Consider the following 57,302-nt stretch of genomic DNA (forward strand, 5'->3'; position numbering starts at 1 on the left):
GTGTGGCAGCGACTCGGCATCGCGGTCGTCACCGACACCGGATCGTCCGTCGACACGTGGTTGGCCACACACTCGGCGACCGCGGCAATCGTCCGCTCGACGATGTCACCGGATACAACTTTGCCGTCGTCGGCCGCCGAGCTGTGACCGACGCCGTATCGGCCGAGATCGCGGATCTGTGGCAGCGACTCGGCATCGCGGTCGTCACCGACACCGGATCGTCCGTCGACACGTGGTTGGCCACACACTCGGCGACCGCGGCAATCGTCCGCCCGGACCGCTACACCTTTGCCCTCGCGAGCGACACGGCAGAGCTGGAAACGGCGACGAATGATCTGGCTCGGATCGTGTCGATCCAGGAGGTGAACGCGTGAAGCAGTACGCCACCGGGATGGCCTGGGGCGAAGGCCCACGCTGGCATCGAAGCGCGTTGTGGTTGTCCGACACCCAGAAAAGCAGGTTGTGGACGGACGACGACGGGACCTGGAAGGCCACGGAGCTGGACTCCCCATCCAACGGGTTGTGGTTCCTGCCCGACGGCCGGCTCACCGCGGCCATGATGCACGAGAGGCGCATCGGCGTCTGGTCCGGTGAGCGGTTCACCACCTACGCGGACCTCAGCACCCTGGCCACCGGCCCGCTCGGAGACCTCGTCGGCGACCGGCAGGGCAATCTGTATGTCGATGACGTCGGCTTCGCCGCGCACCTGGGTGAACCGCCCGTGCCGGGTCGCCTGCTCCGGGTCGCCACCGACGGCTCAGCAACCGTCGCCGCCGAGGACATCGAGTTCCCGAACGGTCTCGCCTTCATCGATAACGGTGGCACGCTGATCGTCGCCGAGACAGCCGCTCAACGGTTGACCGCCTTCACCGTCGACGCGGATGGCATGCTCGGTGGCCGGCGTGTGTACGCCGATATCGCCGGCCTGGTGGGAGCCGACGCTCGCCCCGACGGGATCTGGGCGACACCGCAGGGAGTGTGGGTGGCGACCACGACCGGACAGGCTGTTGCGCTGGTCCGGGACAATGCGCTGATCACCGCGCTCGATACCGGTCCCGCATATCCCATCGCGTGCTGCAGCAACGGCGGGAACAGGCTCTTCGTCACCCTCGCCGACACTGGCGGACGGCCATTGTTCGAAGCTCTTGCGGCCGAAGCCGTCGAGACCACAGTCGCCGTGATCGAGCTGACCATGGCGAAGGAGTCGGTGTGACCGGGCGCGGCGAGGGGAGCCGTGAACACAGGACCGATCAGCCGCTGTGGGTTCCATCTCCGGATGCGGTGGAGCAAGCGCGGATCACCGACTTCGCGCGGTACGCGTCCGCACGCGCAGGCCGTGACGTGACAGGTGGATACCGGACGCTGTGGGAGTGGTCGGTGCGGGACGTCGGCGGTTTCTGGTCGGCGGTGTGGGACTATTTCGAATTGCCTGCCCGTCCGGGTGGGCAACCCGCGGTGGTGACCGAGGCGATGCCCGGCAGCGTGTGGTTCCCGGGAAGCGCGCTGAACTACACGGCCGAGGTATTCCGCGGCCGAAGTGACACCGACACCGCGGTGATCGCAGTCACCGAGAACGATGCGCCCCTCGAAGTGAGCTGGGGCGAGTTGCGCCGACAGGTCGCCTCGTTCGCAGCGACCCTGACCGAGTCGGGTGTCGGGCCCGGCGACCGAGTGGTCGGATACCTGCCGAACTCGGTGGAGGCGGTGGTGGCGTTTCTGGCCACCGCGAGCCTGGGGGCGATCTGGGCAGTGTGCGGCATGGACTACGTCGGCTCTGCGGCGCAGGCGCGGTTCGCGCAGCTCGAGCCGACTGTGCTGATCACCGCGACCCGGTCGGTACACGGCGGTCGGCTCATTGATCGTGCCGCCGACGTCGCGGGCTTGCGCGCCGCCCTGCCGACTTTGGCCGCGACGGTGGTCGTCGGCGACCCGGCATCGGTGCCCGGAGCGATTTCCTGGTCGTCTGCCACCAGCCGTGAGGCCGCACTGGTTCCGTTGCGGGTCTCGTTCGATCACCCCCTGTGGGTCTTGTTCTCGTCGGGAACCACCGGCCGACCGAAGGGATTGGTGCACGGGCACGGCGGAGTCGTTCTCGAGCAGCTGAAACAGTCCGCGCTCCACCAGGACCTGCGTGCGGGGGACCGCGTCCTCTGGTATACGACGCCGAGCTGGATGATGTGGAACTCCCTCGTCGGCGCACTCCTGGTGGGAGCGACTGTAGTGTGTTACGACGGTAGCCCCGCGTTTCCCGATCCGAATGCGTTGTGGCAACTGGCATCCCGCTTACATGTCACCATCTTGGGCACCAGTCCCGGGTACCTGGCGTCGTGCCGCGAAGCCGGTGTCGAGTTCCGGGAGCACGACCTGCGGTCGCTGGCCCGGCTCGGAGTCACCGGATCGCCGTTGCCGGCCGACCTGCATCGCTGGGTCGCCGACCACCTCGGGCACCGGGTCCAAGTGGCATCCAGCAGCGGTGGGACCGACGTAGTCACGGCCTTTGTCGGCGCCTCGCCCACCACGCCGGTGTGGGCGGGTGAACTGTCGGCACCGTGCCTCGGGGTGGCCCTCGACTCGGCGGGACCTGATGGGCAATCCGTGCGGAACACGGTCGGTGAACTGGTGGTGCGACGTCCGATGCCGTCCATGCCTGTGCGGTTGTGGGCCGATCCGGACGATGCCCGCTACCGCGACGCGTACTTCAGCACCTTTCCCGGCGTGTGGCGCCACGGCGACTGGATCACCATCACCGACCGTGGTTCCGTGATCATCCACGGCCGATCGGACGCCACCTTGAACCGCCACGGCGTGCGCATGGGCAGCGCCGACATCTACGAACCTGTCGAGGAGCTCGACGAAGTCGGGGAGGCTCTCGTAGTCGGCGTCGAACAGGACGACGGGAGTTACTGGATGCCGCTGTTCGTGACGACGGTCGAGGGAGTCGATCTCGACGAGGCGTTACAACGGCGCATCACGGAGGCAATCCGTCGGCACGCGTCTTCGCGGCACATACCCGACGAGATCATCTCCGCACCCGGCATCCCGCACACCCGGACGGGGAAAAAGCTGGAAGTGCCGATCAAGCGATTGCTCCGCGGCGAGGACCCGGCCACAGTGGTCGACCCGGGCAGCATCGACCGGCCCGACCTCGTCGGCTGGTATCGCGACATCGGCGCCGCGCACCGCACCAAACTTGCCGACAGCCACAATGCGCAGTTGCCCGCCCGAGCACGGCCGTCGCCTGCGGTCCGGCGGACACGGTGGCGCCACGGGCGCCCGCGTCGCGCCGGCGATGAGTTTCATCGGGATGGTGGCCTGCTTCCTCTGCGCGCGGCTTCCCCGACCACGAACAAGCCGTTGCCCCCTCGTGGCATGAAGAGCAACCCGGGGCGACGAGGCCCTGGGGGAGAAGAAGAGGAAACCCCTGATGAGGAAAACTATCACCGCGGCGACGCTGATTGTCGGTACGCTGTGTATCGCTTGTGTTCCGGCGGGTGCCGAGGCTCCGCGCGCTTCCGATGCCGTGGGCTACTCCGCCAGAGTGGACGGCGCTTCGACGATTATCGATACCGATGCTGGGTGGATGGCTGTCGACGGTAATGTCCTGACCGTCCGCGCCGCGACCGGCACGGTGGTGGCCGGTAGCGAATTGTCTTTCCGTGTCGACGATTTCGTCTTTCCGATCGCGGCTCGCGTCGTCGGCCGTAGGGCGATCCTGACACCGGAGTTCGATCTGCAGCATGCCGCCTACCGACCGGTGGCACTGCCGTACGAGAATCAGGCGCCCTGGAAGAGCGAATACGATCGGGAGCAGGCGGCCTGGACCCGGTTGACGAGCACTATCACGATGGGTGCGACCGTCGGCACGCTTGTCGGTGGTCTCGGAGGCGCCGCCGTCGGATGCGTGCTCGGTGGTATCGCCGGCGCCACCGTTGCTGCCGCCGCGATCGTTGGATTGTTCGGGGCGTTCATTCCCGCCGCCGCCATCGGTTGCCTTGGCGGTGTGATCGCTATCGGTGCTCTCGGTACGGTGGCCGGCCAGCTCTTGGTTACCGCGCCGGTCGCGATCATGGCCGCAGTGCAGTATTTCACCACCATCAACTCTCCGGCGCCGGCGAAATAGTCGATCCCGAACCATGCGCGTCCGGTGATCACCGGACGGCGTGCAAGCGGGGCGCGGGTTCGTAACCGCGCCCCGTCGGTGTCGGGGCCGTGGTGCCTCGGTTGGCGCTCAGGGCTTCATGGTCCTGCGCGCTCGGCACCCCGGTCGCGTTCACCGATTGGCGTCCAGCACCGCTGCAAGGCCTTCTTGCAGGTCTTTGACGAAATACTCGGGTACCTCGAGTGAGGGGAAATGTCCGCCGGTTTCGGGCGAGTTCCATCGGACGATCTGTCGGTACCGCTCCTGTGCCCAGGGGCGTGGGCACTTCTCGATGTCGCGGGGATACACGGTGATCGCTGACGGGACGTCGACCCGAAGTTCGGGGTCGAACGAGTTGACGCCACCATGGCTTTCGTAGTAGATGCGGGCCGACGACGCGCCGGTCCGCGTCAGCCAATACAGGGTGACGTCGTCGAGAATGCGGTCTCTGGAAATCGTCTCGAACGGGCTGTCCTCGGTATCGCTCCACTCGGCGAACTTGTCGAGGATCCAGGCGAGAAGCCCGACCGGTGAGTCGACGAGCGAGTAGCCGATGGTCTGCGGTCGGGTCGCCTGCTGCTTCGCGTACGCCGCGCGGTGGCGCGTCGGCGATCCGCTCCAGAAATCGCGGGTTTCCTCCGTCCATTCGCGCTCGGTCGCCGTCAGCCCTTCCGTTGTCAACCCGGGCGGTGCCTCCGCGAGCGTGGTGTGGATGCCGAGAACATGCGCCGGGAACCTGCCGCCGAGGACCGTGGTGATCACACCTCCCCAGTCGCCGCCGTGGGCTACGAACTTGCTGTAGCCGAGCCTGTCCATGAGTTGCACCCACGCGGCCGCGATCTTTTCGGTTCCCCACCCCGTGGTGGCCGGCTTGTCGCTATAACCAAAGCCTGGTAGCGACGGGGCCACGACGTGGAACGCAGGCGTGTCCGCGTCTTTCGGATCTGCCAGCTCGTCTATTACATCGGTGAATTCGGCAATGCTGCCCGGCCAGCCGTGCGTCAAGATCAAGGGAGTGGCATCTGCGCGCTCGGATCGGCGGTGCAGGAAGTGGATTCCCAGATCGTCGATGGTCGTGCGGAACTGGCCGATCCGGTTGAGGCGCGCTTCGAACGACCGCCAGTCGTACCCGGTGCGCCAGTAGTTCACGACGTCGACGAGGTCGGCGAGCGGAACGCCCTGTTCCCATCTGCGAGGGTCGGGGGCGGCGCGATAGACCGTCTCGGCCTCCGGTAGCCGCGCTGCGGCCAGCCGCGCACGTAGATCGTCGAGGACGGCGTCGGTCGCGTGGGCTTCGAATGCTTGCACGTCGACGGGATCGGGCGTGAAGACCGGATCGAGGTGGCCAAGTGCGGGCATGAGACCTCCTGTTCATCGCGAAACCGGCTACGACCTTTCGAGAACCGGCTAAGACGGTTCTAGCATGGTTCCGCGTCAGTCGGCAACCAGCTAAGGTGGTTCCATGCCTGCTGGGCTCCCTGACTTTCGCCTCGGTAACGTGCTAGCGACCAGCTTCACGGGGACTCTGTCCGAGCGCCATGGCGACCCTGTGGAACGCATTCCCACGACGCAGCGACTCGTCGACTGGCTGGTCGTGTACGGCCTGGCCGTGGACTCCTGCACTACCGCCCAGCTGGAACTCGCCTGGGAACTGCGGGAATCGATTCACGCCGTCGCGACGGCGGCCGCGATCCGGGACGCTCTTCCCGCGTCTGCTGTCCAAGTCATCAATGACAGCAGCATTCGGGGTCGGGCGGCGGCCATCCTGACATCCGAGGGCGGTCGTCAATGGCGACTCAGCTCCGCTTCCTGCGTAGAAGATGCCCTAGGCGTGATCGCCGCCGACGCGATCAGCATCATCGCAGGCGAACGAGACGGAAGACTGGCCTTGTGCGCCTCGCCGACCTGCCGAGCAGCCTTCTTCGACACCAGCCAAAGCCGCACCCGCAAATGGTGTGACATGAACACGTGCGGGAATCGTCAGAAGAAGGCGCGCTTCAATGCCAACCAGCGCAAGAACACTCGAGGCTGACTACAGTCAGTCATGGTATGACTTGAATCGGGAGCAGTCCGGCGCGGTGCGGGCTGGTTTCGCACCGTCTGCGGCCGAGCGGAGCGCCTCCGCTACATCCTGGCGTCCCATGCCGGTGACTTCGAATCTCGAACGGTAGTTTATGGTTCGGTACTCCGCCGTAATGGCCGCACCCGGCATTCCCACCACTGGAGCCAGTCGTTGCGGTGGCGATGAGACACTCTGACGGTGAGCGACAAACCCGTCGGCGAGATGTCCGGCAGCACATTCGATTACGACGACGAATTGCCGCGGCTCCCCATCCCGACGTTGGAGGAAACGTGCGAGCGGTTTCTCGAGCGGTGTTCACCGTTGCTGACCGACGAGGAACTGATGGCCACGACAGCGGCCGTGGATCAATTCCTTGCGTTGGACAGTCCGGCCCGGACGTGGCAGGCCGAGATCGAGCGATTCGATCGGACGCCGGGCGTCCACAGTTGGCTCGACGCCTTTTGGGCATCTCGCCATCTCGGCTACCGCGACAGTATCGCGCTCAGTGCGAATTCATTCTTCTTGCTCATGGACTCGGAGCACGGTCAACTCGAACGCGCCGCCGAACTGATCGCGCGCGCCGTCGCGTACAAACTCGAACTCGACGCCGAGATGATTTCGCCCGTGATTCTTCGCGGCCGTCCGGTGTCCATGCACCAGAACAGGTGTCTGTTCTCCACCACCAGAATCCCCGGCGTCGAATTCGACGCCGTGCGCTCCGCTCACCGTGCCGGAGAACCGGGCGCGTCAAGTGCCCGGCACATCGTCGTCCATTTCCGTCGTCAGGCGTTCCGAATGGATGTCCTCGCAGCGGACGGTACCCCACATCGCATCGAGGATCTGATCGCCGGGCTGGATGCGATCAGGGGAGCCGATCCGGCCGCGGAGCCGTCGCCGGGAGCGCTGACAACACAACCGCGCGCGGCATGGGCGAGAGCCCGCGAGGCTCTCCTCGAAGATCCAGACAACGCCGCCGCGCTCGAGACGATCGAGACGGCACTGTTCTGCGTCGCACTCGAGGACTTCGCGCCCCGAGACGAACGCTCGGCCTGTAACGGGCTCCTGCATGGTGACGGCGAGAACCGCTGGTACGACAAGGCGTTGACATTCATCGTGTTCGCCGATGGTCGCGCTGGCGTCAACATCGAGGAGTCCGGCCTGGACGGAACCACGGTTGCCGGCTTCTGCGATGCGATTCTGGCGAATGCGACAGCGATCTCGGCGGACCGGCCCGGCCGAGCGCCCGCGATATCACCGATCGAATTCCGTTTCGATGAGGACCTGCGGCAGGAGATCCGGCAAGCCGCGGCCGACTTCGGCAAACAGGCGGGCGAGATCGCCACAGAGGTCGTGACGTTCGACGACTTCGGCTCGGATACGGCCAAACGTCTCGGAATATCGCCGGATGCGTTGGTGCAAGTGGCTTACCAACTGGCTCATCAACGGTCCAGGGGATTCCTCGGCAGCACCTACGAATCCGTAGCCGTACGGCATTACCGCCACGGCCGCACCGAGGCGCTCAGGACGGTCACCCCCGAAGTCGTTCGTTTCGTGGCATTGATGAACGACTCGACCGCCACGCACACCGCTCGCGCCGAAGCGCTACGTGTCGCGGCGGGGGCACACGTCGCCAACACCAGAGAATGCCAGGCGGGGCGTGCTCCCGAACGGCATCTCGTGGAGCTACAGAGAATTCAGCGTCAGCACGGCGAAAAGCCGCTCGCGATCTACGAATCTCCCGGCTGGCGGATTCTGCGTGACGACTATCTCAGTACCAGTGCCGTGTCATCGGTCAATGTTCGGTTCTTCGGCTTCGGGCCGCCGACCGCCGATTGCATCGGGATCGGCTATATCCTGCAGCCTGGCAGCTTCGGCGTACACCTGAGCGGTTCCAGGGGCATCGAACAACACATGCTCGAATTCGCACACGCCCTCTCTGTCGCCATCCCGGAGTTGTGCGCCCTGCTCGAGACGACATCCGTCGGCTAGCTTTGCGTATCGATGACTGCTCGTCCGATAGCCAGGAGTAGATATTCCACCCGAAAGTGAGTGGGAGTGAAAGCCTACCGAGAGCTTCTGGCAAATCGGACAGTATGCAATATGGTGCTGATCAGTCTGCTGTTCCGGACTGTTCTCAACTCCCAGTCCCTGCTGTTGGTAATGCATGTGCGGCACACGTTGCACCTCTCCTACGGTGCCGCGGGCTTATTGAGCACTGTGGTCTACCTGTGCATGGCCGGAACCGAGCTGCGGCGCGGCCCGCGTCTCGATCGATTGGGCTTGCGCGCAACCATGGCTCCATCGATCCTGGTAAACGGGATCTGCTGGCTCATCGCGCCATTCGCTCCGTTTCCGGTGTTGCTGTTGCTCGCGGCGTTGGCGGGATGGTTCGAAATACCGGTCATCAACGTCGCGAAACAGGCCATTACGGTCGCCACGACCGAACGCGAGCGGAGGCCGGCGCTCGCCGCGTACGAGGTGACCGCGGACGTATCGCTGTTGGTCGGGCCGCCGCTGGGCGTCGCGGTGATGAATATCTGGGACACGGCGATGGTGCTGCTCGTGGTCCGGTTGGTGGCCGTGGGTTGCGGTGTCCTGTTGCTGAGACAGAACCCACCGCTGCGAACCGAGACGAGCGAAGTGCCACGGCGGGTCCCACGGCGATCCTGGTTGCAGACCGGCTTCGTGACCGCATGTGTCGGATACGCCGCAGCCGCTGCCGTCCTCTGTGCGGAGGAACTGAGTGTCATCACGGCCATGCACGACTTCCATGCCAAGCACGCGATCGGACTGGTGCTGGCCATCGGCGCAGCCGGTGCGGTGGCCGGTGGGTACGGGTACGGCGCGATCTCCACAACCATCTCGCCATACGTTCTGCTGGTCGGACTCGGAATCGGCGTGTCGCTCTGCGCCCTCGCGGTCGGGCCGGTTTCGCTGGCCATAGCCGTTTTCGCGGTCGGCGTGCTGGCCGGTGCTGTTTTCCCGGCCTGTACCGATCGGATGAGTGCTGCTGCTTCTGAGGATGCCCTCGGGGAGGCCCTCGGCTTTCATTTCAGCCTGATGTGGGTCGGCGTGGCCATGGGAAGTATCGGGGCGAGTCAGTCCGTCGACTTCGCCGGTTCGTCAGGAGGCATCCTGGCCGCAGCCACGATCGGTATCGGCGCCGGAATCGGGCTCGGCCGGATCGCGGCTCGTGCGGGCTCCATTCCCGGGGCGCCAGGACAAGTGGATCGAGCATTCATCGTCACCGCGACCAGGCGGATACTGGATATCGCGCAGATCACCCTTGCTCGAAATGCCGATGGTTCACTCGACGTCCGACTCGGCGGAATTTACGCCTTCGAGAAGAAGGTGAAACAGCCGGTTGCCGGACACTGCAACGGAACGGAATCCTCGGCCGTATCGTCACTGGATTCCGGGGCTGCCGACCCCGGTCGAACCGGAATGCAACAATTCTCGACGCCTTGGACCGAAACTCCTTCATCTCCTCAGCGAAAAGGCTCACCGTGGAGCCGGCCACCCGCTTGAATTCCACGGTTTCGTCAACTGCTGTGGCTGCCCGGCTATCGCATCAGCATGCAACTAGTATTTCGGAGGTCGACCAACCGTGACACTCATCCGTACACACAGTTCGAATCATCCGAATCCGCTCGGGCGCACAACCAGTACCACCTACGAGAGGCGTAGTCTCGATCGTGCCGTAAACTTATCGGATGCGCATTGCCGCCAACCGCTGACGCCCTCCCAGATCGAAATTGTCGAACGATTTCCAGAACTGTTCCTCGAGGCGCGAAATCAATCGCAGTCCGAGCTGGAAGAGGCGTTCCTCACCGCTTTTCTGCGCCTGGCCGGCGAGCCGATGCATCAGGATGCATCCAGGTATATGCTGTCGTATTCCGCATCATCCGCGATAACAATGGTGGTAAGCCACTGCGCTCGCGCGGGAAAGCGAGTCGCCTTGATCGAGCCGGTGTTCGACAATATCTCCTCGATCTTGCGCCGAGAGAACGTCGAGCTCGTGCCGCTGCTGGAACAGGATTGCACCGTCGAAGACCTGCCTGCGGCGATGGCCCGGCTCGATCCTGCGGTGGTCTGGCTGGTCTCGCCGAACAACCCCACCGGATGGACGCTGTCCGAACCGGGGTTCAGAACGTTGGTGCAGTGTTGCGTCGACCGTCGTTGCACCCTGGTTCTGGACTCGTCTTTTCGATTCTTCTCACCTCTGCCGAGCAGTTGGTCGCAGTACGAGGTCCTGGAAGAATCGGGAGTCTCCTATATTGTGCTCGAAGACACGGGCAAGACCTGGTCCACCAGCGAGATGAAAGTCGGATTGACGGTATGCAGTCCGGATATGTACGCAGATATGTACCGGCTGCACGACGATCTGTTGCAGAGTGTCTCTCCTTTCCATCTCCGGGTGCTGACGGAATTCATCGAGGACAGTTCGAAGCATGGCATCGAACACAGCATCCTTCCTTCCGTGCTGGGAAATCGGGCTATCCTCCGCTCGATTCTTGCGGACGGAGGGCTGGAATTCGTCACCGAATTGCGATCGCCCGTCTCGGTGGACTGGCTCCGGCTCCCAGAGGGACTCGAGTGTGAGAATTTCGTCCATGAGGCGATCTGGGAGGGAGTGCACGTGCTACCCGGAACGAACTTCTTCTGGAACCAGCCGGAGCGCGGGCGAAAGTTCGTCCGCGTCGCCTTGGCTCGCGATCCGCAACTGATGTCGGAGGGTGCGCAGTTGCTACGAGACACCGCAGTCCGGCTCGCCGCGAAGGATGCATGACCGTGCGCGGTCGATCGAGCCGTTATCGCGCCTTGCTCACCGGGGCTGAATTGAAGGCAGCCGAGATCGAATGGCTTCGACAACAGAATATCGAGGTAGAAGTCTGCCGTCACGACCTGTCCGAAGTCGAATTGGCGCGCGCTCTGCTGGACAAGGACGCATACATTCTCGGTGGCGTAGAGCGTGCGACCGCTGCCGTGTTGTCCACTGCCGACGACCTCAAAGTCATAGCGTTCATGGGTGTCGGGTATCACGCATACATCGATACCGCGGCAGCGACCGCGGCGGGAATCGCGGTGACCAACGCGCCCGGAGCCAACGCACGCGCGGTCGCGGAATTCGCGATCGGTCTCATGCTCGATGCCTGGCGCAGGATCACAGACCTGACGGTAGAAACGAAGGCCGGTCGATGGCCCGAGACCCGGGCACGCGACCTTTATGGGAAGACGCTGGGCATTGTGGGAATGGGGGCCATCGGCACCATCGTTGCCCGGATAGCGGTCGGCGGGTTCGGGATGCGAGTGGTCTACGTGAGTCGAACCGCCAAACGGGAACTGGAACGAGAGATCGCCGCTCGCCGGGTCGAGCTGCCCGAGCTGCTCGCCGAGTCCGATGTCATCAGTCTTCATGCTCCATACGGCCCGCAGACAGCCCGGATGATCGGCGCGGCACAACTCGCTGCCGTCAAGCCCGGCGCGATTCTGATCAACACTTCCGAAGCGGAGCTCGTAGATCCGGCGCCGTTGCGAACCGCGTTGCTCGACGGTCGCCTCGCGGCCGCTGCCATGGACAGCTACTACGTCGTGCCCGCGCCCTCCGACCACAACGATCCCTTCGGGTTGATCGCGTTGGGCAACGACAAGCTTCTCGTCACGCCGCACGCGGCCGGCGCTACCGAGGAGTCCTACCGCGCGATGCTCGCGGCTAATGCCGAGTCGGTCGCGAACATCCTCGAAACAGGAGAAGACCCACGAGTAGTAAACCCCGGCTTTCGCGATCATGCCCGTTGGCTGCCAGCGCGCCACCGCCGCTAGGACGTCGGCACAACCGTCGGATGGATCGGTCACTGCTCGCGGTACCGCTGGGGACCTGGCTGTTGCAGCACACCCCGCCCCTTGGCACCGGGGGGCTGTCGCGCGAAGCGCGCACCGGCCTTCGCGCGACGAGCACCTCTGAGCCGCTGACCCCGGCATGGTGAACCTGCGGGGCATCCTGCCGCCGCGATGGACAGGTGCTTTCTCCACGGACTTGGGTATCCGGTCGGTGTCCTGCGGCGGTCTCCGTCGTACTACCTGGGACGGAGGAGCAGCATGACTCACACGACTCACACCGGTCTTTCCGACACCGCTGGTCGCGTCGCCCAGAACAGCGTGTTCGCGCGATTCGCCCGCGCGGGCTACGTCATGTCCGGCCTCGTGCATCTGCTGATCGGCTACATCGCCATCCGGCTGGCGTTCGGTGGCGGGGGGAGCGCCGATCAATCCGGGGCGATGGCCGAACTGGCCGATAAGCCGGGCGGGGTGTTCACACTGTGGTTCGGTGTGGTCGCGTTCGTGATGATGGCGCTGTGGCGGCTGGTGGAGGCGGTTTTCGGCAGCGCGTCGAAGCCGGACCCCGGCAGCTGGAAGTCCCAAGTCTTCGATCGGGTCAAAGCGCTCTCGCTGTGCGGTGTCTATCTCGCGTTCGCCGTGACCGCGTTCCGTTTCGCCAAGGGCAGCGGGCAACCGAGCAGCAGCCAGAGTGTGGGGCTCACGGCACGCCTGATGCAGAACACGGCGGGGACGATCGCTCTTGTCGTGGGTGGGCTGGTCATCATCGCGGTCGGCGGCTACCACGTGCACAAAGGCGCCACGCAGAACTTTCTCGACGATCTGAGCGGACACCCGAGTGCTTTCGTGCGGCGGCTCGGCACGGTGGGCTACATCGCGAAGGGGCTGGCCATAGCCGCGGTCGGCGTGCTGGTGATCCTCGCCGCGACCGAATCCGATCCGAACAAGTCCGCCGGACTGGACGGAGCAATGAAGACGCTCGGCGCGCAACCTTTCGGCATGGCCCTGCTCCTGGTCGCCGGGCTGGGCATCATCACCTACGGGCTCTACAGCTTCGTCATGGCCCGCAGCGCCAAGATGTAGCGACTACCGCACGGCGGTCAGAAGCCTTGGTTGCCGCCACAGCTCGTCGAGCTCCTCGGGCAGATCCGGGACCGATCGCCCGTAGGACGCGGCGAGTCGACTCGGACTGTCGCTGCGCACCGACCAGCCGTGTTCGGCCAGCCACCGGGCGGGATCGGCTCGCTCGTCGTCGTAGAACAACTCGGCCGGATCGATGTCGCCGAACGGGTTGCAGCGGTCGAAATACTTCTTCTCGATGTTCGCGAAGCGTTTGACGTCGGTTCCTGCCACGAAGCTCTCCACGGCCAGCTCACTGCCAGGGGCGGACCAGCCGTCGATGTGCTCGAAGAGCTTGTCCTGCGCGGCCCCGGGTAGATAGGGCAGCAGGCCCTCGGCGGACCATGCGGTCGGTTCGCCGGGTTCGAAACCCGCGTTGCGCAGCGCGGTAGGCCAGTCCTCGCGCAGGTCGACGGCCACCGGGCGCCGATCCGCCTTCGGCCGCGCGCCGTTCTCGGTGAGGACTTTCTCCTTGAATTCCAGAACTTTCGCCTGGTCGATCTCGAATACCTTGGTACCCGCGGGCCAGTCGAGGCGGTATGCCCGCGCGTCCAATCCGGCGGCGACGATGACGGCTTGCCGAACGCCCCGCGCCGCTGCCGACGAGAAGAAGTCGTCGAAGAACTTGGTGCGGAAACCCATGAACCCGGGAACCAGCGGGATGTCGTCCAGTTGGGAAGGGTCCGCCAACAGTCCGTTGAAATGCTGATGGCCCGAGGCCGCGACGAACAGGGGCGCGTAATCGTCCCGGATCAACGGATCGGGAGCGGATGACTCCAGCGCCCGGAACGTCGCGACGCCCAACGCGGTGAGTCCGACACTACTGACGATGTCCCATACGTCTCCCTCGGTTCGCATAGGTCAGCCCACCACGGCGGTCTCGTGCTCCAGCACTTCGCTGGCCGCGCGTTCGCCCGAGCGAATGGCCCCGTCGATCCAGCCGCACATGACCGCCGAACTCTCGGTGCCCGCCCAGTGGACGCGGCCACACGGCTCGCGCAGAGCGTGTCCGAATTGGGTGAGCACACCGGTGGGCGCGTGGCTGAGCATTCCGCCGCCGGAATAGCGCTCGGCGCTCCAGTCCTGCTCGATGTAGTCGACGGGCGAGCCGGCCTGCCGGCCGAATCGCTCGACGAGTGCGTCGAGGATCGCGCTGCGGCGCTCCGCGTCGTCGAGCCGGGCCAGCTGTCGTGCGATCGGTCCCTCGATGATGACGCACAGGACTCCGGGCCGCCCGGTGTCCGTGCACGCATCGATCGTGATCGTCGCGGGCGAACCCGGCGCGGCGGACTGTCCCGACAGCCCGTCACCGCGCCAGAACGGCTCGTCATACACCACGGAAATCTTGATGATCGAACCGCTCGGCATGCGTTGATGCAGGAAAGCGCGATCGGCGGGCAGCATCGGCCGGTACGAGATCTGGCCGGCGATCGCGAGGGGAACGGTGACGATCGCCCGGCGCGCGCGCAGCCGGAGGTCGGTCGCGCGGACGGTCACCCCCGAGTCGTCCTGATGGATGCAGCGGACCGGCTGCGAGAGGTGGATCGCATCGCCGAGCTCGGCCGCCATCGGACGGTAGATCGCGCCCATGCCGCCGACCGGCCGCGCGTCCTGCGCCGCGTCTTTGACGCCGAGGACGAAGCCCGGCCCGCCACCCGAGGCCATCTGATACAGAACGAACAGCAACGAGACCTCCGAAGCCGCCGAGGTGTAGCAGCCCGCGATGGCGGTCTCGAGCAGATCGTGCGCGGGCTTGGAAAGAACATTGGCTTCCAGCCAGTGCGCCAGGCTCACCTGATCCCATTTGTCGGCTTTCTTCGCCGCCCACGGCGCTTCCAGCGGAACCGACTTGCACATATGTCCCAGCTCGAGGAACACCGCGCCGAGGTTCATCGACGCCCACGGGCTCATCGTCCACGGGATCGTGCCTGTGTAGCGGTGCTGCTTGCCGTCGACGACCATCATGGCCTCGCCGTCGGTGTACTGCTTGTAGCTCGGTACGCCGAACTCGGTCATCAGCGCTTGGATACGGTCCTGCCCCGGCCCGATCCAGGCGCCGCCGCGATCGATCCACGACCCGTCGTCGCGTACCTCGGTGAAGGTGCGACCGCCGAGCCGGTCCCTGGCTTCCAGCAACGCCACCGATCGACCCATCTGTTTCAGCCGCAGCGCGGCCGTCAATCCCGCGAATCCCCCGCCGATTACGCAAAAGTCGACGTCTGTCATGGCGTGCCGTCCTCGGGTTGCAGTTTCGCGCACGGCCGCCGTGCTACTGCGCTCGACCGGCGCACTCGACACAGCGGGTGCGATTCGCCTTCGATCAGGTCAACGCGTCGAATATCGGGGCAATTCTATAGCAACTTGCAGTGACGGGTCATCTCGAGTCGTTTCCGGTGCGGACGGCCGACGAGCTGCTTAGGCTCACGAATCTTGCTGCCCGATCGCCTGGAGCCTCCTCGATGACGACGTCCCCGCCCTCTGCACACAGCCGCGCACCGCACGGTTCGCCGATCGACACCGACGGCCCGCGGATTCCTTTGTTCGCCGCGGAATTCGCCGCGGACCCGCACAGCGCCTATCGCGAGATGCGGGAGCGTTACGGATCGCTGGCACCGGTGGAACTGGCCCCGGGTGTGCCTGCCACCTTGGTGCTCGGGTATCACACCGCCGTGCGGATCTTGAACGATCCGGAGCACTTTCCGGCCGACCCCCGCACGTGGCAGCAGGACATCGCCGCCGACTGCCCGGTGCTGCCGATGATGCAGTGGCGGCCGAACGCGTTGCGCAACGCCGGAGCCGAGCATGCCCGCTATCGGCAGGCCAACGTCGCGGGTCTGGCCAAGGTCGACCTGTACGGCTTGCACGACACCGTGGCGCAGCTGGCGACACCGTTGATCAACTCGTTCTGCGCGGACGGGTCAGCGGATATCGTGCGCCAGTATGCTTTTCCGCTCGCTTTCGCGGTGCTGAACGCCATGCTGGGTTGCCCGGCCGAGATCGCGCAGCGCGCCGCGACCGGTATGGCCGCGATCTTCGAGGGCGTCGACGCGGAACGCGGGAACAAGATGCTGACCGATTCGCTGGCCGAGTTGACGGTACTGAAGCGGGCCGATCCAGGCGACGACATCACCACGCGCATGCTCCGGCACCCCTCCGGGCTGAACGACACCGAGATGGTCCACCAGCTGGGCACGCTCTACGGCGCGGGCATCGAGCCGCAGCAGAATCTGATCGTCAACACCCTGCTGCTGATTCTCACCGACGAGCGGTTCGGCGGCAGCGTGCTCGGTGGCAGTCTGTCGAGCCGGGACGCGCTCGACGAGGTGCTGTTCAACGACCCGCCGATGGCGAATTTCTGCTTCAGCTTCCCGAAGCAGCCGATCCTGATCGACGACGTCTGGTTGCCCGCCCATCAGCCGGTCGTGATCAGCATGGCCGCCTGCAACACCGATCCGACGATCCGCGCCGAACGTTACGCAGGCAACCGCGCCCATCTCGCGTTCGGCGGCGGGCCGCACGCGTGTCCGGCGAACTCGCTGGCTTACCTGATCGCCCAGGACGCGATCGATCAACTGCTCGACGCGCTGCCGGAGCTACGTCTCGCGGTGCCGGTCGACGAGCTGACCTGGCGTCCCGGTCCGTTCCATCGAGCGCTGACCGCCTTGCCGGTCGTCTTCCCGGAGTCGCAGCCGCTGCCGCTGCCGTAGTACACGGGCCGGGTCGGAAATGCGAAAGGCGGATCGCTGACCATCTCGGTGACGTGCACGGTGGGCCGATATCCGAGCTATCACCTACACCGCGCCGGGAGGCATGGTCGCCGCGGTCGGCGGGCTGGTCTGCCAGGCCACGGCACCTGTTCGCGCCGCGGCGTACGCGGGCGACGGGTGCGCTTCGGTGCGCGTTCGGAGTTACCCGGCATCCGCCAGCAGCCGGTAACGGATCTCCAGCCCGTCCAACAGCGATTCCAGACCGACTTCGAAGGCGTCCCGATCGATTCTCTGCTGCCGCTCGGCCAGCAGGTGCGCCTCGTTCAGGTGCGGATAGGCGTCGGCGTATACCGCGACGTCGGAGGGGAAGCCCGCGGCGAACGATCCCAGCGACGCTCCGGTGAGGAAGTAGCGCATGGTCGTGCCGACCGTGGTGGCCTCGCGGCGCGGCCAGCCCGCCGCGACGAGGCCGCCGAAGACCGCGTCGGCCATGCGCAACGCGTTGGGTCGATGACCGGGACCGCTCGCCAAGGCGGGAACGATGTGCGGGTGTGCCGCCATGGCGGTGCGGTAGGAACGGGCCCAATCGCGCAGTGCCGAGCGCCAGTCCCGATCCTCGGCCGACAATCCCTCGAACATCGCGATGTCGACTTCGCCGAGGACGGCGTCCACGACGGCATCGATCAGGTCGTCCTTGGTGCGGACGTGGTTGTACAGCGACGGGCCTTGCACGCCCAGCTCGGTGGCCAGGCGCCGCGTGGAGACAGCGGCCAGACCCTCGGCGTCGACCAGGGCGAGGGCGGTGTCGATGATGCGATCGCGGGTCAGCAGCGGTCGGCGTGGTCGTGCCATGGGCTCTCCTTTCCCTCCTCGCATTCTCGCAGGCGCGGAACCAGATACTTGCGCCGCTAGTTTCAGCGCCCTACGGTGAGGCGGAAAACCTGCGCTGCTTGTGTCCGGCAACTTATGTGTCGAGCGCAGTGACAGCGCTCCACAGCTGCGGCCGGACTGCACGCCTTCCGCCGCGCACCCGCGGCCGGTCGTCGTCCACGGACCTGGCTCAACGCCTATGACACCTTCGCGTACCTGTCGCCGCGGCTGGCGCGGGCCGGTTATTGCGTCTACGCCTTCAATTACGGCCGGTCCGGCGTGCTGGAAGGCGGTGGTATCGGTCCGATAGAGGATTCCGCCCGGCAATTGGGCGATTTCGTCGAGCAGGTGCGCGCCGCGACCGGTGCGGATCGGGTGGATACCGTGGTCTCGTGGCGGATTACACGGCAGTCTTCGATCGGGTCAGGGGTTCTCTGCTGGGCGGGGCGGTGGGTGACGCGCTCGGCTGGCCGATCGAATTCTTACGGCTGGACCAGATTCGGCAGCGGTACGGCGACGAAGGCGTGACGGGCTTTCTGCCCCAGCACGCCCAGGACGCGCCGCAACAGATCACCGACGACACTCAGATGACGCTGTTCACCGCGGAGGGACTGTTGCGCTCGGGGCCCGGCGCCGATCCGGTGCCCGCCTTGCGCCGAGCCTATCTGCGCTGGTTACAGACTCAGCGGCGGGAGGCGCCCGCGCCACACGTCGACGGGTGGCTGGCGAGTCTGCCCTTCCTGTACGCGGTGCGGGCGCCCGGGAACGCGTGCATGTCCGGTCTGGGACAGCAGTCCCGGGGATATCTCGCACCGGTCGCCTTCGGTACGAGCGGGCCGGTGAATCCGCATTCGAAGGGGTGCGGCACGGTCATGCGGTCGGCGCCCTTCGGATTGTCCGGAATGGGGCCCGATCTCGCGTTCACCACCGCCGCCCGGGCCGCGCAGCTGACCCACGGGCACCCCACGGGATATCTCGCCGCGGGGGCGTTCGCGGCACTGGTCGATCGGGTCGTGAGCGGAACCGACCTGCCGATCGCGTTGCGGGAGACGATCACCCAGCTCGCCGCCGTCCCTTCGAGTGCGGAGACGGTGGCGGCGCTGACCCGAGCCGCGGAATTGTCCGAGCACCCGGTCTCCGCCGAACAGGTCGAGCACGTGGGGGAGGGGTGGGTCGCCGAGGAATGCCTGGCCATCGCCGTGTACTGCGCCTTGTACGCGGCCAGGACCGGAGACGCCCGCGGCGCGCTGCTGCTGGCGGTGAACCACTCCGGCGATTCCGATTCCACGGGCGCGGTGGCGGGAAATCTGGTCGGCGCCGTCCACGGTGTCTCCGGACTGCCGATGGAGTGGGCGGCGGCGGTCGAGGGACGCGACGTGCTGGTGCGGGTCGCCGACGACCTCGTCATGAACTTCGGGCTCGGCGACCGGTCCGGACTCGCCGCCCGCTATCCCGTCGACGAAGGCCTGTGAGCACCCCGCGTACCTGACCGCGAGGACGCGGCGCTCACTCGCCTTTCACGGTCCGGCCGATCGCACGCACACATCGAGCACGCGGCCGCGCAGCCATCGATGAGCCGGATCCGCGTCGAGCCGGACATGCCACAACAACGACACGGTCACCTCCGGAGCGCGGAACGGCAGCTCGAACGAGTGCATGCCCTGCCGCAGGATCACGGTGTGCCGCTGCGGGACCGTCGCGACCAGGTCCGAGGCCCTCGCCAGCGCCAAGGCCGCGCCGAAGCCGTCCACGACGGTGACGACGTCGCGCCGGTGACCGGTCGGGTGTAGCGCCTGGTCCACCAGTCCCTCGCCCAGGCCGCGCCGGGAGACGTGCACGTGCCGTGCGGCGGCGTACCTGGCCGCGGTGATCTTTCCCGCACAGAGCGGATGTTCGAGACGCACCACCCCGATGAACCGGTCGGTGAACAGCGGTCGGCTCACGATGTCGGGCGGCAGCGCGCGCTCGATGACTCCCGTCTCCAGGTCGATGGCGCCGTCTCGCAAGGGATCGGTGTCCTTCTTCGTCTTCCGCACGAACCGCAGTCGCACCTCCGGCGCCGCGTGGCCGATCTCGGCCACCAGTTCGGGTCCGAACCGCTCCACGAACCCGTCGCTGCTGCGCACGGTGAACGTTCTCGCAAGCTCGGCCAGGTGGAGGTGATCGGCGGGCCGCAGTACCTCCTCTGCCTCCCGGACCAGGCCGCGCACGCGGTCGCGCAGCTCCACGGCGCGTGGCGTGGGCACCAGCCCCCGGCCCGCCCGCACCAGCAGCGGATCGCCGGTGGCCCGGCGCAATCGCGCGAGCTGACGGCTCATCGCCGAAGGACTGAGCGCGAGCCGCTCTCCTGCCCGCGTCACGCTGCCCTCCTCGAGCAGAACGTCCAAGGTGAGCAGCAGATTCAGATCGGGCCGCGCCATGGGCACACGATCTCACAGTGCTCCCGGGATATGGCGTGCAGTGCACAGATGAGTTTCCCTCTTTGCGTCTTCCGCCAGGTGAAAGCGGGGCCTAGCGTCCAGAGCGTCATCCATATCGAAGAGGTCGTCTTGAAATCAGCAGAACCCCGCCTACGGACGTCGTACGCCCGGCGTCCCTCCTTGCCTCGGACGCTGCTCGCGCTGTCGTTGTCCATGCTGTTGCCCTCGCTGAGCATCAGCATCGCGAATGTCGCCCTACCGACCATGGCGGTGGCGTTCGACGCCTCCTTCCACCAGGTGCAGTGGGTCGTGATCGCCTACCTGCTGGCCACCACGACACTGGTCGTCGGCGCGGGCCGTCTCGGCGACGTCGCAGGCCGGCGCCGCCTGCTGCTCGGCGGTATCGCGGTGTTCACGGTCGCGACCATGTTGTGCGGTCTGGCTCCGGATCTCGTCTTCCTGGCCGCTGCCCGCGCGCTGCAAGGAGCGGGCGCCGCGTGCATGATGGCGCTGACGATGGCCTTCGTCGGCGAGACCGTGCCGAAGGACCGCACCGGCAGCGTCATGGGGCTGCTCGGGACGATGTCGGCGGTCGGGACCGCGCTGGGTCCCTCGCTCGGTGGAGTGCTCATCGCGGCCTGCGGCTGGCGTGCGATCTTCGTCGCCGTCGCGCCGCTCGGGTTGCTCACCCTGGTCCTGGCGAAGCGCCTGCCGACCGGTGCCGCACCGGAAACCGGAAGCGCGCGTTCGCGTTTCGACATCCCGGGTACAGTGCTGCTGGCGCTCGCGCTCGGCGCCTACGCCCTGGCTATGACGATCGAAGGAAACGCGGTCGGCCCGCTCGGAATCGGATTGCTGCTCGTCGCCGGAACGTGCCTCGCGTTGTTCGTCCGCACCGAAACCCGCGTTTCCGCGCCGCTGCTCAGGCTCGGGATGCTCCGCGATCCGCTCCTGGCCGCGGGCTTGACGACCAGTGCGCTGGTCTCGACCGTCATGATGACCACGCTCGTCGTGGGTCCCTTCCACCTCGCCCGCGCTCTGCACCTCGATCCGGCCGCGGTCGGTCTGGTGATGTCGGCCGGTCCCGCGGTGTCGGCCCTCACCGGCGTGCCCGCGGGACGCGCTACGGATCGCTTCGGAGCGAGGACCATGGTGAGCGTCGGGCTGGGCGGTGTCATCGGCGGCACCGCCGCGCTCGCGCTGCTGCCCGCGAGCGCCGGGGTCATCGGCTACGTGCTGCCACTGGTGGTCACCACCCTGGGGTACGCCCTGTTCCAGGCGGCCAACAACACGGCGGTCATGCGAGACGTCGACCCGCGACAGCGGGGCCTCGTCTCGGGCATGCTGAACCTTTCTCGCAATCTGGGTCTCGTCACCGGTGCGTCGGTCATGGGCGCGGTCTTCGCTCTCGCGGCGGGAACCGGCGACGTCATCGGCGCCGCGCCGGAGCAGGTGGCCCGGGGAACACACGCGACCTTCGCCGTCGCCGCGCTGCTCGCCACTGCGGGTCTGGCGATCGTGACAGGTCTTGGACTCACCCGCTCGAAAGCGTGAATTCCGGCGCGCGCGTGACGAAGAGGCGTTCACCCGGCACGGAGGCGCCCGCCGCGGCCACGAAGGCGACCTCCGGCGGCCGAATCCTCACGCGGCGAGAGCGTGCGCCAGGTGCGGCCACGACTCGTGGAGGTCGGTCTCGAACAACCCCCAGGTGTGCGAGCCTTCCGCGCGATTCACGTGGACAGCGGACAGCCCGAGTTCGTCGAGACGATCGGCGAAGGCCGCCGTGCAGGAGCTGGCGATCGCTTCGATGGGCGGAAAGGGCAGGCCGCCTCGATCGATCGCACCGGGAGTGCCGGAGGCGGCGGACAAGTAGATGGTCTTCCCGGCCAGAGCGGGCGCGTTGGCGAAAGCGTCGTGCGCCCGCCAGATCACGTCGCCCGGAGCGCCCCACATGTTCGCCGGATTGCCCCCGCCACGGATGACCTGGGCGCTCACCATGGCCGCGCCGACGGCGTCCGCGGCCCACGGGCATCCGCTGTAGGCCGCCACCGCGTCGTACACGTCGGGCGCCTGGATCGCGAGGTCGACCGCGGATCCGGCGCTCATCGACACCCCCGCGATCGCGTTGCGCCCGGTCGTGCCGAGTTCGGCGTCGAGCGTCGCCGGAAGCTCACGCGTGAGATAGGTCTGCCATCGGTTGCGCCCGACCGCCGGATCATCGGCGAGCCAGTCGGTGTACATGCTGTAGGCGCCGCCGACCGGCATCACCACGTTGATGTGCTTGTCCGCGAAGAACTCCCGGACGTCCGTGTCGTCCCACCAGGAGATTCCGTCGACGCCGCCGCCGATACCGGTGAGCAGGTACAACGTCGGCGCGGGTGCGCCGCCCGCCGCCCGGATCACCCGGTTGGTGACCACTTTGTCCATCGACGGCGAGTAGACATCGATCTGGGACACCGATCCGCCGAGCGGGGCATCCCCCACCACGCGCGCCCGCGCGGACTCGGCTTCGGCGGGACGAACGGAGAAGGAGGACACCGCGACAACTGTCGCCAGCGCGCTGACGAGCGCGCCCAAATATCTAGAAGCACTCACGATTCCGTTGTACCCGGCCGCGCACGACCCATCCGGCGAAATCGTCCCATTCGGAAGGATCGCAAGCGCGAGACCCGCCTGCCGATGGTCGTCATGCCACTCGTGCTTTCGAAGGTGTTGTCAGCGATGCGCACGTCAGCAGACTGCGGCTGATCCGGGCGCTGATGGATATCGGCGGCGTGTCCATCGAAGCGGCGAAGGAAATACTCGCGGCGCTCGACAGCGGCAGTCCGTCCGTGCGGGACGCGTCGGGGCATCTCCAGTACGCGCTGGGCGGCCGGAGGTCGCAGGTCGGTGCCGAGCAGCGGGAAGCCGCCGCCGAGGACGTCGCGGCACTGCTGGACCGGCGCGGCTGGCGAATCGATGACGACAGCCCGGCCCGCGACACCCTGATCGATGTCTGCGCCGCGCTGCGTCTGCTCGGCCACGGCGACGTGGTCGCCGCGATGGACGACAACGCGGTCGCCGGCGAAGCATCGCCGCCACCGGCATAGCCCTGGTCCGCAACGAACCCGGCCTCGAGCGGATGACCGAAACCGCCTTTGTCGGAACGATTCTGGGCGATACGCTGCTCGCCGCGCTGCGCAGGCCGGCGCAGGAGCATCTGTCCAGCACACTGCTGTCGCCGGACGACGCCGCGGATCGTGCCTCCGGCGAGGTTTAGCCCGCCCCTCGTGCGGCATGCCGGAAACACGACTATCCCGAGGCGAAAGGAGAGCGGCTCATGACCGATCAACTGGATGGGACGCGCGTGCTGATCATCACCTCGAATACAGGAGTGGAGCGGGACGAACTGCTGGTGCCGCGCGACGAACTGCGCAAGCGCGGGGCGCGGGTCACCCATGCCGCACCGAAGCGCGAGGAGGTGCAGACGTACCTGCACGACACGGAGAAAGACACCGTCGTGCAACCGGATGCGTCGCTGCACGAGGTGTCCGTGGACGATTTCGACGTGCTGGTCGTCCCCGGCGGCACGGTGAACGCGGACAAGCTGCGGGTCACCGACCGGGCGATCGAACTGGCCAAGGAGTTCGCGGGCGCGGGCAAGCCGATCGCCTCGATCTGCCATGGCCCGTGGCTGCTCGTGAACGCCGAGCTGGTCCGCGGCAAGACGCTGACCTCGTACTTCTCGCTGCGGATCGACCTCGTCAACGCGGGCGGCGAGTGGGTCGACGAGGCGGCGGTCCGCTCCGCCGAGGGCGGGTGGACCTTGCTCACTTCGCGCAACCCGGGTGATCTGCCCGATTTCGTGCACGCGATCACGCGCGAAGTGGTCCCCGCCTCGCGCTGACCCCTGTGGGACTCGATTCAGTTGCCAATGATTGCCGCGGATCGAGAGCAATGCCCAGATCGCGCAGCCGGTTGTCGATGAGCAGCCAGCACTCGGTGGTCAGGCGGTCCACCAGGGCGGCCTCGGTGGTGTCGTGGTGTTCCAGCCACCACCGCACCGAGGCGTCCACCAAGCCGAGCAGCGCGACAACCACCCGGTCCGCGGCCAGCGGGTCGGCCCCGAATTCCGGCAGGTAGCGGGTAGCGGCGGCGGAGATCTCGGCGGCGAACGCGCTGCCGCCGACGCGCGGTTCGTTGCGGCCGCGCCGGTAGTCGCGTCCGACCAGGAAGCGATAGAGATTGGGATGCTCGGCGGCCCACCGCACGTGCTGGGCCAAGGGCGCGCGGATGATGTCCAGCGGCGTGCCGTCCACCGCCAGGCGCGCGCGGATCCGTTCGGTCAGATCGTGGTGCGCGTGCCGGGCGACCGCGAGGTCCAGCTCCTCTTTGCTGGCGAAATGCCGGTAGACGTGCGTGCGGGCCAGTCCGGCGCGGTCGGCGATCCGGCCGGTCAGCGCGTGCGGACCGTCCTCCTCGATCGCCGCGATCGCGGCTGTCACGATGGCCCGGCGGCGCTCGTCGCGGCCGGGCCGATCGCTGGTGGAACGCCGTGCGTCGGCGGTGTCCACCCAAGGTCGTCGTGCCACGCGGCTCAGCGTATCGCCAGGCGAATCGAGTGGTACACCTTGTACCCGGCAGATCCGTGGTACACACTGTACCCGTAACTATCGGTATCAGACTTTCGCGAGGACACCCGATGACGACCTACCGGTCCGCCTGGCTCGACGACGACCTGGACGCCCTGCGCGAGCTCGCCCGCTCGTTCTTCGCGAAGGAGTTGACGCCGAACATCGACAAGTTCATCGAGCAGCACCACGTCGACCGTGACTTCTGGAACAAGGCGGGCGCGCTCGGCCTGCTGTGCGCATCGATCCCGGAGGAGTACGGCGGTGGCGGCGGCACCTTCGCGCACGAGGCCGTGCTGATCGAGGAGCAGGCCAAGGCGTTCGACACCTCCTGGGGCGCCACTCTGCACAGCGGCATCGTCGCGCATTACCTGCTGCACTACGGCACCGAAGAACAGAAGCGGCAGTGGCTGCCCAAGATGGCCACCGGTGAGGTCGTCGGCGCGATCGCCATGACCGAGCCCGGCACGGGATCGGACCTGCAGAGCGTCAAGACCAAGGCGATCCGCGAGGGCGACGAGTACGTGGTGAACGGCTCCAAGACCTTCATCACCAACGGCAGCCAGGCCGATCTCATCATCGTGGTCGCCAAGACCGACACCAGCGAGGGCGCCAGTGGCATCTCGCTGATCCTGGTCGAGGCCGACCGGCCGGGCTTCCGCCGCGGCCGGGTGCTGGACAAGGTAGGGCAGAAGGGGCAGGACACCTCCGAGCTGTTCTTCGAGGACGTCCGGGTCCCCGTGTCGAACCTGCTGGGCACGCGGGAAGGGCAGGGCTTCGTCCAGTTGATGCAGCAGCTTCCGCAGGAGCGGCTGATCATCGCCGTCGGATCGGTGGCAGGGATGGAGGCCGCGCTCGAGGTCACGCTGCGCTACACCAAGGAGCGGCACGCCTTCGGCAAGCCGCTGTTCGCCTTCCAGAACACCAAGTTCACCCTCGCTGAGGCGGCCACCGAGACCCGGGTGGCCCGGGTGTTCCTGGACGACTGCATCGTGCGGCATCTGCGTGGGGAACTGGACATCCCGACCGTCGCCATGGCCAAGTGGTGGACCACCGATCGCGCGATGTCGGTGGCCGACGAGTGCCTCCAACTGCACGGCGGCTACGGCTATATGAGCGAATACCCGATCTCGCGGATGTGGACCGACAGCCGTGTCCAGAAGATCTACGGCGGCACCAACGAGATCATGAAAGAGATCATCGCCCGCAGTCTGTGATCCGAGCGGCCGACTGTGTTGGCAAACTGCCAACACCCTGTCGGGCCGCGCCGGTCAGGGCCTACGCTTCGGTGACGTCCACCGAGGTGGCCGTGGCAGAGACAACGAGGTGCCAGCCACCTCCGGCGTGAAGGGACGGTTGCGATGAGCGACGTCGAGACTCCTCCGTTCAAGGACATCGTCAACGGGGCACTGGAATTCACCATCCCGATCGCGCACAAGATGGGTGTGCAGGCGGTGGAAGTGCGGCGCGGTTTCGCGGCGACCTCGGTGCCCGTCGAGGGCAACGGCAACCACTTCGGCGTGATGTACGCCGGAGTGCTGTTCACCGTGGCCGAGATCCTCGGCGGCGCGATCGCGGTCGCCACGTTCGACAACTCGGCGTTCTATCCGCTGGTGAAGGATCTGCACGTCTTCTTCCGCAAGCCGGCCAAGACGGATGTGCGCGCGGAGGCGACGTTGTCCGAGGAGGAGATCACGCGCATCGGCGCGGAGGCGGCGGCGAACGGCAAATCCGACTTCACGCTGCGAGCCGTGGTCACCGACGCCGACGGCGTGGTGGTGGCGGAGACCGAAGGCCTCTACCAATTGCGGGCGCACGGCAAGTAGCCCGGTTCGGCGCCGGAGCGGGGCGTTCGGCACGCATCCGGCGCCGGTCGGCCGCGCACTGTGGCCGGCCCGCGCGGGGCCGACGACCGTGTCCGGCCGGGTCGCCGTGCCCGCGTCGAGGTCACGGACCGGTCGCGGGACACCGGTTCGGCCTCGGCGTCACGCGGATATCTCCCCTTCTTCGATCAGGTAACGACTCGGTAGCTGATGCCTGAGTGGCGGCGCGCCTGGGGCGCGGTATGCCTACTACCGCAAGTCGTGGACCTGCGAAAATGCGATCCGCTTCACCATATCGCAGTGATCTCGGCCACATCACGAAGCCATAACAGCTGATCTGTATCGGTCGATTTTGCGCGATCGACCTGGGTGAACGGCGCGAAGTCTCGACCAAGGGTCAAACCTATGCCGACGTTATTCGAACGTGATCTGCCGCGATATCTCCGCTAACGTCGGTCACGGCTCGGGGCAACACCGAGATCGAGCTCGAATCGCAGAACGCCGGAAACCCTGTCCCGCGGTTCGAGTGTCCACGAACTTCCCTGGGGACAGGGGCGCGGCGAATTCGCCGAGCCGGTGGGCTCAGGCGGGAAATCTCATGTCGCAAAACCGTAAATTCACCACTCGTGTTCTCGGCTTCACCGCGGCTGTCGGCGCCTTCGTCGCCGTGCCGTTCGGCCTGTCCACCGCGACCGCTTCGGCCCACAACTGGGACGCCGTCGCGCAGTGCGAGAGCAGCGGCAACTGGTCCACCAACACCGGTAACGGCTTCTCGGGCGGCCTGCAGTTCACCCAGAGCACCTGGGAGGCCAACGGCGGCAGCGGCAGCCCGTCGAATGCCAGCCGGGACGAGCAGATCCGGGTCGCGGAGAACGTCCTCGCGACCCAGGGTCCGGGCGCCTGGCCCGTGTGCGGCGCTTACCTCTGATGCGTCACCGGCGCCTACCGCGGATTCGCGGTAGGCGCCGAGCTATTTACCGGCAGTAATAAATCTCGCGAAATGCCGGTTTATCCGGACAATCGCATCGGTAATTCGATATCCGATCATCCGGTCCGAATTCGGATTCACCGAACGCCGATTCGCCTGCTCTCCGGCGGCCGGACCCTCGCGCCGGTCGCTGTCAGGTAACGGTGCTCAGGCCCGCCACAGTTGATCACCGGCGCGCGACAGGATGATGTTCGGCACCACCGCGTTACGCGACAGCCGCGTGACCGCCAAGACCATCTCGGCGATGTCGCCGGTGGTGAGCATGGCCGATCGGTCCAGGACAGCACGCTTCCACGCGGTCATGTCGGTGTCGACATAGCCCGGGGACACCGCCGTCGCACTGACGCCGTTCGCGGATTCCTCCAGCGACACCGTCTCGCACAGCGAGATGAGCGCCGCTTTGGTGGCCCCGTAGGCGGCGAGTCCCGCTTCTCCGGCGACGCCGGTGATCGAAGCCAGCGCGACGATCTTCGCGCCGCGCTCCCGATCGTCGGCCGCGCTCTTGCGCAGCAGCGGCAACGCGGCCCGGATGAGCGTCAGCGGCGCGCGGAAATTCACGTCCAGCATGCGTTCGTACGCCTTCGCGGGTAGGTCTGCCACGGCGCCCGCCGTGCCGGTGCCCGCGCTCAGCACCAGCGCGTTCATGCCGCCGAACCGTTCCTCATGCGCCGTAACCAGGGCGCGCACCTGGTCGAGGTCGTTCATCTGCGTGACCACCGCCTGCACCTCGGCTCCCGTTTCCGCGCGCAGGCGGGCCGCGGTCTGCTCGAGTGTGTCGAGCGTGCGCGCGGCCAGGGTCAGGTGGTAACCCTCGCCCGCCAGGCGGCGCGCCACCTCGGCGCCGATGCCGCGTGACCCTCCGGTGATCAGTGCGGTGCGGACGCTCATCCGAGGCGTTCGATGATCGTCGCGTTGGCCAGGCCGCCCGCCTCGCACATCGTCTGCAGGCCGTAGCGGCCGCCGGTCTGCTCCAGGTGGTTGACCAGCGTCGCCAGGATGCGGGTGCCGGAGGCGCCCAGCGGGTGGCCGAGGGCGATCGCGCCGCCGCGCGGGTTCAGCTTGTCCGGATCGGCGTTCAACTCGTGCTGCCAGACCAGGGGCACGGGCGCGAACGCTTCGTTCACCTCGTAGGCGTCGATGTCATCGATGCTCAGCCCGGCGCGATCCAGCACCTTGCTGGTGGCCGGGATCACGGCCGTGAGCATGAGCAGAGGGTCGTCGCCCACCACGGCGAACGAGTGGAACCGGGCGCGCGGACGAAGGCCCAGTTTCGTGGCGGCCTCCTCGCTCATGATCAGTGCGGCGGAGGCGCCGTCGGTCAGCGGGGAGGAGTTGCCCGGCGTGATCGACCACTCGATCTCGGGGAAGCGCGCGGTGTACTGGTCGTCGACGAAGGCGGGCCGCAACTTCGCCAGACTCTCGCCGGTGGTGGCGGGCCGGATCGTCTCGTCGGCCGTCAGGGTGCCCGCCGCGACCAGTTCGTTGTCGAAGCCTCCCCGCGCCGCGGTGGCGGCGGCGAGCCGATGCGAACGAGCCGCGAACTCGTCGAGCGCGGCGCGGTCGAACTTCCACCGGGCGGCGATCACCTCGGCCGCGATGCCCTGCTGGATGAGGCCGTCCGGGTAGCGGTGGGCGAGCGGACCGCGGTTGGCGTCCTTGCCCTGGCCGTTGGAGAACATCGGCGCCCGGCTCATGGATTCGACACCGCACGCGATCGCGACGTCGTAGGCGCCCGCGATGACACCCTGCGCCGCGAAGTGCGCGGCCTGCTGGCTGGACCCGCACTGCCGGTCCACCGTGGTCGCGGGCACCGATTCCGGGAATCCGGCGGCCAGCGCGGCGGTTCTGCTGATGTTGAACGCCTGCTCCCCGCTCTGCGTGACGCATCCGCCGACCACGTCGTCCACCACGGCGGGATCGAGGTCGTTGCGGGCGACGAGTTCGGCGAGCACGCCCGCGAGCAGGGTGGCCGGATGTACGTCCGACAGGCCGCCGCCTGCTTTGCCCTTACCGGACGGTGTGCGGACGACATCGACGACGACGGCGGACCTCATGGCCATCTCCGATCAGTTAAGTTAACTGGCATTCTCAGCTAAGTTAACACAGATTCACCGCTGTGGGCCATGGGATGCCCAGGGGCGGGCCGCGATCGACAGCAGGGAATTCCCTTGCCTAGGCCTTGGCCTCGCCGGGCGGCCTGCCCGGATACAGGCGCTGAATCGTCAGCGCGGCCGCCAGCAGCCGGGAGTCGTGCGGGTCGGTGGGATCGACGCCGGTGAGTTCGGCGATGCGGCGCAGACGATAGCTGAAGGTGTTGGGATGCACGTGGATCTCGGCGGCCGCGGCCTTGCGGTCCGAGCCGTGGCGCAGGTGCGCGTCGAGGGCTTCCATCAGGTGCGGGCTGTCCAGGATCGGGGCGATCCGCTCGGCCAGCCGGGAGCGGGCGGTGCCCGGCCTGGTGAGCTGGTACTCCAACAGCAGATCGTCGAGTTGGTAGACGCCCGCAGGGCGGCCGAGCAGGCGCGCGAGTTCGGCGAGGTCGGTGGCTTCCTTCGCGGTGTGCGGAATGGCGTCCTTCGGCACGGACGGATACTCGGCGAGGAATACCGGAACCCCGAAGTTCTCGGCCAGCTCAGTGGCAAGCCCGGTGTGGCGCGCGTCGTCGAGTTCGGCGTCGGAACCGCTGGGCAGCAACGCGATTCCGCTCCAGCCGTCGAAGGTGGCCAGCGCCGTGGTGCCCGCGAGGGCGTCCAAAGCGCGGTGCAGCAGGCGGATGCGGCGGCGTCCGACGAGTGTGGCGACCTTGCTCGGCTGATCGTCGGGCCGGATGTGGATGGCGAGCACGGTGTAGTGCTCCGCGAGGGCGGTGTCCGCCCGCGCCGCCAGCTCCGCCGCGGGGAACCCGTTCAGCAGCGCCGAGCACAGCGCCCGGCGCGCCTCCCGTTCGGCGTTGTAGATGGACTGCTCGACCTCGGTGTAGGTCTCCACGACCGTGATGTTGATCTGCATGAGCAGGTCGAGCAGTCGGCTGCCGACCAGGACGAGGTCGTCGAGCTCCTCGCGGGAGGCCAGCGCGGCCGCCTCATGGAGCACCGACTGCGCGGAACCGTGAATGGCCTCGATCAGCACGGGCAGGGGGAACCGGTCCTCGGCGTGCCGCTCGGCCACCGGGGCGACGAACGTGGCGACTTCGGCCTTGGTGAAGCTGCGCTGTTCACCGATCGCCTGGAGCACGGCGCGGCCGCACGCGTAGATCGCCGGAAGCACCTCGGCGGTGAAATGCCCCTCGGGCAGATCGGCGGCGGGCGAGGTGGTGCCGAGGCCGGCGGCGAGCATGCGCTCGGCGATCTGCGGCCAGCGGGTGAGCAACCGGGCGACGAGCGGAGCGTCTCCGGCCACCGGGGACAACGCGACGGACATGGGCCGATTGTTTCCGACCACAGGAAACCGCGGCAAGGTCGCGGGCCCAGTCGCGCGAATTTTGGCTTCGGGGCCAACATTCCGTACGGAATCTTCTCCTCGGCGTGCAGTGACACCACTCCGGCGCGAGTCATACATTCGGAAAGCGGCTCGCATCTATGTCCCCGATCACATTCGAATCCGAATGTGGCGTAAGAAACATTCTGTAGCGGTGTTCGATTCACCGCCGGGCCGCCAGTGGTTCGGCGTGAATGGAAGTGAACTCGATGTTGGCAATGATGCACAACGCTCGACGGGCGATTATCGGGGCCGCGGTGATCGCGGGCGTGACGATGGCCACGGCACTCGGCAACGGACCGGCGCACGCGCGGGAGGAGATCGAACCGACCCAGCAGGCCCTGGCCGATTACATCAGCGCAGGCCTGGCGCCCGCCCCGGACGGCAGGCAACCGCGCGCGATCGTGGACAGCGGCAGTTCGTCGGGATGGCCGACCAGCGTCGCTTCCGACGCGTTCGGTGAAGGCCCGGAGATGTCGGCGTATCTGGCGGCGTTCGCCTACGGCCTGACCCACCCGGACGCCGCCCCGCCCGGCGCCAACCGCTGGAACTGCACCCCCACCGCCGAACACCCGCGACCGGTGGTGCTGCTGCACGGCACCTGGCTCAACGCATACGACACCTTCTCCTACTTGTCCCCGCGCCTGGCCCGCGCCGGTTTCTGCGTGTTCGCCTTCAATTTCGGGCGTTCCGGCATCTTGGAGGGCGGCGGTCTCGGCCCGATCCTGCCGGGGCGCTTCGGCGTGGGCCGGATGGAGGATTCGTCCGTCCAGTTGCGCGATTTCGTCGACCGGGTCCTGGCCGCGACCGGTGCGCAGGCCGTCGACATCGTCGGTCACTCGCAAGGCGGGACGGTCGCCGACCATTATCTGAAGTTCGAGGGCGGCCAGGGCAAAGTGGGCAAATTGGTGAGTCTGGGAGCGACACACCACGGTACGTCGCTGATGGGTATCGCCACGCTCGGCCGGATCATCAACAATCTGGGCGTCGACATTCTCGGGTTCTACGAGCCGCTGGTCGGACTCGCGAATATCCAGCAAGCGGTGGGCTCGCCGTTCTACGCCAGTCTGAACGCGCAGGGCGACACGGTGCCCGGAGTCGCCTACACGGCGGTCGGCTCGCGGCACGACGAGGTGACCAACCCTTATCAATGGACGTTCCTGCAAGCGGGGCCGGACGCGACGGTGGACAACGTCACGCTGCAAGACGGCTGCGAGCAGGACATGTCCGACCACCTCACGATGATGTATTCCCCGCGGGCGGCGTCGATCGTGCTGCACGCGCTCGACCCGGTCGCCCAGCCGTCGCTGGAATGCACTTTCAATCCGTGGATGGCCGGCGGCAACGGCAGCTGGTGAGCCGCTGTCACTGCATCGGCACGAGAATCCGCGAGCGTCTAATTGGTACCCGGGACAATTCTTTTCCGGGCACGACCTTGGTTGGGTGAATACGGGCGATCCGGCGCGGGATGCCCGCGATCACGGCCCTGCCGTCGGAAAGGAAGAACCGGATGAGTGTGCAACTCGAATGGGATGGCGGTACGGTGCCGCCCGATCCGGCCCCGTTCGCGCAGCGGCCGATACTGCCCGAAGACGATCCGTTCTACGTCGCACCGCCCGCGGTCGGGCGGTTGCGTCCCGGTGCGATCGTTCGAGCGCGGGAGGTGCGGATCGGCTTCTTCGCTCTTGTGCCCCAGCGCATCTCGGCCTGGCAGCTGCTCTATCGGACATGTGATCTGAACGGGGTGCCCGAGGTGGCGGTGACCACCGTGCTGTTGCCGTGGGGCGCTGATCCGGCCGAGCCGCGCCCGCTGGTGTCGTTCCAGTGCGCGATCGACGCGGTGGCCTCGAAATGTCTTCCGTCCTATTCGCTCCGGCGCGGCGCACGGGCGGCGGGGTCGATTCCCCAGCTCGAGCTGCCGCTGATCGCCAGCGCCCTGGCGCGGGGCTGGGCGGTGTCGGTGCCGGATCACGGCGGAACCGCGGGCCGGTTCGGCGTGGCAAGGGAGCCGGGATATCGCGCGCTGGACGCGGTGCGCGCCGCGCACGCTTTCGTTCCGCTGGGACTGGACCCGACGGCACCCGTGGCGCTGTGGGGTTATTCGGGCGGGGGTTTGGCCACGGCCTGGGCCGCGGAAATGGCCGCCGAATACGCGCCCGAGCTGAATATCGTGGGCGCGGTCGCCGGGTCGCCGGTGGGGGATCCGGCCGCCGCGTTCGTCCGCCTCAACGGCACCCTCTTCGCGGGATTCGCGGCCGTCTTCACCGCCGGGCTGCGCCGCGGCTACCCGGATCTGGACCGCATGCTGCGCGCGCATCTGGACGCGCGATATCTCGGCTGGCTGGCCGAGACCGAGACCACCGCGACGTTCCCGCTGCTGTATCGCTTCGCCCGGCGCGACATCGACAAACACAGTGACGCGGGACTGGCCGCCATGCTGGAGCAGGACGGGCTGCGGCGGATCCTCGACGACATCCACCCCGGCGGCCGAGCGCCCGCGATGCCCATGCTCGTGCTGCAGGGCGTGCACGACGAGGTGATCGCGACCGCCGACGTGGACGGCCACGTCGCGCGCTATGTCGCGGCGGGCGTCCACGTGCGCTACTTGCGCGATCGGCTCAGCACCCATCTTCTACTGCAATTCCTGGCGCTGCCGGTCATGGTCGACTGGCTGGCCGGTCGCTTCGCCGGTCGTGAGCTGCCCGCAGCCGGTACGCAGACGCGTTGGTCGCTCGCCTTCGCCGGTCCGGCGCTGCGCGGCCACCTGCGATTCGCGGCCTTGCTCGTGCGCATGTGGCTCGGACGGCCGATCCGGGCACCGCGCCCGCCCGCGCTGTCGCGTCCCCGCCCGCCCCGCCTGTCGGTCTTTTCCGCGGCGCTGCGCAATCCGTTGTCCTGATCTTGCTCGGCCACCACCGAGACGTCGCCGAGCTGGCCTGATCGCACACCGTTACGCGCCGGGAACGAGATTCCGGTGTCACGTCACAAAGGTGTCCGTTTTGCTCTAGCGTGAGCACGGTTGGTGCCGAGAGGGGTCGTGGATGCGTAGCGGGATGCTGAGTGTGGCGCAATTGCGGGACCAGGTCGATACGGGTGAGATCGACACGGTGCTGGTCGCCATGACCGACATGCAGGGGCGACTGCAAGGGAAGCGCTGCGCGGCACGCTATTTCCTGGACGAGGTGGTCGAGCACGCCACCGAGGCCTGCGGCTACCTGCTCGCGGTGGACGTGGACATGACGACCGTCGACGGATACGCCCTCTCGTCCTGGGAGACCGGTTACGGAGACGTCGTGCTGCGGCCGGATCTGCGCACGCTGCGGACGGCCCCGTGGTGGCCGGGCACCGCGCTGGTGCTCTGCGACGTCGAGCACGTGGCGCCGGAAGGGCGGGCGGTCGCGGCTTCACCGCGCCAGGTGCTGCGCAAACAGTTGGACCGGCTGAGCGAGCGCGGCCTGCGCGCGTTCGTCGGGACCGAACTCGAGTTCCTGGTGTTCGACGACAGCTACGAGGCGGCCTGGAACGCGGGGTACCGCGGGCTGACGCCGGCCAATCAGTACAACGTCGACTACTCGATGCTCGGCACCGGGCGGATCGAGCCGTTGTTGCGCCGTATCCGCAAGGAGATGGACGGCGCCGGAATGTATGTCGAGTCGGCCAAAGGCGAGTGTAACCCCGGGCAGCACGAGATCGCGTTCCGGTACGACGAAGCTCTGGTCACCTGCGACAACCACAGTATCTACAAGACCGGTGCGAAGGAGATCGCGGCGCAGGAAGGGCGCAGCCTCACCTTCATGGCGAAATACAATGAGCGCGAAGGCAATTCCTGCCATATTCATTTGAGCCTGCGCGGCGACGCGGGCGAGCCGGTCTTCGCGGGGGACGGCGCGGACGGCATGTCGCCGTTGATGCGGCACTTCATCGCGGGCCAGCTGGACTGCTTGCGCGAGTTCACCTACCTGCTCGCGCCGAACATCAACTCCTACAAGCGATTCGTCGCGGGCAGCTTCGCGCCGACCGCGATCGCGTGGGGCCGGGACAACCGGACCTGCGCCATCCGCGTGGTCGGCGAGGACCATGGGCTGCGCTTCGAGAACCGGGTGCCCGGCGGTGACGTGAACCCGTACCTGGCCGTGGCCGCGCTGATCGCGGCGGGACTGCACGGCATCGACCGTGGCCTGCCGCTCGAGCCGGAATTCCACGGCAACGCCTATCACTCCGAGCGCCCCCGTGTGCCGCGCACGCTGCGCGAAGCGGCCCAGCTGTTCGGCGACAGCACGGTGGCCCGCGCGGCCTTCGGTGATGATGTAGTGGAGCACTATCGCAACGCGGCGCGGGTAGAACTGGACGCCTACGACGCCGCGGTCACCGACTGGGAGCGTACCCGTGGTTTCGAACGACTCTGAGGTCGCGGGAGCCCGTCCCGTGATCGGCCTGCCCACCTATGTGGAGCAGGCCCGCTTCAACGCGTGGGATCTGCCGTGCGCGGTGCTGCCGCACGCCTACGTCGAGATGGTGGCCGCCGCGGGCGGCATCCCGGTGCTGCTGCCGCCCGCCGGCGTCGCGCGTCCCGAGCTGGTGCGACGGCTCGACGGGTTGGTGCTGACCGGCGGCGCGGACGTCGATCCAGCGCGCTACGGCGGCCCTGCTGCCGGAATCCCCGGCTACACCAGGCCGGACCGGGACGAGTCGGAGTTCGGCCTGTTCGACCTGGCCAGAGCCGCGGGCATGCCGATTCTCGCGGTGTGCCGCGGGCTGCAGCTGGCGAACGTGGCGCTCGGCGGCACGCTGATCCCCCATCTGCCCGATGTGGTCGGGCACGAGGAGCACTCCGGCGTCGAGGGCGGGTTCACCGCGACGCGGGTGCTGACCATCGCGGGCAGCCGGGTCGCGCGGCTGGCCGGTCCGGAGGTGAAGGTGAACTGCCACCACCACCAGGCCATCGATCGGCTCGCCGCGGGCCTGACCGCCACCGCGTACGCCGCGGACGGCACGATCGAGGCCGTGGAGTCCACCGACGGGTCGTTCCTGGTCGGCGTGCAGTGGCATCCGGAGGCCGACGCCACCGATCGCAGACTGGTGCGGGCGCTGGCCGAGGCGGCGGACACCTATCGAAGGGAGCGGGACTCGTGACGACAGCGCAGGTGCTCAACCCGGCGACCGAACAGGTGGTCTCCACCGTCGAGCTCGTCGGCGAAGCCGAGACCGATGCCGCCGTCGCGGCCGCGCAGCGCGCGTCGGCCGGGTGGCGCGAGGTGGCGCCCGGCGATCGGGCGAGATTGCTGCGCCGGTTCGCCGAGGCGGTCGACGCGGATGTGGAGCAGCTCGCCCGGCTCGAGGTCGCCAACGCGGGGCACACCATCGGCAACGCGCGTTGGGAGGCGGGCAACGTCCGCGACGTGCTGCACTACGCGGCCGGAATGCCGGAGCGGTTGCTGGGCAGTCAGATCCCGGTCGCGGGCGGAGTCGACATCACCTTCCACGAGCCGCTCGGCGTGGTCGGCGTGATCGTGCCGTGGAATTTCCCGATGCCGATCGCGGCCTGGGGTTTCGCGCCCGCGCTCGCCGCGGGCAACACCGTGGTGCTCAAACCCGCCGAGCTGACGCCGCTGACCGCGCTGCGACTCGGTGAACTGGCGCTCGAGGCGGGCCTGCCCGAGGGTGTGTTCCAGGTGCTGCCCGGCAAGGGGTCGGTGGTGGGAGAGCGCTTCGTCACCCACCCGGCCGTCCGCAAGGTGGTGTTCACCGGTTCCACGGAGGTGGGCACGCGGATCATGGCGGGCTGCGCTCGGCAGGTGAAGCGGGTGACGCTGGAACTCGGCGGCAAGAGCGCGAACGTCGTGTTCGCTGACGCCGACCTGGAACAGGCGGCGGCGACCGCGCCCTACGGCGTCTTCGACAACGCCGGGCAGGACTGCTGCGCCCGCTCCCGGATCCTGGTGCAGCGCAGTGTGTTCGACCGTTTCCTGGAACTGCTGGAACCCGCTGTGCAAGGGGTGCGCGTCGGCGACCCGTCCGACGAATCCACCGAGATGGGCCCGCTGATCTCGGCCGCGCACCGGGAGCGGGTGGCCGAGTTCGTGCAGCCCTCGACCAAGGTGGCGTTCACGGGAAGCGCGCCCGATGGTCCCGGATTCTGGTATCCGCCGACCGTCGTGCTACCCGGCGCGCCCACCGACCGGGTGCTCACCGACGAGGTGTTCGGGCCGGTGGTCGCGGTGGTCCCGTTCGAGGACGAGGCCGACGCGCTGCGCATCGCCAACGACACGAATTACGGCCTGTCCGGCTCGATCTGGACTCGCGACGTCGGCCGGGCGCTGCGCGTGGCCCGCGGTGTGGAGGCGGGCAACCTGTCGGTGAACTCGCATTCGTCCGTGCGGTACTGGACGCCGTTCGGCGGTTTCAAGCAGTCCGGGCTCGGGCGCGAACTCGGCCCGGACGCCGCGCTCGCCTTCACCGAGACCAAGAACGTCTTCCTCGCCACGTAGTGACACCCGCACATCCGACAGGAGATACGTTGCAGCGCTTACAGGATCGAGTCGCCGTCGTCACCGGCGGCGGGAGCGGTATCGGTCTGGCCACGGTCCGTCGCTTCGCGGCGGAGGGGGCGAAGGTGGTGGTCGCGGACATCGACGCCGGGACCGGCGAGGCGGCCGCGAAGGAGGCCTGCGGCCGGTACGTGCAGGTGGACGTCACCGACGAAGACCAGGTCAAGGCTCTGTTCCAGACCGCGGTCGACACCTACGGCGGACTGGATATCGCGTTCAACAACGCGGGCATCTCACCGCCGGAGGACGATTCGATCCTGACCACCGGCATCGACGCGTGGCGGCGGGTTCAGGAGGTCAACCTGACCTCCGTGTACCTGTGCAGCAAGTACGCCATCGAGCACATGCTCGAGCGCGGCAAAGGATCGGTGATCAACACCGCCTCGTTCGTCGCGGTCATGGGTGCGGCGACCTCGCAGATCTCCTACACCGCCTCCAAGGGCGGCGTGCTGGCGATGAGCCGCGAACTCGGTGTGCAGTTCGCCCGCGACGGCATTCGGGTGAACGCCCTGTGCCCCGGGCCGGTGAACACCCCGCTACTCCAGGAACTGTTCGCCAAGGACCCGGAGCGCGCCGCCCGCCGCCTGGTGCACGTGCCGCTCGGCCGGTTCGCCGAACCGGAGGAGATCGCCGCTGCCGTGGCCTTCCTCGCCAGCGACGATTCCTCGTTCATCACCGCGTCCCAGTTCCTGGTGGACGGCGGCATCGCGGGCGCATACGTGACGCCGCTGTAGGACCTACTTCGGCGCGCCCAATCGTGCGCCGCCGTCGACGCGCACCACGATTCCGGTCGTGAACGCGTTGTCCACCAGGAATTCGATCGCGTGGGCCACGTCGTCGGCGGTGCCGACCCGGCCCACCGGGGTGGCCGAGGCGATCGAGTCGAAGACCTCGGTCCGCGCGCCGTCGGGCAGGAAGCTCCACCATTCGGTGTCGATCACGCCGGGGGACACCGCGTTCACGCGCAATGGCGCGAGCTCGACGGCCAGCACCGGAACCATCGCCTCCACGCCGGCGTTGACCGCCGCCAGCGCCGCGGTGGTGGGCATCGAGCCGCCCGCCGAGGCCGCCGACACCAGGGTGATCGACCCGCCCTCGTTCAGGTGCGGCAACGCGGCTTGCATCGCGGCGGTGTGCGGGAGCAGTTTGCCTTCGACGTGGCGGCGCAGATGATCGAGTTCGAGCTCGCGGAACGGCGTGGTGCCCGACGGTCCGGTCACGGTCACCACCACATGGTCGATCGGCCCGATCTCCGCGAAGAATCGGGTCAGTTCCGCCTCGTCACGCGCGTCGACGGTACGGCCGGTGACGTTCTCGCCGAGATCGGCCAATGCGGCCTCGAGCCTGTCCTTGTCGCGCCCCGCGACGATCACCTCGTGCCCGTGGTCGGCGAGCCTGCGCGCCGCGGCCAGGCCGATGCCGGATGTACCGCCCACGATGACGACCCGGTTGCCCACAACATCCTCCTGATTTTCGAAGCTCTGTGTCTCGAAATATAAACGAGGCACAGTGTCTTGTAAAGTGTCGGCATGACCGGAACCCGTGGCCGCCCGCGCAGCGAGGAAACCAGGCACGCGATCCTGCGCGCCGCGCTGGAACTGTGTGAACGGGACGGCTACCAGGACCTGACCATCAAGGCGATCGCCGACGCCGCGGGCGCGGGCAGGCAGACGGTGTATCGCTGGTGGCCGGACAAGGCCGCGGTGCTCATGGAGGCGCTGGCCGGGCTCGTCGAGGAGAACCCGGCATTGCGGGTGCATGCCGAGTCCGCGGACGTGCTCGCCGAGGTCGAAGGCTTGCTCACCGCGACCTACGAGCTCACGCGCGAGCTGACGGGCCAGGCGCTGGTCGGACTGATGGCCGACGCGCAGCGCGATCCGGCGCTGTCGGAGCGGTTGCAGGACGCCGTGATCGGCCCGCGTCGTGAGGTGTTGCGCACGCTGCTGCGGCGAGGTGTGGACAGTGGTGAGTTCACCGGGGCGGTGCCGTTGGACCTCGTGGTCGATTTCGCTTTCGGGGTGATGTGGTACCGCCTCCTCGGGCGGCACGCTCCGGTCGACGGGGCGTTGGCGAGAGAAGTCACCGCGGGTATCGCCGCCATGCTCGGGCGGAAGTGAGCGCGAGCGCTGTCGCATCGCGACTGTCGTGGACGAGGGTGACGGGCGCGGCCTGAGTGAATATGTGACTGGCATCACAATTGGTTCTGGAGTCGCAGGTCAGCGCAGACGTGTTCGCCCTCTTCCTGTTACGTGACTGTTTGCCCGGGGCGAATCCTGGGTATCGGTCTGTTTCGTGCCACACCTTCGGTTCTCGCGGCCGGAGGTGGAACGAACCGAGGTCCGTGACGGACTGGAGAGGACGTGCACGTGACCGATCGAACTTCCGAGAGTTTCCCGCTGCGACGTTCCGTCGCGGCCTCCGCCATGGGCAACGCGACCGAATGGTTCGACTACGGCGTCTACGCGGCCACCGCGACGTATCTGACCGATGCCTTCTTCCCCGGGGAACTGGGCACGCTCGGCACCATGCTCGGCTTCGCCATCTCGTTCGTACTCCGGCCGCTCGGTGGCATGGTGTGGGGCCCGCTCGGTGACCGCATCGGCCGTAAAGCCGTGCTGGCCACCACGATCCTGCTCATGGCCGCCGCCACCGGCGCCATCGGCGTGTTGCCCACCCATGCGTCCGTCGGCGTGCTGGCGCCCATCCTGCTGATCCTGCTCCGCGTGGTGCAGGGCTTCTCGACCGGCGGCGAATATGGCGGCGCGGCAACGTATCTCGCCGAGTGCGCGTCCGACCGCAAACGCGGATTCCTCGGCAGTTTCCTCGAGTTCGGCACGCTCGCGGGCTTCGTCGGCGGCTCCGCTACGGTGCTGGCCTGCCAGCTCGCGCTCGGCTCGGACGCCATGCACGACTGGGGCTGGCGCATCCCGTTCCTGATCGCCATCCCGCTCGGCCTGACCGGCTGGTACCTGCGGGCCAGGCTGGAGGAGAGCCCGGTGTTCACCGAGGTCGCCGAGCACAAGCGCCCGCCAGGCGGTCTGCGTGAGGTGGTGACCACCTACCGGCGCGAGACGCTGACGCTGGCCGGACTGGTGGTCGCGCTCAACGTGGTCAATTACACGCTGCTGACCTATCAGCCCACCTATCTGCAGAAAACGATCGGCTTGGGCGAATCGGCCACCACCGCGATGATGCTGCTCGGTCAGTTGGTGATGATGCTGGTGCTGCCGTTCTTCGGCCGGCTGTCCGACAACGTCGGCCGCCGCCCGATGTGGTTGTTCTCGCTGGCCGGCCTCAGCGTGCTCGCGGTGCCGATGTACTGGCTGATGGGCCAGGGCACGGCATGGGCGATCTTCGGCTTCATCGTGCTCGGACTGTTGTACCTGCCGCAGTTGTCCACCATCAGCTCCACCTTCCCCGCGATCTTCCCGACCCATGTCCGGTACGCGGGCTTCGCGCTGGCCTACAACGTCTCCACCGCGATCTTCGGCGGCACCGCCCCGCTGATCAACGAGGCCGTCATCGAGGCAACCGGCTGGTCGCTGTTCCCCGCCGTCTACATGGTCGGCGCTTCCCTGATCGGCTTGGTCGCCTGGAACTACCTGCGCGAAACCGCCGGAACCTCGCTGCGCGGCACCGAACTCCCCGACGCGGGTGAGTCGACTCCCGACCCGAATCCTGACCTCCCCGCCCAGCCCGCGTTCTGAATGCCGAGCCGCCACGAGCCTGTGCGTCGATCAATGATGGAACATCGTCGATCTCATCAGCGGACACCGCCCACCCGGTCGGCGGCGCTATCGGGTCCATCCCCGAAGACGACTGTCATCAGCTGTTCTGCCTCGGCGGAATCATCCGCGCCGAACAAGGTCGCCACTGCGACGGCACGGCGCAGGTCGGCTTCGGGAACTCCGTCCGGAGCGGTCTCCCGCCAGTCGCGAAACGGATCGATCGCTTCCGCGGAGCTCTGCGGACGGGGCGTCGGAGCCGGTTCGGTGCCTTCGGGCGTTTGATCTTCGAACATGCGATCCCCCAATGGATTTCGTGAGCGAAAGAGCGCCGATCCTGGTGCTCAGGCTAACAGCGGGGTCCGACAGGTTCGGGCTCGTCGTTGTATGGGATCGCGTCGTGGTCGAGCGTCGTGGATAGGCACTCGGTCATGCCGAGGAGGGCGACTCGTCGTCCTCCGGCCAGTCGTCCTCGATGACGAGCGTCCCGTCGCGCAGCGCGGTCGCGTACTCGTCGGCGACCAGGTCGGCCGGGTAGGTAGGCCAATAGGAGACCGCGCCGGTGGGCTTGTCGATGACGCAGACGGAGCCGCCGACGATCACCGGCGGACTGTCCGGGTCGGCGTGCGGCGGGCGGGGGAAGGTGGCGACGGCGACGAAGCAGGTGTCGAACTCCGCTAGCTGATAGGTGATGCCGCGATCGGCGTAATCGCCGTTGGTGAGGTGCCGGTCGGCGATCCGGTGTGCTTCGGTCGGGTCCACCGGTGTGGTCGCGTCGGTGGGATAGGCGTGGATGTCCATGTGTCGATGGCAGCTGGGGTGGGGCCGCCTGCTCCTTCTGGGTCTCTGGATAGCACGGTGGCGGCTCGGCGCAAGCCGGTTCGCGGTCAGTCGAAACGTATGGTGGACAGCATCTTGCGGGCCAGGACCTCCGGATCGGAGTCGGTGGCCAGTGCTGAATTATGCAGTGCCCCTTCGCGCCAGAGTGAAGCGAAGCCGTGCACCAGCGACCACGCGGCGAGTCGGGTCGACAATTGACGGTCCTGACTGTGGCTCGGCTGGAGGTTCGACACGCCGGAGCGCAGCGCCGACCCGGATCGTTCTCGCGCGGCGCGCAAGGTCTCGTTCTCCGCGTGGAGAAGGCTGTGCCGGAACATCACGTCGAAGTGTCCCGGATGCTCGCGCGCGAAGCGAATGTAGGCCACCGCGACCTCACGAAAGTCCGAACCGGCCTGCGTGAGCTGGTCGGCCAGCAGTTCGAATCCCTCGGTGGCCAACGCGGTGAGCAGTCCAGCCCGATCTCCGAAGTGGTGGGCGGGCGCGGCGTGCGAGACGCCCGCGTGCCGGGCCAGGTTGCGCAGGGAGAGCGCGTCGACGCCGTCGGCGGCGATCCGCTCGGCGGCGGCGGTGAGCAGCGCCGCGCGGAGATCTCCGTGGTGATAACCGTCCTTCGCCATACCTCGATGGTGACCCATCATCTAGACATTGACAAGTTCATGGCCGCGGTCGTATCTTTCCACTGTCAAGATTCGCTCTTCGATCCACAGGAGATCCGATGGCACCGCTGGTCGTCCTCGTCGCCGTCACCGCACTCGCCCGGCTCGTCGGCTGGCTCACCGGCAACGGCTGGCTCGATTCGTGGGCGCACGCGACCGCGCTCGGGCTGGCCGCGATGCTGGCGCTCACGTCGAGCGCGCACTTCCTCCAGCCGCGCCGCGACGCCCTGGTCGCCATGGTGCCGCCCCGGCTGCCGAACGCCCCGGCGCTGGTGACGTTGACCGGTGTGCTGGAACTGGCGGGCGCGGTCGGCGTCCTCATTCCCGCGACCGCCGATCTGGCCGCGGCCTGCCTGATCGCGCTGCTGGTGGCGCTGTTCCCGGCGAACGTCCGCGCCGCCCGCGCCGAATTGGGCATCAAGACCATGCCTCTGCCCCTGCGGGCGCTGGTCCAGGTCGGGTTCATCGCGGCCTGCGTGGTCATAATCGTCGGCTGAGAACGGCGAAAGGCCCGCTCACGCATCGCAATTCGATGGGTGAGCGGGCCTTTGCCGGGTCGGCGTTCAGCTGCCGCGCAGTGCCTTGGCTATGGTGCGGCGCATGAACGGCCGCGCCATGTCCTCGGGCAGGTTCGCCCAGGCCAGGAAGAACCGCGTGAGCGGGTCGAGCGCGATGTGGTGGCGGCCGCGTTCCAGGCCGCGCACCGCGGCCTCGGCGACGCGCTCGGCAGGCATCGGCTCGATCGACCCGGTGATCGCCTTGGTCTCGACCGGCTTACGGGTGTTCTCCATGGCCAGCCCCGGTGTGTCGGTGTCGGCCGGATAGATCACCGTGACGTCCACGCCTTTCGGCTCCACTTCGTAGCGCAGGCACAACGCCAGCTGCCGGATGCTCGCCTTGGTCGGTCCGTAGGCGGTATACCCGGTGATGCCGAGAAACGCCGACGTGGAGCTGACCAACAGGATCTTTCCCCTGGACCGCTCCACCATGCCGGGCAGCACCCGCCGCACCGCGTGCACCGCACCGAGATAGTTCGCCGACATCTGCACCTCGAACTCGTCGAGCTGCACTTCGAGGAACCGCCCTGGCAGCGCGAGACCGGCGCAGCAGGCGATGACCTCGCACGGTCCGTTGCGCTGCTCCAGTTCCGTGACGGCCGAGGCGAGTTGGTCCGCGCTCGTGACGTCCGCGGCGGCCCAGTCCGCGCCCAGTCGTTTCGCGGTGTCGCGCAGCGGAAGCTTCCGCCGCGCGATGAGCGAGACCTGCGCCCCGCGCCCCGCGAAGGCCTCCGCCACCGCGGCGCCGATCCCTTCCGATCCGCCGGTGACGATGACGTGCTTGCCGGCCCAGTCCTTGACCCGTGCCATCGCGGCGACTCAGGCTCGACTGGCGGTGACGATGTCGGCGATCCGGTCCCGCCACAGCAGATAGGTGGCGGAGCTGCCGTCGTCGGGCAGATCATCGAGCGAACTCTCGATCAGCGCGTCGGTCTTCGCCACGGTGGTCCCGCAGAAGACCTGCGCCGCCGCTTCGCTGTGCTCGTTGACGCTGTTGGTCTGCTGCCGGATCCGGGCGACCATGGCCGAGCCCAGCGACAGCTGCGGCCGGAACTCACCGGCCACGTCCCAGAGTTCCTCCATCGCAGCCGATTCCACGCCGCCCGCGAAGGTGACGGCGATGCCGACGCCGCTCCACAGGTCGGCGTGCCGTTTCGGCTCGAACTCGCCGATCAGCCGCACGACCCCGGCCGGGCTGCCGCCGCCGATGAACCACAGCGCGCGGCCCATGCCCTGGTCCGCGATGCGCTTCAGGTTGTCGCGGTCGCCGAGCCAGCCGGGGTAGCGGGTCTCGACGTGCTTGTCCCGCACGTAGCGCTGCATCTGGAAGAACGCCTTGTAGAAGCCGTAGCCGTCGATGGCGAGCCAGCGGAACAGCGGGTGCTGCGGGAACAGCTTCTTCCACCGGAACTTCGGGATCTTCGCCATGGCGAGGCCGACGCCGACGTACATGGTCAGCGCGTATTCGCTGGCCGGGCCGTCGATCAGGTCGGCGGCGCGCCGGCCGGGCGAGAGCGAGTCGACAGCGGTGAGGCCGACCGCCGCGCCCTCGTAGGCGAACCCGCGGTACTTCGGCGGCACCCGCAACAGGGTGGCGATCAGCTCGTCGTTGTCGGAGCTGCGGACCGCGGAGTCGATGCCGCCGACCAGATGCATCGTCACCTGCTCGAGTTCGAGCGCGGTGTGCTGGTCGGGCTGCTCGAACCCGCTGAGCACCTGGCGGACACTGGCCGGACTGGGGACGAACAGGGCCGCGCGCAGCGGACCCAACGGCGAGGGCATGGGGTTCTCCAATCGTCGGAGGAGTGGGGGATCGTCACAGGATCAAGCGACGGAAGCCGCCGTCGAAGAAGGTCAGCGCTCCCGTGGCGGCCAGTTCGGCGTCGCGTTCGGCGTGTACGACCTCGCCGACGACGATGCTGTGGTCGCCGCTGTCGAATACGGCGTCGAGCTTGCACTCCAAGCCCGCGGCCGCGTTCGCCAGTATCGGCGACGCGGTGTGCGGTCCGGGGAACCACTCGACCTGATCGAATTGCGCGCTGCCGTCGGGGCGCGCCGAGTCGGCGAAATATCGGGCCACCGGCTCCTGGTCCGCCGAAAGCACCGAAACGGCGAAGGCGCCCGCCTCCTGGATCGCCCGGTGCAGGCGCGCCGTATGGGCGACGCACACCAGGATCAGCGGGGGATCCAGCGAGACGGACGTGAACGCGTTGGCGGTCATGCCGTGCGGCCGTGGCCACCCGGTGGTGACCACGGTGACACCGGTGGTGAACGCGCCGAGCACGCGGCGCAGCTCGGCGCGGTCGGTCATGAGCGGGCGGCCTCCTTCTCCGGTTCGGGTTCACCCGCGATGTCGGCCTCCAGGTCGTCGGCCACCACGGGCTGCTCCGCCGCTTCCGGCGCGGCGCCCCGTTGCCGCCACCATTCGGCGATGCCGCGCACCCACCAGTAGACGCCGCGCGCGCCGCAGACGATGACCAGCGCGATGAACAACCCGTAGGAGATGTGCAGCGCGGTGACCACGCCGTACATGATGCCGACCGAGGCGCCGAAGATGATCTGCTGCTTCTTGCCCGACGGGGTGGTGCCCGGGTCGGTGACCATGTAGTTGGTGAACAGGACGAACGCCAGACCGGTCATCATGCTCAGGCCGGCCAGGATCGAGATGTTCGGTTCGATGAGCCCGCGCACGATGGCCTGCAGCGCGAACGCGCCCACCCACGCCATGATCAGCGGCATCTTCAGCGTCAGCTTGGCGTTGAGCATGGTGCCGGTCGTGAGCAGGCCGAGCACGATGAGCGCGTCCGCCGGTCCGGTGATGTATTCGGTGAAGTGGTACGGCGGTGCGACCGCGATCATCGGGAACACCAGGAAGCACACCACGACACCGAAGTTCGACGGGTTCATGAAGTGGCGCATCTTGCCGTTGATCTTGGCGCGCAGCACCCACTTCGTGCCGACCGCGACCACGACGCCGAAGATCACCGGCCACAGCTTGTCGTGCGCGAAGGTCAGGAAGTTGAACGCCAAGCCGGTGATGTGCGCGGGCAACAGGAACTCGAACAACCCACGCGGCCCGCGGCCGCGGAAGGCGGGCGCACGCTTGTATGCCCAGGCCGCCAGGACCTCCAGCCCGATTTCGGTGGTGTAGGCGGTGGCCAATGCGATGAACGGCCACAGGAACGGCTGCTCGAAACCGAGCAGCGGGAACCCGATCAGGTTGAAGATCGTGATCGAGATGGCGAAGTTGCGCAGCGCCAGGTAGCGCGGATCCTTCGTCGCCGCGGGCTTTTCCATCCATTCCTTGGCGAATTCGGTGCCCGAGCGCTGCATCGACGAGATGCGTTCGGCGGTGGTCGTCGGTGCGGCCGTGCCGTTGCTTTCGGGAGCGGCGCCGTTGCCGTTGGCCGCCGATGTTTCGTGACGACCGTTCGAGGTGGCTTTCGCCTCGCCCGGATCCTTGTTGTCGTTGTCGCTCATCGCTGCTTGACCTCCTGCGCGTCCGAGGCGAGGTTCACGGTGTGCCAGCCCGGCGCGAGCTGGAGGGATTGATCGTGCGCGGTGCCGTTGGTCTCCCGCCAGCGGAGCGTGACGTTCAACGGGGCGGCCGGATCGACCTCGCCGAGGCCGATGTGCACCTCGGTGGCCCGTTTGCCGGTGTGCCCGCTGCCGCCGTCGAGGTGGCTGGTGAGCAACCGGCCGTCCGGGGTGCGGACCTCGACCTGGGCGTCCACCGCCGGAACGCCCTGCGGGGGCAGGCCGGCGACGGTGGTCGTGGCCGCGTTGCCCTCCCAAGCCTGCTTGAACAGCTTCAGGCCGAGGAACTGGCCGCCCTTCGCCTTGTTGTTGTGGTAGAAGGTCGGGTCGCCCCACTGGCGGGCGACGGCGAAGCTGAGCGCGCCGTTGCCGGAGGTGTCGCCGACCGCGATGCCGCGCGAGGGCACCGGGGTGTCCATGCCGAGCGCGTGGGTGAGGTTGGCGAACTTGCCGTCGTCACCGCGGCTGAAGAAGCCGACCGGATTGCTGCCCGCCAGATCGGCGTCCGAGCCGATGATCGGCCAGGCCCAGGGGTACCTGGTCAGGTCGTCGTTCATGGTGCCGAGTTCCTGGATCTGCGGCCACCGGTTGGTCTCGCCCTTGATCATGCCGGTCGCCTGGATCAGCTCGTTGCGGCCGTCGTTGTCGAAGTCATCGATCTTGGCGTCCCAGCCCCAGGTCTCCCAGGCCAGCCCGACGTCCGTGGCGCGGTTCTTGAACGGCGCGATGCCCTCGGCCAGTTGACGTGCCGCGTCGGCGGTGTCTTTGGCCGTGTTGTAGAACGCGAAGTGGCCTTCCATGAGCGCGAAGCGCACGGCGATGTTGCTGACGAACAGGTCGGGCATGCCGTCGCCGTTCAGGTCGCCGAAGTCGGCCGCCATGCCCTTGTCCGAATCATGGCCCATCACATAGGACTTCGGCTCGGTGATGCCGCGCTCGCCCTCGGCGTAGCCGAAGCGGATCTGGCCCGGTGTGGACTTGTTGACGAACAGGCGGTCGCGCCCGAAGTCGTTGGCCACGTACAGCTCGGGAAGCTGATCGCCGTTCAGGTCGGCCGCGGCGGCGGCCAGCGCCCATCCGGTGTCCATGCCGATCGGGAACGGGTTGGCCACCTCGCGGTACTCGGCGGTCGGCTCGTCACCCGATTTGGCGGAGGCGAGGGTGAAGATGCGATCTTTGCCGCCGTTGCGCGCGTTGGACAGCGAGTCGGTCATCCACAGGGCGAGCTGGCCGTCCTTGGAGAGCACGTCCATGTCGTTGAAGTACTGGCCCAGGTAGATGTCCGGCTTGCCGTCGCCGTCGAAGTCGGACACCGAGACCGCCGCGGTGATCCAGCGCTGGCCCTCGTAGTGCCCGTCCGGGGTGTTCGGAGACGGCACGAGGTCGACCGGGCGGAACGCCTTGGCGTCCAGGTGGGTCGCGTTGGCGCGCTGCAAGTAGAGGATCGGCGTGCGGCCGTAGTACGACACCAGCGCGTCCATGCGGCCGTCACCGTTGAAGTCGCCCGGGATACAGCCGGACGGAACCGTGGAGGAGTCGGCGGGCAGCGGCCGCGGATCGAGCACGAAGGGCTCGTACCGGGCGGTGTTGCTGTCCGGCGTCGGCGTGATGAAGGCCGTGTCGGAGCGGGGATCGACCACGCACAGGTCGTCGGCCAGCCGGTTGCCGTCGAAGTCGTTCATCGCGATGGCCGCGCCGACCGAGGAGATCCAGGCCGACAGGTGCTTGTACGGCTCGCGCAGCTCGCGGATCTTGCGGTCGGTCGGCAGGCCCTTGGGCAGCGCGATCGGCATCGCGGTGAAGTCGAACTTGCTCGCGATGGGGCCGCCCGCCTCGTCGTAGGTGGGCAGCAGCGCCGACCGTGCGGGAATGAACAGCGAGCCCATCAGCAGCAGCGCCACCCCGGGCACCACCGCCTTTCGGAGGAGGGATCGATTGATGGGAATTTTCACGAGTGCTGCTCCTCATGGGCGAGTGTGAATTGCTGTCCCGCGGTGTCCGCGAGTCCGTCGAGCACCTCGCGCAGCGTGGCCAGCGCCTGGTCCATTTGCTGCTCGGTGTGCCTGCAGTTGATGAAGAACCGCAGCCTGGCCTCTCCCGCCGGGACGACCGGGTGGGTGATGGCGTTCACGCTGAAGTCGCGTTGCAACATGGCCAATGCCGCCAGCACGGCCGGTTCGTCGGCGCCGGTCATCACCGGGATGATCGGCGAATCCTCCGATGTGCCGATGTCGAAGCCGTAGTCCTTGGCGCGGCGGTGGAAGTACTCGCTGTTGTGCCGCAGCCGCGTCACGCGTTCGGGCTCGTCGCGCAGGACCCCGAGCCCGGCCAGGGCGGCGCCGATCGCCGACGGGGCCGGGGCCGCGGTGTACATGCTCAAACCGCCCGCGACGTACTTGAATCCGTTGACCAGTTCCCGATTGCCCGCGAGGTAGCCGCCGACGCTGCCGAGCGCTTTGGACAGGGTGCCCATCCAGACGTCCACGGCGTCGCCGGGCAGGTCGAACAGCTCGCGCACACCGTGTCCGGTTGCGCCGAGGGTGCCGAACGAATGCGCCTCGTCGATCATGATCGAGCAGTCGTAGCGCCGGGCCACCTCGATGATCTCGGGCAACCGGACCACATCGCCGTCCATGCTGTAGAGGCCCTCGATGATCACCATGGCCCGGTCGAAGCTGCGCCGGGACATCTTGAGGATCGTCTCGAGCGACTCCGGATCGTTGTGCCGGAAGGAAACTCGCTTGCAGCGCGACCACTCCGTGCCAGAGACCACGCTGTGGTGGATCAGCGCGTCACAGACCGCGAGATCGCGTTTGCCGAGCAGGAATCCGACCGCGGCGGCGTTGGTGAGGTAGCCGCTCGCGGTCACCAGCGCCGCCTCGGTGTCGTAGATGCGCGCGATCTCGGCTTCCAGTTCGCGATAGATCGGCAGCTCGCCCGCCACGATCCGGACCGCGGCGGCGGAGGTGCCGTACTGATCGATCGCGTCCTTGGCGGCCTGTCGTACCCGGGGGTCGGCGGCCAGGTCCAGGTAGCCGAAGCTGCTGAAGTTCACCACGTCCCGATCTGCCATCCGGGTCACCGCGCCGCTGATGCCCTCGTGCGGCAGGTAGTACGGGTTGACCAGACCGACCTCGTTCACCCAGGCGTCGAACCGCCCGAACCGCTGCGCGGCCTCGAGCACGCCGGGGTGGTCACGGAACGATGTGTGCGCGACTCCGCGCGACGCGCTGTTGCCGTTGCCGGTCGCCGCGGTAGGGACGGCGGGGCCGTCCGCGGCTCGCGCGCCGTCGCCGGTCGCCGGGGCGGTGTTCTCGCCGTTGGCGTGCCTGGCCAGCAGTGCGCGGGCCAGTTCCCTGTTGTTGCCGGTCATTCGTCCTCGCTCCTCGCCGCGCGCTCTTCTTCCTGGGCAATCTGCTCGGCAATTCGCGCGCCGAGCCCGCGCAACGTCAGTCCGATCACGGCGAGCACCGACAGCTGGGTGCCGAGCACTTGCACCACGCGGGCGCCGAACTCCATGCCCATCAGCGAATCCATGCCGAGCTCGGGCAGCGGGGTGTTCAGGTCGATCGTCTCGGCGTCGACGCCGAGCACCGCGGCCAGCTGCTCGGCGAGCAGGTAGGCCACCACCTCGCCGCGCTGCTCCACCCCCAGTTGGAGGATCTCCGCCCGCAGCGCGCCCGCGCCCGACGCCCCGCCGCCCGCGGCCGCCACCTGGTCGGCGAAACGGGGTGTGCGGGTGGACGGGCGATGCGCCAGCGCCCACTGGCTCCAGTCCACGTCGAACAGCACGATCTGCGGCAGGTCCAGCCGCAGGCACTCGCCCAGCAGATCGGTGGCCACGTCCATGTCCACCGAGCGGTAACCGGTCATCTCCGCGTATCGGCTGACCGCCTCGTAATCGGCCATGCCGCCGCCCCCGCTCATGAAGCCCCAGTTCACCGCGAGTGCGGCGGCGCCGCGGGCCCGGCGGGCGGACGCGATCATGTCCAGCACGGAATTCGCCGCCGCGTAACCGAATTGGGGCGAGATGCCGACGATGCTGCTCGCCGAGGAGAACAGCACGAACATGTCGAGGTCGATGTCGGCTGCGGTGACGGCGGTGTCCAGGTTGACCGCACCGGCGACCTTTGGTCCGAAGATCTCCGCCAGCGACTCGGCGGTGATCTGCGGGACCTCGAGGTTGTTCACCACGCCGGCCGCGTGGAACACCCCGCGCAGGGGATGTCCGCTGGCCTGAATGCGTTCGACCAGCGCGGCGACGGCGTCGTAGTCGGCCATGTCGAGACGCTCCTCGACGACCTCGACGCCCGTGGCGGTGAGCGCGGCGACCGCGGCGCGGGCCGCGTCACCGGTCGCGCCGCTGCGTCCGGCCAGCACCACGCGCCGCGCGCCGATCCGCACCAGCCAGCGCGCGGTGGCCAGGCCGAACGCGCCGAAGCCGCCGGTCACCAGGTAGCTGGCCGCGGGGTCGATCGGCAGACTCGGCCGCTTGGCCAGCACGGTCGGTCCCGGCTCCCGCAGATCGAGCACGACCCGGCCGATCTGCTTGGACCGCACCACGGTCTCGAACGCCTCGGCGGTCGACGTGAGCGGGAACGCGGTGTACGGCAGGTACTCGTAGGTGCCGTCGTTCAGCGCGTCCATCGCCCGGCGCGCCGCGCGGCGGACCAGTTCGGGGCGCACGGCCAGGGCGCGGTCCATGTCCACGGCGAAGAACGACAGGTTCCGGTCGAAGGGGCGCAGGTCGATCGCGCCGCCGCCGTAGATGTCGGCCTTGCCGATCTCGATGATCCGCCCGAATTCGGCGGCCGCACGCAGGTTCTGCTGAAGGATCTCGCCGGGGGAGGAGTTGTAGACCACGTCGACGCCGCGTCCCCCGGTCAGGCCGAGCACGTCGTCGACGAAGCTGATCGAACGCGAGTTGACCACCTCGTGGGCCCCCGCCGCCGCGGCCACCGCTCGGCGCTCTTCCGAGCCCGCCGTCGCGATCACCCGCGCACCGAGGCGCACCGCCACTTGGACCGCGGCCATACCCATGCCGCCCGCCGCGCCGTGGATCAGCACCGTCTCACCCGGTTGCAGGTGCGCGAGCTCGCCGAAGGCGAATTCGGCGGTGAGGAAGGGCAGTACCGAGCTGGAGTGGCACGGGTCGAGCTCGGTATCCGGGTAGTCGAGTGGCATCGTGGCGCCCTCGTCGGGCCGGAGGGTGACGTGCCTGCGAACCAGGTCCCTGGCACACACCGACATCTCGTCCCCGACGGCGACCTCGGTCACCCCGGGGCCGACGCGCTCGACCACGCCGAAGCCGTCCATACCCAGGTCGGTGCCGAAATACGTGCCTGCCAGCTCCTTTTCGGTGAGCACACCGAGCACCTTGAGCGCGTCCTTGTAGTTCAGGCCCACCGCGTCCATCCGGATCTCGACCTCGCCCGGCCCGGGCGGCACGCGATCGACCGCGCGCCACGCCAGGTCCGACAGCAGTCGTGAGCGCGGAATCTCCAGGCGGAAAGAACTTTCCGGGTCGGCCAGCGGCGCGGCCTCGTCCCAGACCGCCAGATGGTCGCGCAGGGACTTGCGCAGATGCAGCGCCCAGCACGCGCCCGCCCGCAAGGCGACCTCGTCGGCGCGTCCGTCGCCGAACACCTGCTCGACGATGTCCGCGGCGCGCGTGGTGGATTCGGTGTCGACCAGTCGCCATTGCACCGCGGGCTGCTCGTTGCGCAGCGTGCGCCTGGCGCCGGTGAGCGCGGCCTGCGCGGGATGGGCGAAGGTGTCGACCGGCAGGCAGAACGCCTGCTCGGTGACCACCACCGCGCGTACCTCGGTCACCGGGGCGTCGTCGTCCTCCTCGCCGACCACCAGTTCGCCGACCGCTTTGGCGACCTGGGCGAGCCCGTAGGCGTTGGGCACCGCGTCCAGTTCGGCGCCGGACACCACGACGAGGCGACCGCGCGTCACGCCGGGCCGCTCCTGGGCGGCGCGCAGGGCGGCGAGGACACGATCGGAGGCGTCGGCCTCCTCCGGTTCCAGGGTCAGGATCTCCGCCGACGCTCGCGCGCTGGCGATCTCCTTCGCCCGCTGGGAGACGGTGCTGCCCAGGCTGACCACGAGCAGGAACTCCTCCCCGCCCGCGGGTTCGTCGGCGGTCGCGGTGTCGTCGACGATGGACCACACCGGCTCGTAGAACAGCCCGTCGAGCTGCTCGTGCAGATCCGGATCGCCGCCGAGGACGGCAAATCGCACACCCGAAAGGTGCAGTGCCACCGCACCTTCCGGCGAAGCGATAGTGATGTCCGCGCACAGTGGGTCGCCGTCCACGCGGCGGACCAGCACGACGGCCTGCTCGGGCAGCGGGCCGGTCCAGCGGACCCCGGCGACCGAGGACGGCACCACGACGCTCGCGCCGTGCGCGGTCTGCGCGTACAGCGCCGCGAAACATTGCAGCGCGGCGTCGACCGCCGCGGGATGGGCCAGATGCGGCAGGCTCGGCGCGCTCCCGGCCAGCGGCGTGAGATCCAGCCGGGCCAGCACGGAGTCGGAACCCACGCTGGCGGCCGTGATCAGCCGGAAGCTCGGTCCGTAGGCGAGGCCGTGCGCGGCCAGGCCGTCGTAGAGCGTCGCCGCGGACACCTCCACCGCGTCGGCCGCCGGGGTGAGGTCGACGGAGCGCGCGTCGACGTCCGCCTCGATCAGCCTGCCGTACGCGTTGACCGTCCAGGTGGTCGCGGTGGCGGCGCGCGAACGCAGGGTGAACCTGTGGGTGGTCTCCTCGACGGTGAGACGCAATACCGGCACGTCGTGCTGGCCGATCACCAGCGGCGCGACGAACTGGACCGACTCCAGCCCGAAGCCGGCGCGACCGGTCCGCACCGCGACGGCGCTGAGCGCGGCGTCCAGATAGGCCGCGCCCGGCAGCACGACGGACCCGTCCACCACGTGATCGGGCAGCCACGGCAGCGCGGCCACCGACAACTCGACTTCCCACTCCGGCGCGGACGCCGCGGTGCGCTGGCCGAGCATGACGTAGCCGTCGACGGCGCCGACGCGGTCCGCCTCGATCGCGGGGTCCTCGGTCCACAGCGTGCGGCGCTGCCACGGGTAGCGAGGCAGATCCAGATGCGCCACAGGCGTTTCCGTCGCGCCCGGCGCGTGCGCCGTGTCCAAGCCGCCCGTCTGGTACAGCTCGCCGACCGCGCGCAGCAGGTTGTCGCGGTCGTCGGCGTTGCGGGACAGGGTGCTGATCGCCGCGCCGTCCAGGCCGCGGCGCACGAACGCCTCCTTGATGTTGCCGCTGAGCACTGGGTGCGGTCCCACCTCGAGGAAGACCCGGTGGCCTGCGTCGAGCAGGCTGTCCACGGCCGCGCCGAACCGCACCGGCTCGCGCACGTTGCGGCACCAGTACTCGGCGTCCCAGTCGGGGCCGGCAAGTTCCCCGCCGGTGACGGTGGACCAGATCGGCACCCGCGCGGGGCGTGGCGCGAGTCCGGCGAGCACGGTGGTGAGTTCGCCGAGGATGGGGTCCATCAGGTGGCTGTGGTAGGGCACCTCGACGCGCAGCGCCCTGGCGAAGACGCCTTCGGCGGTGAGTTCCTCCCGAATACGGTCCAATTCGGCCGAGTCGCCGGACAGCGTCGCCGCGGAGTGGCTGTTGATCGCCGCGACGCAGACGCCCGCCACGCCCGCGAGCCGCTCGCGCAGTTGGTCTTCCGACAGGCCGACGGCGAGCATGCCGCCGGTGCCCGCGGTGGTGGCCTGCAACCGGGCGCGGTGATAGCTCACCAGCAGCGCGTCGTGCAGCGACAGCGAGCCCGAGGCGTAGGCCGAGGCCACCTCGCCGACGCTGTGGCCGACCACCGCGGCGGGGTGGATGCCGAGTTCGGCGAATTCGGCCAGGAGCGCGGCCTGGACCAGGAAGTTCGCCGGCTGCGCGTACGCGGTTCTGGTGATCTGCGACTCCGCCTCGGGGCGTAGCAGCTCCTCGACGATCGACCAGCCCGCGATGTCCTGGAAGATTTCGTCGATCGACCGCGCGGCGGCGGCGAAATGCCCGTCGGCCTCGAGCAGGCCACGGGCCATGCCCCACCACTGCGGGCCCATGCCGCTGAACACGAACACCGGCTGGGTGGAGCCGTCGGTGAGCGCGCGGGCGGGTGACTTGCTCGCGCCCGCGGCGAAATCGGCCAGCTGCGCGCGTAGATCGTCGGTGTCGCGGTAGGCGAACGCCGCGCGGATCGGATGGTGCGCCCGCTGCGTCCACGCCGCCTCGGTCACCGCGTCCGCGGGGATGGTCTCGGTCAGGTCGTGTACCTGGGTGGCCATCGTGCGCAACGCGGTCTCGTTGCGTGCCGACAGCGGCAGCACCGTGATCGGCCCGCGCGTCCGCTCCCGCGCGGGCGCTTCCGGCGCACGGGTGAGCACCGCATGGGCATTGGTGCCGCCGTAGCCGAAGCTGTTGACCGCCACCGCGGCCCGGCCGTCGTCGTTGGGCAGCGGTTCGGTCTCCAGCGGAATGCGCACCCGCAGTTCGTCGAACCGGATCTCCGGGTTCGGGTTGTCCAGCCGCAGTTGCGGTGCGATGACGCCGTGGTGCAGCGTCAGCGCGGCCTTGATGAGACCCGCGACGCCCGCGGCGGCCTCGGTGTGGCCGATGTTGTTCTTCACCGAGCCGACCGGCAGCGGTTCGTCGCGGCCCTCGACCGCGCCGTACACCGCGCCGAGGGCGGCCAATTCGAGCGGGTCGCCGACCGGCGTGCCGGTGCCGTGCGCCTCCACATAGCGGACGTCGTGCGCGTCGATGCCCGCCAGCCGGTGCACCCGCCGGGCCAGCGCCTCCTGCGCGGCCGGGTTGGGCACCGGGATGGCCAGTGTGCGGCCGTCCTGGTTCACGCCGCTGCCGCGCACCACCGCGTAGATCCGGTCGCGGTCGCGGACCGCCGCGTCCAGCGTCTTCAGCACTACCGCGCCGGCGCCCTCACCGCGCCCGTAGCCGTCGGCGGCCGCGTCGAAGGACTTGCACCGGCCGTCGACCGCGAGGAACCGGCCCTTGCACATGGAGATGAACGCCTCGGGTCGCAGCATCGCGTTGGCGCCGCCGACGATCGCCGTCTCGCACTCGCCCGATTCCAGCGCCAGCACCGCCTGGTGCAGCGCGACCAAGGAGGAGGAGCAGGCGGTGTCGATGGTCATGGTGGGCCCGAGCAGATCCAGCAGGAACGCGATGCGGGCCGACAGCAGCGTGTGCGACGAGCTGGTCGGGCTGTGGCTGTTGATCGAGGCCCTGGCCACCGAGCCGCTGCGCACCAGCGCGTTGTCGTTCATGAAGCCGCCGACGAACACGCCGACCTCGCGGCCGCCGACCCGGCCCGCCATCCCCGCGTCGTCGAGCGCTTCCCAGGCGACCTCGAGCAGCAGCCGCTGCTGCGGATCCATGATCGACGCCTCACGCTGGGAGATGCCGAAGAACTCGGCGTCGAAGTCCCACAGCGACTGGGTCAGGAATCCCCCATGCCTGGTGTACATCCGCCCCGGCGCGTCCGGGTCCGGGTCGTAGAACTTCGCGAGGTTCCAGCGGTCCGCCGGTACTTCCACGATCCCGTCGCCCTTGTGCACGACGAGATCCCAGAAAGTGTCCGGTCCGTCGATGCCGCCCGGAAAACGGCAGCCGATACCGACAATTGCTACATTGGGCATGAAAAATCCCCTGATGCTCGGGCATTCGGAAACGCAGACGGTTTCACGTCAGCGTCGTCGAATCAGCGTGGAGACAGCCGGAATCGCTGCGCCGGTAAACCTGTTCGGCCATGGCGTCGTCCGGCGGTGAAGTGGTTCCGCGGTAGGAGGTCAGTGTCCACCCATGGTAGGAGGGGCGATTCGCGAAGGTCAATACGGAATCGTGCGGGCGGTTACCGAAAACCATTGCTGGGCAAGTAATGCCGACTTGAGCATCAACGCAGTTCAGAGGGGGTATGACGGGATTATTCTGACGTTATTACAGAGTTATCCGGCGGTGGAACCGGTGTGAATTACATCGTTATTCCGATGTTATTCCGTACCGGTCGGCTCCGGAGCGCCGGAAGGTGTTGAGTGCACGGTCCATTCGTGGCTACGATGGCTCGTCGAAAAGCACTGGCTGAAAGGCGATGGGCGTGGATTCGTACAACACCGGGCAGTTCCGTATCGAGGCGGAGGCCGAACCCATCGAAAGCCTGGAGTGGCTGCTGGCGTTCACCGAGCAATACATCGCGGGGTGGAACAGCGGTGACGGCGCGGCGGTCGCGAAATGCGTCACCGAGGACACCATTTGGCACGACCCCTCGCTGGACGCGCCCGCGCACGGCCGGGCGGGTGTGGAGAAGTTCGTCGCCGACACGGTGCGCTCGTTCCC

The 57,302-nt window shown here is 68.0% G+C and carries 50 protein-coding genes (1 of these 50 cut by a window edge); 29 read left to right on the forward strand and 21 right to left on the reverse strand.

Annotation, left to right across the window (positions count from 1 at the left end):
• Positions 1-143 precede the first annotated feature (143 nt).
• The 4 genes from ACWEH3_RS22920 to ACWEH3_RS22935 are packed head-to-tail and all read left to right on the forward strand — an operon-like array spanning position 144 to position 4,120.
• Positions 144-374 (forward strand): hypothetical protein, encoded by a 231-nt coding sequence (locus ACWEH3_RS22920; protein ID WP_450018834.1) that lies wholly within the window; start codon positions 144-146, stop codon positions 372-374.
• On the forward strand, positions 371-1,213 hold the full coding sequence (locus ACWEH3_RS22925; RefSeq protein ID WP_450018833.1) for an SMP-30/gluconolactonase/LRE family protein: 843 nt from the start codon (positions 371-373) through the stop codon (positions 1,211-1,213). Before ACWEH3_RS22920 ends, ACWEH3_RS22925 begins: the two co-directional genes overlap by 4 nt.
• Positions 1,210-3,597 carry an acetoacetate--CoA ligase gene (locus ACWEH3_RS22930; protein ID WP_450018832.1) on the forward strand — a complete coding sequence of 796 codons (2,388 nt, stop codon included), beginning with the start codon at positions 1,210-1,212 and terminating at the stop codon, positions 3,595-3,597. Before ACWEH3_RS22925 ends, ACWEH3_RS22930 begins: the two co-directional genes overlap by 4 nt.
• Complete coding sequence (locus tag ACWEH3_RS22935; protein ID WP_450018830.1) at positions 3,539-4,120, forward strand: hypothetical protein; 582 nt, start codon at positions 3,539-3,541, stop codon at positions 4,118-4,120. The genes ACWEH3_RS22930 and ACWEH3_RS22935 overlap by 59 nt, the downstream gene beginning before the upstream one ends.
• 150 nt (positions 4,121-4,270) lie before the next feature.
• Here ACWEH3_RS22935 and ACWEH3_RS22940 read toward each other — a convergent pair whose 3' ends face one another.
• The gene (locus tag ACWEH3_RS22940; RefSeq protein ID WP_450018828.1) at positions 4,271-5,497 is read right to left on the reverse strand and encodes an epoxide hydrolase family protein; all 1,227 of its coding nucleotides are present in this window, start codon (positions 5,495-5,497) and stop codon (positions 4,271-4,273) included.
• 103 nt (positions 5,498-5,600) lie between these two features.
• On the opposite strand from ACWEH3_RS22940, the gene ACWEH3_RS22945 reads away from it, so the two are divergent.
• The 6 genes from ACWEH3_RS22945 to ACWEH3_RS22970 all read left to right on the forward strand — a co-directional run bounded on the left by ACWEH3_RS22945 (position 5,601) and on the right by ACWEH3_RS22970 (position 13,121).
• Positions 5,601-6,170 carry a CGNR zinc finger domain-containing protein gene (locus tag ACWEH3_RS22945; RefSeq protein WP_450018826.1) on the forward strand — a complete coding sequence of 190 codons (570 nt, stop codon included), beginning with the start codon at positions 5,601-5,603 and terminating at the stop codon, positions 6,168-6,170.
• A gap of 228 nt (positions 6,171-6,398) precedes the next feature.
• Positions 6,399-8,189: a choline/carnitine O-acyltransferase gene (locus ACWEH3_RS22950; protein ID WP_450018824.1), complete on the forward strand. Its 1,791-nt coding sequence runs from the start codon at positions 6,399-6,401 to the stop codon at positions 8,187-8,189.
• Positions 8,190-8,300: 111 nt separating this feature from the next.
• A complete protein-coding gene (locus tag ACWEH3_RS22955) occupies positions 8,301-9,728 on the forward strand; it encodes an MFS transporter (protein WP_450018822.1) in 1,428 nt (475 codons plus the stop codon).
• Between the two features lie 79 nt (positions 9,729-9,807).
• Positions 9,808-10,989: a pyridoxal phosphate-dependent aminotransferase gene (locus tag ACWEH3_RS22960; RefSeq protein WP_450018820.1), complete on the forward strand. Its 1,182-nt coding sequence runs from the start codon at positions 9,808-9,810 to the stop codon at positions 10,987-10,989.
• Complete coding sequence (locus tag ACWEH3_RS22965) at positions 10,986-12,023, forward strand: 2-hydroxyacid dehydrogenase (protein ID WP_450018818.1); 1,038 nt, start codon at positions 10,986-10,988, stop codon at positions 12,021-12,023. The genes ACWEH3_RS22960 and ACWEH3_RS22965 overlap by 4 nt, the downstream gene beginning before the upstream one ends.
• 276 nt (positions 12,024-12,299) lie before the next feature.
• Positions 12,300-13,121, forward strand: coding sequence for a DUF1206 domain-containing protein (locus ACWEH3_RS22970; protein WP_450018816.1), 822 nt, complete (start codon positions 12,300-12,302; stop codon positions 13,119-13,121).
• Positions 13,122-13,124: 3 nt separating this feature from the next.
• Here the strand turns inward: ACWEH3_RS22970 and ACWEH3_RS22975 are convergent, their stop codons facing one another.
• Both ACWEH3_RS22975 and ACWEH3_RS22980 read right to left on the reverse strand, forming a co-directional pair.
• A complete protein-coding gene (locus tag ACWEH3_RS22975) occupies positions 13,125-14,015 on the reverse strand; it encodes a class I SAM-dependent methyltransferase (protein WP_450018814.1) in 891 nt (296 codons plus the stop codon).
• Positions 14,016-14,018: 3 nt separating this feature from the next.
• Positions 14,019-15,383, reverse strand: coding sequence for a flavin monoamine oxidase family protein (locus ACWEH3_RS22980; RefSeq protein ID WP_450018812.1), 1,365 nt, complete (start codon positions 15,381-15,383; stop codon positions 14,019-14,021).
• A gap of 233 nt (positions 15,384-15,616) precedes the next feature.
• Here ACWEH3_RS22980 and ACWEH3_RS22985 point away from each other — a divergent pair, with 233 nt between their 5' ends.
• A complete protein-coding gene (locus ACWEH3_RS22985; RefSeq protein WP_450018810.1) occupies positions 15,617-16,864 on the forward strand; it encodes a cytochrome P450 in 1,248 nt (415 codons plus the stop codon).
• A gap of 201 nt (positions 16,865-17,065) precedes the next feature.
• On the opposite strand, the gene ACWEH3_RS22990 is transcribed toward ACWEH3_RS22985, so the two are convergent.
• The gene (locus ACWEH3_RS22990) at positions 17,066-17,716 is read right to left on the reverse strand and encodes a TetR/AcrR family transcriptional regulator (protein ID WP_379253263.1); all 651 of its coding nucleotides are present in this window, start codon (positions 17,714-17,716) and stop codon (positions 17,066-17,068) included.
• A 410-nt stretch (positions 17,717-18,126) separates the two neighbouring features.
• Here ACWEH3_RS22990 and ACWEH3_RS22995 point away from each other — a divergent pair, with 410 nt between their 5' ends.
• Positions 18,127-19,206: an ADP-ribosylglycohydrolase family protein gene (locus tag ACWEH3_RS22995; protein WP_450018808.1), complete on the forward strand. Its 1,080-nt coding sequence runs from the start codon at positions 18,127-18,129 to the stop codon at positions 19,204-19,206.
• 45 nt (positions 19,207-19,251) lie between these two features.
• Here ACWEH3_RS22995 and ACWEH3_RS23000 read toward each other — a convergent pair whose 3' ends face one another.
• Complete coding sequence (locus tag ACWEH3_RS23000) at positions 19,252-20,154, reverse strand: LysR family transcriptional regulator (protein ID WP_450018806.1); 903 nt, start codon at positions 20,152-20,154, stop codon at positions 19,252-19,254.
• A 129-nt stretch (positions 20,155-20,283) separates the two neighbouring features.
• Here ACWEH3_RS23000 and ACWEH3_RS23005 point away from each other — a divergent pair, with 129 nt between their 5' ends.
• Positions 20,284-21,708: an MFS transporter gene (locus tag ACWEH3_RS23005; RefSeq protein ID WP_450018804.1), complete on the forward strand. Its 1,425-nt coding sequence runs from the start codon at positions 20,284-20,286 to the stop codon at positions 21,706-21,708.
• Between the two features lie 87 nt (positions 21,709-21,795).
• Here ACWEH3_RS23005 and ACWEH3_RS23010 read toward each other — a convergent pair whose 3' ends face one another.
• Positions 21,796-22,749 carry an alpha/beta hydrolase gene (locus tag ACWEH3_RS23010; protein WP_450018802.1) on the reverse strand — a complete coding sequence of 318 codons (954 nt, stop codon included), beginning with the start codon at positions 22,747-22,749 and terminating at the stop codon, positions 21,796-21,798.
• A gap of 179 nt (positions 22,750-22,928) precedes the next feature.
• On the opposite strand from ACWEH3_RS23010, the gene ACWEH3_RS23015 reads away from it, so the two are divergent.
• Genes ACWEH3_RS23015 through ACWEH3_RS23025 form a run of 3 tightly spaced genes read left to right on the forward strand, consistent with a single transcriptional unit; the run spans position 22,929 to position 24,040 of the window.
• Positions 22,929-23,243 (forward strand): hypothetical protein, encoded by a 315-nt coding sequence (locus tag ACWEH3_RS23015; protein ID WP_450018876.1) that lies wholly within the window; start codon positions 22,929-22,931, stop codon positions 23,241-23,243.
• Positions 23,244-23,275: 32 nt separating this feature from the next.
• Entirely contained in the window at positions 23,276-23,413 is a 138-nt protein-coding gene (locus tag ACWEH3_RS23020) for a hypothetical protein (protein WP_450018800.1), read from the forward strand.
• A gap of 60 nt (positions 23,414-23,473) precedes the next feature.
• A complete protein-coding gene (locus ACWEH3_RS23025; protein WP_450018798.1) occupies positions 23,474-24,040 on the forward strand; it encodes a type 1 glutamine amidotransferase domain-containing protein in 567 nt (188 codons plus the stop codon).
• Here the strand turns inward: ACWEH3_RS23025 and ACWEH3_RS23030 are convergent.
• Positions 24,009-24,725 carry a TetR/AcrR family transcriptional regulator gene (locus ACWEH3_RS23030; RefSeq protein ID WP_450018796.1) on the reverse strand — a complete coding sequence of 239 codons (717 nt, stop codon included), beginning with the start codon at positions 24,723-24,725 and terminating at the stop codon, positions 24,009-24,011. The two genes, ACWEH3_RS23025 and ACWEH3_RS23030, sit on opposite strands and share 32 nt — an antisense overlap.
• Before the next feature lie 110 nt (positions 24,726-24,835).
• Here ACWEH3_RS23030 and ACWEH3_RS23035 point away from each other — a divergent pair, with 110 nt between their 5' ends.
• The 3 genes from ACWEH3_RS23035 (at position 24,836) to ACWEH3_RS23045 (ending at position 27,515) form a co-directional block, all read left to right on the forward strand.
• Positions 24,836-25,981, forward strand: coding sequence for an acyl-CoA dehydrogenase family protein (locus ACWEH3_RS23035; RefSeq protein WP_450018794.1), 1,146 nt, complete (start codon positions 24,836-24,838; stop codon positions 25,979-25,981).
• A 144-nt stretch (positions 25,982-26,125) separates the two neighbouring features.
• A complete protein-coding gene (locus tag ACWEH3_RS23040; RefSeq protein ID WP_450018792.1) occupies positions 26,126-26,590 on the forward strand; it encodes a PaaI family thioesterase in 465 nt (154 codons plus the stop codon).
• A gap of 595 nt (positions 26,591-27,185) precedes the next feature.
• Positions 27,186-27,515 (forward strand): transglycosylase family protein, encoded by a 330-nt coding sequence (locus ACWEH3_RS23045; RefSeq protein WP_450018790.1) that lies wholly within the window; start codon positions 27,186-27,188, stop codon positions 27,513-27,515.
• Between the two features lie 207 nt (positions 27,516-27,722).
• Here the strand turns inward: ACWEH3_RS23045 and ACWEH3_RS23050 are convergent, their stop codons facing one another.
• From ACWEH3_RS23050 to ACWEH3_RS23060, 3 genes are all read right to left on the reverse strand, one after another.
• Positions 27,723-28,463, reverse strand: a complete 741-nt coding sequence (locus ACWEH3_RS23050; protein WP_450018788.1) for an SDR family NAD(P)-dependent oxidoreductase — start codon at positions 28,461-28,463, stop codon at positions 27,723-27,725.
• Positions 28,460-29,629 carry a thiolase family protein gene (locus ACWEH3_RS23055; RefSeq protein WP_450018786.1) on the reverse strand — a complete coding sequence of 390 codons (1,170 nt, stop codon included), beginning with the start codon at positions 29,627-29,629 and terminating at the stop codon, positions 28,460-28,462. The genes ACWEH3_RS23050 and ACWEH3_RS23055 overlap by 4 nt, the downstream gene beginning before the upstream one ends.
• Positions 29,630-29,747: 118 nt before the next feature.
• Positions 29,748-30,995 (reverse strand): PucR family transcriptional regulator, encoded by a 1,248-nt coding sequence (locus tag ACWEH3_RS23060; RefSeq protein WP_450018784.1) that lies wholly within the window; start codon positions 30,993-30,995, stop codon positions 29,748-29,750.
• Positions 30,996-31,270: 275 nt separating this feature from the next.
• On the opposite strand from ACWEH3_RS23060, the gene ACWEH3_RS23065 reads away from it, so the two are divergent.
• The 6 genes from ACWEH3_RS23065 (at position 31,271) to ACWEH3_RS23090 (ending at position 38,334) form a co-directional block, all read left to right on the forward strand.
• Complete coding sequence (locus ACWEH3_RS23065) at positions 31,271-32,410, forward strand: esterase/lipase family protein (protein ID WP_450018872.1); 1,140 nt, start codon at positions 31,271-31,273, stop codon at positions 32,408-32,410.
• Between the two features lie 152 nt (positions 32,411-32,562).
• Positions 32,563-33,951, forward strand: coding sequence for a lipase family protein (locus ACWEH3_RS23070; RefSeq protein ID WP_450018782.1), 1,389 nt, complete (start codon positions 32,563-32,565; stop codon positions 33,949-33,951).
• A gap of 142 nt (positions 33,952-34,093) precedes the next feature.
• The gene (locus tag ACWEH3_RS23075) at positions 34,094-35,458 is read left to right on the forward strand and encodes a glutamine synthetase family protein (protein WP_450018780.1); all 1,365 of its coding nucleotides are present in this window, start codon (positions 34,094-34,096) and stop codon (positions 35,456-35,458) included.
• Positions 35,439-36,185, forward strand: a complete 747-nt coding sequence (locus ACWEH3_RS23080) for a gamma-glutamyl-gamma-aminobutyrate hydrolase family protein (protein ID WP_450018778.1) — start codon at positions 35,439-35,441, stop codon at positions 36,183-36,185. Before ACWEH3_RS23075 ends, ACWEH3_RS23080 begins: the two co-directional genes overlap by 20 nt.
• Positions 36,182-37,540 (forward strand): aldehyde dehydrogenase family protein, encoded by a 1,359-nt coding sequence (locus ACWEH3_RS23085; RefSeq protein ID WP_450018776.1) that lies wholly within the window; start codon positions 36,182-36,184, stop codon positions 37,538-37,540. Before ACWEH3_RS23080 ends, ACWEH3_RS23085 begins: the two co-directional genes overlap by 4 nt.
• On the forward strand, positions 37,540-38,334 hold the full coding sequence (locus ACWEH3_RS23090) for a 3-oxoacyl-ACP reductase (protein WP_450018774.1): 795 nt from the start codon (positions 37,540-37,542) through the stop codon (positions 38,332-38,334). Before ACWEH3_RS23085 ends, ACWEH3_RS23090 begins: the two co-directional genes overlap by 1 nt.
• A gap of 3 nt (positions 38,335-38,337) precedes the next feature.
• Here the strand turns inward: ACWEH3_RS23090 and ACWEH3_RS23095 are convergent, their stop codons facing one another.
• Entirely contained in the window at positions 38,338-39,057 is a 720-nt protein-coding gene (locus ACWEH3_RS23095) for an SDR family oxidoreductase (RefSeq protein ID WP_450018772.1), read from the reverse strand.
• 72 nt (positions 39,058-39,129) lie between these two features.
• On the opposite strand from ACWEH3_RS23095, the gene ACWEH3_RS23100 reads away from it, so the two are divergent.
• Both ACWEH3_RS23100 and ACWEH3_RS23105 read left to right on the forward strand, forming a co-directional pair.
• Positions 39,130-39,717, forward strand: coding sequence for a TetR/AcrR family transcriptional regulator (locus ACWEH3_RS23100; RefSeq protein ID WP_450018770.1), 588 nt, complete (start codon positions 39,130-39,132; stop codon positions 39,715-39,717).
• A 306-nt stretch (positions 39,718-40,023) separates the two neighbouring features.
• Positions 40,024-41,307, forward strand: a complete 1,284-nt coding sequence (locus ACWEH3_RS23105) for an MFS transporter (protein WP_450018870.1) — start codon at positions 40,024-40,026, stop codon at positions 41,305-41,307.
• Between the two features lie 56 nt (positions 41,308-41,363).
• On the opposite strand, the gene ACWEH3_RS23110 is transcribed toward ACWEH3_RS23105, so the two are convergent.
• From ACWEH3_RS23110 to ACWEH3_RS23120, 3 genes are all read right to left on the reverse strand, one after another.
• On the reverse strand, positions 41,364-41,621 hold the full coding sequence (locus ACWEH3_RS23110; protein ID WP_450018768.1) for a hypothetical protein: 258 nt from the start codon (positions 41,619-41,621) through the stop codon (positions 41,364-41,366).
• A gap of 133 nt (positions 41,622-41,754) precedes the next feature.
• Positions 41,755-42,126: a hypothetical protein gene (locus tag ACWEH3_RS23115; RefSeq protein WP_450018766.1), complete on the reverse strand. Its 372-nt coding sequence runs from the start codon at positions 42,124-42,126 to the stop codon at positions 41,755-41,757.
• An 86-nt stretch (positions 42,127-42,212) separates the two neighbouring features.
• Positions 42,213-42,782, reverse strand: a complete 570-nt coding sequence (locus ACWEH3_RS23120) for a TetR/AcrR family transcriptional regulator (RefSeq protein ID WP_450018764.1) — start codon at positions 42,780-42,782, stop codon at positions 42,213-42,215.
• Between the two features lie 98 nt (positions 42,783-42,880).
• Here ACWEH3_RS23120 and ACWEH3_RS23125 point away from each other — a divergent pair, with 98 nt between their 5' ends.
• Positions 42,881-43,318: a DoxX family protein gene (locus ACWEH3_RS23125; RefSeq protein ID WP_450018762.1), complete on the forward strand. Its 438-nt coding sequence runs from the start codon at positions 42,881-42,883 to the stop codon at positions 43,316-43,318.
• 66 nt (positions 43,319-43,384) lie between these two features.
• On the opposite strand, the gene ACWEH3_RS23130 is transcribed toward ACWEH3_RS23125, so the two are convergent.
• The 7 genes from ACWEH3_RS23130 to ACWEH3_RS23160 are packed head-to-tail and all read right to left on the reverse strand — an operon-like array spanning position 43,385 to position 56,608.
• Positions 43,385-44,188: an SDR family oxidoreductase gene (locus ACWEH3_RS23130; RefSeq protein ID WP_450018760.1), complete on the reverse strand. Its 804-nt coding sequence runs from the start codon at positions 44,186-44,188 to the stop codon at positions 43,385-43,387.
• Between the two features lie 9 nt (positions 44,189-44,197).
• Positions 44,198-45,160: a DUF1702 family protein gene (locus tag ACWEH3_RS23135; RefSeq protein WP_356961059.1), complete on the reverse strand. Its 963-nt coding sequence runs from the start codon at positions 45,158-45,160 to the stop codon at positions 44,198-44,200.
• A 34-nt stretch (positions 45,161-45,194) separates the two neighbouring features.
• On the reverse strand, positions 45,195-45,689 hold the full coding sequence (locus ACWEH3_RS23140; RefSeq protein ID WP_450018758.1) for a flavin reductase family protein: 495 nt from the start codon (positions 45,687-45,689) through the stop codon (positions 45,195-45,197).
• Positions 45,686-46,858 carry an enediyne biosynthesis protein gene (locus ACWEH3_RS23145; RefSeq protein ID WP_450018756.1) on the reverse strand — a complete coding sequence of 391 codons (1,173 nt, stop codon included), beginning with the start codon at positions 46,856-46,858 and terminating at the stop codon, positions 45,686-45,688. The genes ACWEH3_RS23140 and ACWEH3_RS23145 overlap by 4 nt, the downstream gene beginning before the upstream one ends.
• Positions 46,855-48,867 (reverse strand): CRTAC1 family protein, encoded by a 2,013-nt coding sequence (locus tag ACWEH3_RS23150; RefSeq protein WP_450018754.1) that lies wholly within the window; start codon positions 48,865-48,867, stop codon positions 46,855-46,857. Before ACWEH3_RS23150 ends, ACWEH3_RS23145 begins: the two co-directional genes overlap by 4 nt.
• The gene (locus ACWEH3_RS23155; RefSeq protein ID WP_450018752.1) at positions 48,864-50,288 is read right to left on the reverse strand and encodes an aminotransferase class I/II-fold pyridoxal phosphate-dependent enzyme; all 1,425 of its coding nucleotides are present in this window, start codon (positions 50,286-50,288) and stop codon (positions 48,864-48,866) included. Before ACWEH3_RS23155 ends, ACWEH3_RS23150 begins: the two co-directional genes overlap by 4 nt.
• The gene (locus tag ACWEH3_RS23160; protein WP_450018750.1) at positions 50,285-56,608 is read right to left on the reverse strand and encodes a type I polyketide synthase; all 6,324 of its coding nucleotides are present in this window, start codon (positions 56,606-56,608) and stop codon (positions 50,285-50,287) included. The genes ACWEH3_RS23155 and ACWEH3_RS23160 overlap by 4 nt, the downstream gene beginning before the upstream one ends.
• 455 nt (positions 56,609-57,063) lie before the next feature.
• Between ACWEH3_RS23160 and ACWEH3_RS23165 the strand changes: the two genes are divergently transcribed.
• Positions 57,064-57,302, forward strand: partial view of an ester cyclase gene (locus ACWEH3_RS23165; protein WP_450018748.1) — the 5' portion only. It continues 310 nt past the right edge of the window; 239 of the gene's 549 nt are visible here — the first part of the coding sequence; its start codon is at positions 57,064-57,066; its stop codon lies beyond the right edge, outside the window.

Source organism: Nocardia sp. NPDC004718 (assembly GCF_053601535.1).

Bases quoted from the DNA above. Each gene is read 5' to 3' on its own strand.
- ACWEH3_RS22970 (WP_450018816.1), top strand. From the start codon at position 12,300: ATGACTCACACGACTCACACCGGTCTTTCCGACACCGCTGGTCGCGTC.
- ACWEH3_RS23055 (WP_450018786.1), bottom strand. From the start codon at position 29,629: ATGAGGTCCGCCGTCGTCGTCGATGTCGTCCGCACACCGTCCGGTAAG.
- ACWEH3_RS23145 (WP_450018756.1), bottom strand. From the start codon at position 46,858: ATGAGCGACAACGACAACAAGGATCCGGGCGAGGCGAAAGCCACCTCG.
- ACWEH3_RS23020 (WP_450018800.1), top strand. From the start codon at position 23,276: ATGACCGAAACCGCCTTTGTCGGAACGATTCTGGGCGATACGCTGCTC.
- ACWEH3_RS22985 (WP_450018810.1), top strand. From the start codon at position 15,617: ATGACGACGTCCCCGCCCTCTGCACACAGCCGCGCACCGCACGGTTCG.
- ACWEH3_RS23060 (WP_450018784.1), bottom strand. From the start codon at position 30,995: ATGTCCGTCGCGTTGTCCCCGGTGGCCGGAGACGCTCCGCTCGTCGCC.
- ACWEH3_RS23135 (WP_356961059.1), bottom strand. From the start codon at position 45,160: ATGCCCTCGCCGTTGGGTCCGCTGCGCGCGGCCCTGTTCGTCCCCAGT.
- ACWEH3_RS23070 (WP_450018782.1), top strand. From the start codon at position 32,563: ATGAGTGTGCAACTCGAATGGGATGGCGGTACGGTGCCGCCCGATCCG.
- ACWEH3_RS22955 (WP_450018822.1), top strand. From the start codon at position 8,301: ATGGTGCTGATCAGTCTGCTGTTCCGGACTGTTCTCAACTCCCAGTCC.
- ACWEH3_RS23115 (WP_450018766.1), bottom strand. From the start codon at position 42,126: ATGGACATCCACGCCTATCCCACCGACGCGACCACACCGGTGGACCCG.
- ACWEH3_RS23050 (WP_450018788.1), bottom strand. From the start codon at position 28,463: ATGAGCGTCCGCACCGCACTGATCACCGGAGGGTCACGCGGCATCGGC.
- ACWEH3_RS23040 (WP_450018792.1), top strand. From the start codon at position 26,126: ATGAGCGACGTCGAGACTCCTCCGTTCAAGGACATCGTCAACGGGGCA.
- ACWEH3_RS23110 (WP_450018768.1), bottom strand. From the start codon at position 41,621: ATGTTCGAAGATCAAACGCCCGAAGGCACCGAACCGGCTCCGACGCCC.
- ACWEH3_RS23100 (WP_450018770.1), top strand. From the start codon at position 39,130: ATGACCGGAACCCGTGGCCGCCCGCGCAGCGAGGAAACCAGGCACGCG.
- ACWEH3_RS23065 (WP_450018872.1), top strand. From the start codon at position 31,271: ATGATGCACAACGCTCGACGGGCGATTATCGGGGCCGCGGTGATCGCG.
- ACWEH3_RS23160 (WP_450018750.1), bottom strand. From the start codon at position 56,608: ATGCCCAATGTAGCAATTGTCGGTATCGGCTGCCGTTTTCCGGGCGGC.
- ACWEH3_RS22945 (WP_450018826.1), top strand. From the start codon at position 5,601: ATGCCTGCTGGGCTCCCTGACTTTCGCCTCGGTAACGTGCTAGCGACC.
- ACWEH3_RS23130 (WP_450018760.1), bottom strand. From the start codon at position 44,188: ATGGCACGGGTCAAGGACTGGGCCGGCAAGCACGTCATCGTCACCGGC.
- ACWEH3_RS22980 (WP_450018812.1), bottom strand. From the start codon at position 15,383: ATGACAGACGTCGACTTTTGCGTAATCGGCGGGGGATTCGCGGGATTG.
- ACWEH3_RS22990 (WP_379253263.1), bottom strand. From the start codon at position 17,716: ATGGCACGACCACGCCGACCGCTGCTGACCCGCGATCGCATCATCGAC.
- ACWEH3_RS23075 (WP_450018780.1), top strand. From the start codon at position 34,094: ATGCGTAGCGGGATGCTGAGTGTGGCGCAATTGCGGGACCAGGTCGAT.
- ACWEH3_RS23120 (WP_450018764.1), bottom strand. From the start codon at position 42,782: ATGGCGAAGGACGGTTATCACCACGGAGATCTCCGCGCGGCGCTGCTC.
- ACWEH3_RS23140 (WP_450018758.1), bottom strand. From the start codon at position 45,689: ATGACCGACCGCGCCGAGCTGCGCCGCGTGCTCGGCGCGTTCACCACC.
- ACWEH3_RS23000 (WP_450018806.1), bottom strand. From the start codon at position 20,154: ATGGCGCGGCCCGATCTGAATCTGCTGCTCACCTTGGACGTTCTGCTC.
- ACWEH3_RS22975 (WP_450018814.1), bottom strand. From the start codon at position 14,015: ATGCGAACCGAGGGAGACGTATGGGACATCGTCAGTAGTGTCGGACTC.
- ACWEH3_RS23125 (WP_450018762.1), top strand. From the start codon at position 42,881: ATGGCACCGCTGGTCGTCCTCGTCGCCGTCACCGCACTCGCCCGGCTC.
- ACWEH3_RS23105 (WP_450018870.1), top strand. From the start codon at position 40,024: ATGGGCAACGCGACCGAATGGTTCGACTACGGCGTCTACGCGGCCACC.
- ACWEH3_RS22940 (WP_450018828.1), bottom strand. From the start codon at position 5,497: ATGCCCGCACTTGGCCACCTCGATCCGGTCTTCACGCCCGATCCCGTC.
- ACWEH3_RS23025 (WP_450018798.1), top strand. From the start codon at position 23,474: ATGACCGATCAACTGGATGGGACGCGCGTGCTGATCATCACCTCGAAT.
- ACWEH3_RS22965 (WP_450018818.1), top strand. From the start codon at position 10,986: ATGACCGTGCGCGGTCGATCGAGCCGTTATCGCGCCTTGCTCACCGGG.
- ACWEH3_RS23155 (WP_450018752.1), bottom strand. From the start codon at position 50,288: ATGACCGGCAACAACAGGGAACTGGCCCGCGCACTGCTGGCCAGGCAC.
- ACWEH3_RS23045 (WP_450018790.1), top strand. From the start codon at position 27,186: ATGTCGCAAAACCGTAAATTCACCACTCGTGTTCTCGGCTTCACCGCG.
- ACWEH3_RS23035 (WP_450018794.1), top strand. From the start codon at position 24,836: ATGACGACCTACCGGTCCGCCTGGCTCGACGACGACCTGGACGCCCTG.